48 protein-coding genes and 1 pseudogene (1 of these 49 running past the window's edge) are annotated in these 57,044 nt (G+C 71.9%); 27 read left to right on the top strand and 22 right to left on the bottom strand.

Annotated elements, in window-relative coordinates; genetic code table 11:
- The 4 genes from ACFVHO_RS03885 to ACFVHO_RS03870 form a co-directional block, all read left to right on the top strand.
- Positions 1-220: the 3' portion of an ABC transporter permease gene (locus tag ACFVHO_RS03885; protein WP_385709741.1), read on the top strand. The gene continues 626 nt to the left of window position 1, outside the view; 220 of the gene's 846 nt are visible here — the last part of the coding sequence; its start codon lies off the left edge, out of view; the stop codon is at positions 218-220.
- Positions 221-392: 172 nt separating this feature from the next.
- Entirely contained in the window at positions 393-1,826 is a 1,434-nt protein-coding gene (locus tag ACFVHO_RS03880; RefSeq protein ID WP_385709738.1) for a hypothetical protein, read from the top strand.
- Between the two features lie 89 nt (positions 1,827-1,915).
- A complete protein-coding gene (locus ACFVHO_RS03875; protein WP_385709735.1) occupies positions 1,916-2,935 on the top strand; it encodes an endonuclease/exonuclease/phosphatase family protein in 1,020 nt (339 codons plus the stop codon).
- Positions 2,936-3,373: 438 nt separating this feature from the next.
- Positions 3,374-5,458 carry an FUSC family protein gene (locus ACFVHO_RS03870; RefSeq protein WP_385709732.1) on the top strand — a complete coding sequence of 695 codons (2,085 nt, stop codon included), beginning with the start codon at positions 3,374-3,376 and terminating at the stop codon, positions 5,456-5,458.
- A 212-nt stretch (positions 5,459-5,670) separates the two neighbouring features.
- On the opposite strand, the gene snpA is transcribed toward ACFVHO_RS03870, so the two are convergent.
- Positions 5,671-6,351 (bottom strand): snapalysin, encoded by a 681-nt coding sequence (snpA, locus tag ACFVHO_RS03865; protein WP_385709729.1) that lies wholly within the window; start codon positions 6,349-6,351, stop codon positions 5,671-5,673.
- 209 nt (positions 6,352-6,560) lie between these two features.
- Here snpA and ACFVHO_RS03860 point away from each other — a divergent pair, with 209 nt between their 5' ends.
- Entirely contained in the window at positions 6,561-7,658 is a 1,098-nt protein-coding gene (locus ACFVHO_RS03860) for a LysR family transcriptional regulator (RefSeq protein ID WP_385709727.1), read from the top strand.
- A 177-nt stretch (positions 7,659-7,835) separates the two neighbouring features.
- Complete coding sequence (locus ACFVHO_RS03855) at positions 7,836-9,056, top strand: hypothetical protein (RefSeq protein WP_385709724.1); 1,221 nt, start codon at positions 7,836-7,838, stop codon at positions 9,054-9,056.
- Positions 9,057-9,189: 133 nt separating this feature from the next.
- Here the strand turns inward: ACFVHO_RS03855 and ACFVHO_RS03850 are convergent, their stop codons facing one another.
- Together ACFVHO_RS03850 and ACFVHO_RS03845 are read right to left on the bottom strand one after the other, a co-directional pair.
- A complete protein-coding gene (locus tag ACFVHO_RS03850) occupies positions 9,190-11,304 on the bottom strand; it encodes a PhoX family protein (RefSeq protein ID WP_385709722.1) in 2,115 nt (704 codons plus the stop codon).
- Positions 11,305-11,472: 168 nt separating this feature from the next.
- Complete coding sequence (locus tag ACFVHO_RS03845; protein ID WP_385709719.1) at positions 11,473-11,967, bottom strand: hypothetical protein; 495 nt, start codon at positions 11,965-11,967, stop codon at positions 11,473-11,475.
- A gap of 721 nt (positions 11,968-12,688) precedes the next feature.
- Here ACFVHO_RS03845 and ACFVHO_RS03840 point away from each other — a divergent pair.
- The 5 genes from ACFVHO_RS03840 (at position 12,689) to metG (ending at position 16,923) form a co-directional block, all read left to right on the top strand.
- Positions 12,689-13,546: a VWA domain-containing protein gene (locus ACFVHO_RS03840; protein ID WP_385709717.1), complete on the top strand. Its 858-nt coding sequence runs from the start codon at positions 12,689-12,691 to the stop codon at positions 13,544-13,546.
- Between the two features lie 106 nt (positions 13,547-13,652).
- Complete coding sequence (locus tag ACFVHO_RS03835; protein WP_385709714.1) at positions 13,653-13,970, top strand: trypco2 family protein; 318 nt, start codon at positions 13,653-13,655, stop codon at positions 13,968-13,970.
- Positions 13,971-14,272: 302 nt separating this feature from the next.
- Positions 14,273-14,797, top strand: coding sequence for a hypothetical protein (locus ACFVHO_RS03830; RefSeq protein ID WP_385709711.1), 525 nt, complete (start codon positions 14,273-14,275; stop codon positions 14,795-14,797).
- Positions 14,794-15,267 (top strand): DUF4913 domain-containing protein, encoded by a 474-nt coding sequence (locus ACFVHO_RS03825; RefSeq protein ID WP_385709709.1) that lies wholly within the window; start codon positions 14,794-14,796, stop codon positions 15,265-15,267. The genes ACFVHO_RS03830 and ACFVHO_RS03825 overlap by 4 nt, the downstream gene beginning before the upstream one ends.
- A gap of 33 nt (positions 15,268-15,300) precedes the next feature.
- A complete protein-coding gene (metG, locus tag ACFVHO_RS03820; RefSeq protein ID WP_385709707.1) occupies positions 15,301-16,923 on the top strand; it encodes a methionine--tRNA ligase in 1,623 nt (540 codons plus the stop codon).
- A gap of 128 nt (positions 16,924-17,051) precedes the next feature.
- Here metG and ACFVHO_RS03815 read toward each other — a convergent pair whose 3' ends face one another.
- A complete protein-coding gene (locus tag ACFVHO_RS03815; protein ID WP_385709704.1) occupies positions 17,052-17,678 on the bottom strand; it encodes a TetR/AcrR family transcriptional regulator in 627 nt (208 codons plus the stop codon).
- Between the two features lie 106 nt (positions 17,679-17,784).
- Here ACFVHO_RS03815 and ACFVHO_RS03810 point away from each other — a divergent pair, with 106 nt between their 5' ends.
- Positions 17,785-18,666 (top strand): NAD(P)-dependent oxidoreductase, encoded by an 882-nt coding sequence (locus ACFVHO_RS03810; protein WP_385709701.1) that lies wholly within the window; start codon positions 17,785-17,787, stop codon positions 18,664-18,666.
- Positions 18,667-18,753: 87 nt separating this feature from the next.
- On the opposite strand, the gene ACFVHO_RS03805 is transcribed toward ACFVHO_RS03810, so the two are convergent.
- Together ACFVHO_RS03805 and ACFVHO_RS03800 are read right to left on the bottom strand one after the other, a co-directional pair.
- Entirely contained in the window at positions 18,754-19,194 is a 441-nt protein-coding gene (locus ACFVHO_RS03805; protein ID WP_385709699.1) for a VOC family protein, read from the bottom strand.
- A 64-nt stretch (positions 19,195-19,258) separates the two neighbouring features.
- The gene (locus tag ACFVHO_RS03800; protein WP_385709698.1) at positions 19,259-20,110 is read right to left on the bottom strand and encodes a helix-turn-helix domain-containing protein; all 852 of its coding nucleotides are present in this window, start codon (positions 20,108-20,110) and stop codon (positions 19,259-19,261) included.
- A gap of 244 nt (positions 20,111-20,354) precedes the next feature.
- Here ACFVHO_RS03800 and ACFVHO_RS03795 point away from each other — a divergent pair, with 244 nt between their 5' ends.
- Positions 20,355-20,840: an ATP-binding protein gene (locus ACFVHO_RS03795; protein ID WP_385709696.1), complete on the top strand. Its 486-nt coding sequence runs from the start codon at positions 20,355-20,357 to the stop codon at positions 20,838-20,840.
- Here the strand turns inward: ACFVHO_RS03795 and ACFVHO_RS03790 are convergent.
- The gene (locus tag ACFVHO_RS03790) at positions 20,783-22,291 is read right to left on the bottom strand and encodes an MFS transporter (RefSeq protein ID WP_385709693.1); all 1,509 of its coding nucleotides are present in this window, start codon (positions 22,289-22,291) and stop codon (positions 20,783-20,785) included. The genes ACFVHO_RS03795 and ACFVHO_RS03790 overlap by 58 nt on opposite strands.
- A gap of 231 nt (positions 22,292-22,522) precedes the next feature.
- Between ACFVHO_RS03790 and ACFVHO_RS03785 the strand changes: the two genes are divergently transcribed.
- Positions 22,523-22,735: a hypothetical protein gene (locus ACFVHO_RS03785; protein ID WP_385709691.1), complete on the top strand. Its 213-nt coding sequence runs from the start codon at positions 22,523-22,525 to the stop codon at positions 22,733-22,735.
- Between the two features lie 34 nt (positions 22,736-22,769).
- On the opposite strand, the gene ACFVHO_RS03780 is transcribed toward ACFVHO_RS03785, so the two are convergent.
- The 4 genes from ACFVHO_RS03780 to ACFVHO_RS03765 form a co-directional block, all read right to left on the bottom strand.
- A complete protein-coding gene (locus ACFVHO_RS03780) occupies positions 22,770-24,353 on the bottom strand; it encodes an amino acid ABC transporter substrate-binding protein (protein WP_385709689.1) in 1,584 nt (527 codons plus the stop codon).
- A gap of 102 nt (positions 24,354-24,455) precedes the next feature.
- On the bottom strand, positions 24,456-26,723 hold the full coding sequence (locus tag ACFVHO_RS03775; RefSeq protein WP_385709687.1) for a hypothetical protein: 2,268 nt from the start codon (positions 26,721-26,723) through the stop codon (positions 24,456-24,458).
- A gap of 182 nt (positions 26,724-26,905) precedes the next feature.
- Entirely contained in the window at positions 26,906-28,153 is a 1,248-nt protein-coding gene (locus ACFVHO_RS03770; RefSeq protein ID WP_385709685.1) for a winged helix DNA-binding domain-containing protein, read from the bottom strand.
- Positions 28,150-28,755 (bottom strand): TetR/AcrR family transcriptional regulator, encoded by a 606-nt coding sequence (locus ACFVHO_RS03765; RefSeq protein ID WP_385709684.1) that lies wholly within the window; start codon positions 28,753-28,755, stop codon positions 28,150-28,152. Before ACFVHO_RS03765 ends, ACFVHO_RS03770 begins: the two co-directional genes overlap by 4 nt.
- Before the next feature lie 196 nt (positions 28,756-28,951).
- On the opposite strand from ACFVHO_RS03765, the gene ACFVHO_RS03760 reads away from it, so the two are divergent.
- From ACFVHO_RS03760 to ACFVHO_RS03745, 4 genes are all read left to right on the top strand, one after another.
- Entirely contained in the window at positions 28,952-29,338 is a 387-nt protein-coding gene (locus ACFVHO_RS03760; protein ID WP_385709681.1) for a VOC family protein, read from the top strand.
- A 2-nt stretch (positions 29,339-29,340) separates the two neighbouring features.
- Positions 29,341-29,727, top strand: a complete 387-nt coding sequence (locus ACFVHO_RS03755) for a VOC family protein (protein ID WP_385709679.1) — start codon at positions 29,341-29,343, stop codon at positions 29,725-29,727.
- Between the two features lie 87 nt (positions 29,728-29,814).
- Positions 29,815-32,697, top strand: coding sequence for a hypothetical protein (locus ACFVHO_RS03750; protein ID WP_385709677.1), 2,883 nt, complete (start codon positions 29,815-29,817; stop codon positions 32,695-32,697).
- The gene (locus ACFVHO_RS03745; RefSeq protein WP_385709674.1) at positions 32,592-33,689 is read left to right on the top strand and encodes a tetratricopeptide repeat protein; all 1,098 of its coding nucleotides are present in this window, start codon (positions 32,592-32,594) and stop codon (positions 33,687-33,689) included. The genes ACFVHO_RS03750 and ACFVHO_RS03745 overlap by 106 nt, the downstream gene beginning before the upstream one ends.
- 63 nt (positions 33,690-33,752) lie before the next feature.
- Here ACFVHO_RS03745 and aspS read toward each other — a convergent pair whose 3' ends face one another.
- A complete protein-coding gene (aspS, locus tag ACFVHO_RS03740; protein WP_385709672.1) occupies positions 33,753-35,552 on the bottom strand; it encodes an aspartate--tRNA ligase in 1,800 nt (599 codons plus the stop codon).
- A 213-nt stretch (positions 35,553-35,765) separates the two neighbouring features.
- Between aspS and ACFVHO_RS03735 the strand changes: the two genes are divergently transcribed.
- Positions 35,766-38,186, top strand: coding sequence for a SpoIIE family protein phosphatase (locus ACFVHO_RS03735; RefSeq protein ID WP_385709669.1), 2,421 nt, complete (start codon positions 35,766-35,768; stop codon positions 38,184-38,186).
- On the opposite strand, the gene ACFVHO_RS03730 is transcribed toward ACFVHO_RS03735, so the two are convergent.
- The 3 genes from ACFVHO_RS03730 to ACFVHO_RS03720 form a co-directional block, all read right to left on the bottom strand.
- Entirely contained in the window at positions 38,120-39,151 is a 1,032-nt protein-coding gene (locus ACFVHO_RS03730; RefSeq protein WP_385710085.1) for an AI-2E family transporter, read from the bottom strand. The two genes, ACFVHO_RS03735 and ACFVHO_RS03730, sit on opposite strands and share 67 nt — an antisense overlap.
- Before the next feature lie 238 nt (positions 39,152-39,389).
- A complete protein-coding gene (locus ACFVHO_RS03725; protein ID WP_385709667.1) occupies positions 39,390-40,346 on the bottom strand; it encodes a pirin family protein in 957 nt (318 codons plus the stop codon).
- A 152-nt stretch (positions 40,347-40,498) separates the two neighbouring features.
- Positions 40,499-40,978 (bottom strand): SseB family protein, encoded by a 480-nt coding sequence (locus tag ACFVHO_RS03720; RefSeq protein WP_385709664.1) that lies wholly within the window; start codon positions 40,976-40,978, stop codon positions 40,499-40,501.
- Positions 40,979-41,329: 351 nt separating this feature from the next.
- Between ACFVHO_RS03720 and ACFVHO_RS03715 the strand changes: the two genes are divergently transcribed.
- From ACFVHO_RS03715 to ACFVHO_RS03700, 4 genes are all read left to right on the top strand, one after another.
- On the top strand, positions 41,330-42,133 hold the full coding sequence (locus tag ACFVHO_RS03715) for an alpha/beta fold hydrolase (protein WP_385709661.1): 804 nt from the start codon (positions 41,330-41,332) through the stop codon (positions 42,131-42,133).
- Positions 42,134-42,311: 178 nt separating this feature from the next.
- A complete protein-coding gene (locus ACFVHO_RS03710; protein WP_385709658.1) occupies positions 42,312-44,138 on the top strand; it encodes an acyl-CoA dehydrogenase in 1,827 nt (608 codons plus the stop codon).
- A gap of 304 nt (positions 44,139-44,442) precedes the next feature.
- Entirely contained in the window at positions 44,443-45,747 is a 1,305-nt protein-coding gene (locus ACFVHO_RS03705) for a M18 family aminopeptidase (protein ID WP_385709655.1), read from the top strand.
- 51 nt (positions 45,748-45,798) lie between these two features.
- On the top strand, positions 45,799-46,299 hold the full coding sequence (locus ACFVHO_RS03700) for an LURP-one-related/scramblase family protein (RefSeq protein WP_385709652.1): 501 nt from the start codon (positions 45,799-45,801) through the stop codon (positions 46,297-46,299).
- A gap of 16 nt (positions 46,300-46,315) precedes the next feature.
- Here the strand turns inward: ACFVHO_RS03700 and ACFVHO_RS03695 are convergent, their stop codons facing one another.
- Entirely contained in the window at positions 46,316-47,104 is a 789-nt protein-coding gene (locus ACFVHO_RS03695) for a carbon-nitrogen family hydrolase (protein WP_385709649.1), read from the bottom strand.
- A gap of 135 nt (positions 47,105-47,239) precedes the next feature.
- Between ACFVHO_RS03695 and ACFVHO_RS03690 the strand changes: the two genes are divergently transcribed.
- Positions 47,240-48,064, top strand: a complete 825-nt coding sequence (locus ACFVHO_RS03690; RefSeq protein WP_385709646.1) for a maleylpyruvate isomerase family mycothiol-dependent enzyme — start codon at positions 47,240-47,242, stop codon at positions 48,062-48,064.
- A 132-nt stretch (positions 48,065-48,196) separates the two neighbouring features.
- Here the strand turns inward: ACFVHO_RS03690 and ACFVHO_RS03685 are convergent, their stop codons facing one another.
- Together ACFVHO_RS03685 and ACFVHO_RS03680 are read right to left on the bottom strand one after the other, a co-directional pair.
- Positions 48,197-49,519 carry a nitrate/nitrite transporter gene (locus ACFVHO_RS03685; RefSeq protein WP_385709643.1) on the bottom strand — a complete coding sequence of 441 codons (1,323 nt, stop codon included), beginning with the start codon at positions 49,517-49,519 and terminating at the stop codon, positions 48,197-48,199.
- Complete coding sequence (locus ACFVHO_RS03680; protein WP_385709640.1) at positions 49,516-50,211, bottom strand: GntR family transcriptional regulator; 696 nt, start codon at positions 50,209-50,211, stop codon at positions 49,516-49,518. The genes ACFVHO_RS03685 and ACFVHO_RS03680 overlap by 4 nt, the downstream gene beginning before the upstream one ends.
- A 268-nt stretch (positions 50,212-50,479) precedes the next feature.
- On the opposite strand from ACFVHO_RS03680, the gene ACFVHO_RS03675 reads away from it, so the two are divergent.
- Positions 50,480-51,358, top strand: coding sequence for a D-alanyl-D-alanine carboxypeptidase family protein (locus tag ACFVHO_RS03675; protein ID WP_385709637.1), 879 nt, complete (start codon positions 50,480-50,482; stop codon positions 51,356-51,358).
- A 109-nt stretch (positions 51,359-51,467) separates the two neighbouring features.
- Here ACFVHO_RS03675 and ACFVHO_RS03670 read toward each other — a convergent pair whose 3' ends face one another.
- The 3 genes from ACFVHO_RS03670 to pdhA are packed head-to-tail and all read right to left on the bottom strand — an operon-like array spanning position 51,468 to position 55,173.
- Positions 51,468-52,916 carry a dihydrolipoamide acetyltransferase family protein gene (locus ACFVHO_RS03670; RefSeq protein WP_385710082.1) on the bottom strand — a complete coding sequence of 483 codons (1,449 nt, stop codon included), beginning with the start codon at positions 52,914-52,916 and terminating at the stop codon, positions 51,468-51,470.
- Positions 52,917-52,936: 20 nt separating this feature from the next.
- Complete coding sequence (locus ACFVHO_RS03665; RefSeq protein WP_385709634.1) at positions 52,937-53,917, bottom strand: alpha-ketoacid dehydrogenase subunit beta; 981 nt, start codon at positions 53,915-53,917, stop codon at positions 52,937-52,939.
- Between the two features lie 2 nt (positions 53,918-53,919).
- Positions 53,920-55,173, bottom strand: coding sequence for a pyruvate dehydrogenase (acetyl-transferring) E1 component subunit alpha (gene pdhA / locus ACFVHO_RS03660; protein ID WP_385709632.1), 1,254 nt, complete (start codon positions 55,171-55,173; stop codon positions 53,920-53,922).
- A 359-nt stretch (positions 55,174-55,532) separates the two neighbouring features.
- Between pdhA and ACFVHO_RS03655 the strand changes: the two genes are divergently transcribed.
- A complete protein-coding gene (locus ACFVHO_RS03655; RefSeq protein ID WP_385709629.1) occupies positions 55,533-56,192 on the top strand; it encodes a response regulator in 660 nt (219 codons plus the stop codon).
- Between the two features lie 195 nt (positions 56,193-56,387).
- Positions 56,388-56,858, top strand: coding sequence for a pyridoxamine 5'-phosphate oxidase family protein (locus ACFVHO_RS03650; RefSeq protein ID WP_385709626.1), 471 nt, complete (start codon positions 56,388-56,390; stop codon positions 56,856-56,858).
- On the opposite strand, the pseudogene ACFVHO_RS03645 reads toward ACFVHO_RS03650, so the two are convergent.
- Positions 56,831-57,044: pseudogene (locus ACFVHO_RS03645) on the bottom strand (serine/threonine protein kinase); the annotation flags it as partial. The gene ACFVHO_RS03650 and the pseudogene ACFVHO_RS03645 overlap by 28 nt on opposite strands.

The raw sequence follows: 57,044 nt of genomic DNA, 5'->3' as shown, positions 1-57,044 counted from the left end.
GCTGACGTTCCTCAGCGACATCTTCGTGAAGCCCGAGACCATGCCGGGCTGGCTCCAGGCCTTCGTCAACAACAACCCCGTCACGCACGTCGCCTCCGCCGTCCGCGGCCTGATGGCGGGGGACTGGCCGGGCGCCGACATCGCGTGGAGCCTCGGCTGGTCGGGGCTGCTCGTGGCGGTGTTCGGGCCGGTGACGATGCGGCTGTACAACCGCAAGTAGCCGTACGCGGCGAACGTCCGCCCCCGCCCTGCCCCTCTCCCCGCCCCCTCCCGGCCTCCCCGCCCTGCCCCTCGGCGGCGCGCCGACGCCGTCCCACAAAGGCGGGGAATCCTGCCCCCATATGCAGTGACCCCGGTCGCACCGCACGCGGCCGGGGTCTTGCCTTGAGGACGTGCTCCGACGTCCTCGCGCCGCCCTGTCCGCCGTGCTCCTGGTCCTCGCGTGCCTGCTCGTCCCCCTCGGCACGGTCTCGACCTGGGCGAAGTACGAGATCGAGGACGCCGACGCGTACGTCGCCACGATGGCGCCCCTCGCCGCCGACCCCGCCGTCCGCGCCGCCGTCACCGCCGCGGTGACCGACTCGGTGGCGAAGGAGATCGACGCGGGCCCGCTCCAGTCCGCCGTCGAGTCCTTCCTCCGCGAGGCCGTGCACTCCTTCACCGAGACCGCTGCCTTCCAGGCCGCGTGGAACGCCGCCAACCGCGCCGCCCACGACGCCGTGCAGTCCGCTCTCACCCACGACTCCGACGGCGCCGTCACCATCGACCTCGCTCCCATCACCGAGCAGGTCAAACGGCAACTCACCGAGGAGGGCACGCCGTTCGCGGGCCGCATCCCGGTGCGGCACACCGAGGTCACCGTCATGAAGGCGCAGGACCTCAGCCACTTCCGGAAGGGCTTCCGCATGCTCCAGGTCGCCGGTCTCTGGCTGCCCGTCGCCGCCGTGCTCCTCGCCGTGGGCGGCATCCTCCTCGCGGTACGCCGCCGCCGTGCCGTCACCGCCACCGCCCTCGGCGCGGCCATCGGCGCCGCCACCCTCGCCGCCGCCATCGCCGTCGGCCGCGGCCTCACCCTCGACGACCTGCCCCCCGACGTCTCCCGCGCCGCCGCGGGCGCCGTCTACGACGCCCTCACCGACACCCTGCGCACGGCGTCGTGGGTGATCGTGGGGGTGGGGCTCGCGGTCGCGGTGGGGGCTTGGGCGAGCGGGCGGGTGGGGTGGGTCGGTGGGGGTGCGTCCGGCGCCGATGGTGGCGGGGAGGGGGCGTCGGGTGGGGGCTTGTCCGACGTGGCTGTTGGGGGCGGTGGCTCTGATGGGGGCGGTGGGGTCGGTGGGGTCGATGGGATCAGCGGGACTGGCCGGGTCGGCAGGACTGGCCGGGTCGACGGGACTGGCCGGGTCGACGGGACTGGCCGGGTCGACGGGACTGACGGGGACAGCAGGACCGGCAGGACCGGCGGGACCGATGGGATCGGTGCGACCAGTGGGCCCGGCACGAGCAGTGGGGCTGATGCCTCCGACAGCGTCGCCAGCTCCGGCGGCCCCACCTTGAGTGGTGGCTCCGGTGGCTCCGGTGGGCCCGGCATGAGTGGTGGCTCTGGCGGCTCTGGTGTGAGTGGTGGCTCCAGCGACCCCGGCGCGAGCAGTGGCTCCAGCGCCCCAAGCGCGAGCCGTGCCTCCGGCGGCCCCGGCGCGACCAGCGGATGCGACGACCCTGACGCGACCAGCGGAAGCGACGACCCCGACGCGCCCCGCCCTGACGCGTCCCGCCCCGTCGGCTCCCCGCCCCCGCGCAACCCCTCCGCCGCCACTCCGCGTCCCTGAGAGAGGATCTGTTCTGAGGACGTGGCGAATACGGGCGCGCCGGTCACAGCCCCGCCGCCCCGGCGACGAAAGGGCGACCCTTGGAGCACGTGACGGCACCGCCCACTCCCCCCGAGGCCGACCCCGACGGCTATGCGGACGAACGGCGGCCGCGGACTCACCGGGCCGCCGCCTGGGCCGCGGGACTCCTGCTCACCGGGGTGAGCGCCGTCCTCGGCTGCCGGATCGCCGACACCGACGCCTTCACCCCCGTACCGCAGATCCTCGCCTTCCTGCCGTGGCTCCTCGTGCCCGCCGCCGCCGGGCTGCTGCTCGCCGCCCTCGGGCGCTGGCGCGTCGGCCTCGTCTGGGCCGTGGCCGTGCTCGGCGGACTCGCCTGGTTCATCGAGCCGTACGGCAAGCTGTCCGACCCCGACGGGCCGCCGGTCGCCGAGATACGGGTGCTCGCGTCCAACGTCGAGTTCGGACGCGGTACGCCGGGTCTCATCGAGGCGATACGGGAGCGGAAGCCGGACCTCGTCTTCGTCTCCGAGTGCGACCGGGCGTGCGACGGGAAGCTGCGGGACGCGCTGCCGGACTCCGCCTACCCCTACCGGGCGGCCGTCGCCTCCGCCGGGGACGACGGGGCCGACGGGTCGGTGATCCTCAGCAACGTACCGCTGAAGGAGGCCGCCGGGGTGCGGGGGACGCTCGGGATGCCGGGGGCGGTCGCCGACGTGAAGGGGATTCCGGTACGGGTGCAGCTCGCCCATCCCATGCCGCCGACGCCCGGGGATCTCGGGCGGTGGCGGGCCGAGCTGGGGCGGCTTCGGGACTACGCCGCCGCGGGGGACGGGCCCACCATCGTCGCCGGGGACTTCAACGCCACGCAGGACCACGCCGCGTTCCGTCGTGTCCTCGACGCCGGGTTGCGGGACGCGGCTCGGCTGTCCGGGGCGTCCCGCACGCCGAGTTGGCCCACGTTGTTGCCCCGGCCGTTCGGGGCGCAGATCGACCATGTGCTGGCGTCGGACGACTTCGCCGCGCACGACGCGCGGTTCCTGGAGATCGGCAAGACGGATCACCGTGCGTTGCTGGTGGACTTGACGTTGCATCGGGACGAGGGCTGAACGCCGCCCCGGCACCCCGCCCCTCGCCCTCAACCCCCGGACGGGCTCTCCCCCACCCCGACCCGACACCCTCAGCCCGAACCGGGCACCCCCGATCGCGCTCCGCGCTCGTCCTCAAACTCCCCCAAGCTCTTAAGGAGCAGGGGGGACCCCCACGACGGGCTCTCTCCCACCCACCCGCCCAAACTTGCATCAGCTGAGCAACAGCCCGGCACCTTCAGCCCGCCCCGGCGAAGTAGTTTTCAGCCCGTCCGGCGATTGAGGACGAGGCGCGGAGCGCCGATTCGGCGGTGCCCCCGTCCCACCCGAAGGGGACACCCACCCCCTGGGGTCCAGGGGCGAAGCCCCGGGATCGGGAAAGGGGCGGGACTGGGGCGCCCCCGCGAGGGCCACCCCCCACATCACCCCAGGTCACACACCCCCAGCGATAATGACCCCATGCGGCACCGCACCCTCCGCCCCCTCACCCCGCCCGACTGGCTGGTCAGGTCGCTCAAACCGCAACCGGCCCCGATCCCGTGGGCGGCCGTCACCCGGGCGGCGATCGGAATGTCGCTGCCCCTGGCGATCGGCACGGCGGCCGGCAAGCCGACGTACGGCGCACTGGCCGCGATGGGCGCCCTGTCAGGGGTGATCGGCGACACGGCGGACGCGTACCGCATGCGGATCCTCAACATCGCGGTACCGCAGCTGTTCGGGGCCCTGGGAGTCACCCTGGGAGCCCTGGTCTTCGGCCACGGCTGGGCGGCGGTCGCCGCGGTGACGCTGGTCGCCCTGGTCTCCGGGATGATGTCGACGATCGGCGCGGTGGCGTCCGTATCGGGGCTGTTGCTGCTGCTCAACTGCGTGATCGGGGCGGGCCTTCCACTCCCCGGCGAGTGGTGGCTGGCCCCCGCCCTGATGACGGGCGGCGGCCTCCTCGTCCTCGCCCTGGCCCTCCTCGCGTGGCCCCTGCGATCCGGCGTACCGGAACGCGCCGCGGTCGCCGCGACGTACCGGAACGCCGCCGCCCTCCTGGACGCCGCGGGCACCGGAGACGGCGACGACGAGGCGTACGACCAGGCCCGCGCGGCCGTCACCGCGTCCCTCAACCAGGCGTACGACCTGGTCCTCGCCCGCCGCGCCCGCGACCACGGCCGCAGCCCCGACCTGGTCCGCCTGATCGCCGAACTGAACGCCGTCACCCCCGTCGTGGAGGCCGCTCCGGTCGCCCACCAGTACGGCGAGAAGCTCCCGCCCGAACTCCCCGCGGCCATGCGGGAGCTGGCCAAAGCCGTGGAGCGCGGGAAACGGGAGGAACACGGGGCGCGCGGGGAAGACAGCGAACGCAGGGAACACGGCGAACGCGGGGTGCGCAGGGAACATGGCCAACGCGGCGAACACAGTGGCGGCGGCACCCGCTACGGGGACCTCGGCCTCCCCGAGGAACTCCCCGAGCCCCACGGCCCGGCCGCCCGCGCCGTGCACCACGCCCTGAAGCACGCCGCCGACACCCTCGCCGACCCCGACCCGCTCACGGTGGTGCACGCGGAGGACCGCCTCGGCCGCCCGGCCGCACTGCGGGTCCGCGCCCGCCGCGCCACCCGCAACGTCATCCTGTCGGGGGCGTCCTGGCGCTACGGCCTGCGCCTCGCCCTGTGCATCGGCATCGCCCAGGCGCTGGTGTCCCTCATCGACGTACCGCGCTCCTACTGGGTGGCCCTGACCATCACGTTCGTCCTCAAGCCCGACTTCGGCTCGGTGTTCTCGCGGGCGGTGCTGAGGGCCCTCGGCACGGCGGTGGGGCTGGTCGTCGCCGCGGCCGTCCTCTCCGCCGTGGAACGCGGCTGGTGGGACGTGCCCGTCGTCCTCGTCCTCGCCACCCTCATCCCCGCGCTCACCCCGCGCGGCTACGGCTACCAGACAGCCGCCATCACACCCGTCATCCTGCTGCTCTCCGACGTCCTCAACCACCAGGGCTTCGGGCTCGTCGTGCCGCGCCTCGTCGACAGCCTCATCGGCTGCGCCATCGCGCTCGTCGCCGGGTATCTGCTGTGGCCCGAGAGCTGGCACACCCGCATCGGCGACCGGCTCGCCGACGCCGTCTCCGACACCGCCCGCTACGTCGAGTGCGCCTTCGGCCCCGGCTCCGACGCCACCGCCCCGGCCGCACGGGCCCGGATGCGCCGCCGCCTCTACCGCGACCTCTCCGACATCCGCACCGAGTTCCAGCGCGCCCTCACCGAGCCCCCGCCGACCGGCGCGCGCGCCGCCGCGTGGTGGCCCCTCGTCGTCGCCGTCGAACGCATCGTGGACGCGACGACGGCGGCGCGAGTGCGGGTGCGGCACGGCGCCGAGCCGCCCGGGGCCGGGGAAGTGGGCGAGGTCTCGCGGCAGTTGCGGGAGCTGGCCGAGGGCCTTCGGGAGGTGGAGGTGCTTGTGCCGGTGCCGGTGGAGTTCACGGGGTCGGCCGCGGGCGGCGTCCTTGATCCGCTGCGGCAGGAGGTGGGCGCGGCGCGGGCGGTTGCGTCGCCGCGGGAGTAGGCCTTGCCGGGGGCTCCCCAATCCCGCCCCTTTCCCGAAACTGGGGCTCCGCCCCAGACCCCGCTCCTCAAACGCCGGAGGGGCTATATATCTCGCCGCTGCGGCAAGGTTTTAGCCCGTCCGGCGTTTGAGGACGAGGCGCGGAGCGCCGATCAGCGGGGGTCCGGGGGCGGCAGCCCCCGGTTCGGGAAGGGGCGGGATTGGGGAATGGATCAGCCCTGCTTCTGGACCTGCTTCATCGCCTTGGCGAGACCGTTCGCCCACAGCTGGTTGACGCGGGCGCGCTCAGCCGCGTTGGGCTGGGCGTTCTGGCAGGACGTGCCGGGGCCGCCGCCCGACATCAGCTCGGAGCACGGGCCCCGGTAGTTGTCGGGGAGACCGAGGACGTGCCCGGTCTCGTGGGCGGTGACGCGGGTGGAGTTGTACTGCTGGTTCTGCCGGTAGTCGAGGAAGATGTAGCCACGGCCGTGGCCGTCGGTGCTGGCGTACGAACCACGCGGGTCATTGCCCTCGCGGTACGAGAAGCTCGCACCACTGGTGCCCTGCTGGAGCTTGACGTTGGTGACGGCGGCGTTCCATATGGAGGTGGACGACGCGATCTGCTGACGGAAGGTCGGAGCCTGCGAGGCGTTGTACGTCACGGTGACGGCCTTGGCGCCCGGGTTGGCGGCGCGCTTCTCGGCGACGGCCTTGACGACCGCCTCGAAGAACGCCTTGTTCGCGGCGGCCTCTTCACCGGAGCCCTGGTACCGGGCTACGGAGGCAGCCGTGGACACCGAGGACTTCTCGGCACCGGCCCGGGGGGAGTCGGCGGCCGAGGCGACGGTCGACGTTCCGAGCGCGGCGGCGGCGAGGCCGAGGGCGGCGGCGACGGACAGGTAACGCTTGTGCATGTGGGGGGCTCCCTACTCGTTCGGTGAAAGGTGAACGTTTCGGTATCCGTGAGTGTCGGGGAGCCCCGGCGCCAGCGGATGATGGCAGATGGCGATAGGACGGTGCTATCGCCGCACATCCGGACACCGGTCATACGTGCCAACTGATGGGGGTCCGTAGGGGTTTGGGAGGCTGGTGTGAGCACGTCAGCCGTTCTAGTCTCACGCCCATGGAGCTCGAGGTCAGGCATCTCCGCGCACTCTGTGCCATCGCCGACACCGGAAGCCTGCACAAGGCCGCCCGCCAACTCGGCATGAGCCAGCCCTCCCTGACCACGCAGCTGCGCCGCATCGAGCACGCCGTCGGCGGCCAGCTGTTCGCCCGCGAGCGCACCGGCTGCCGCCCCACTCCCCTCGGCCGCGTCGTGCTGAGCCGCGCCCGCCCCCTGGTGGTGGAGATGCGCGCCCTGGTCACCGAGGCCCGGGCGACGGCGGCACGCGCCGACGACGGCACCCCGCAGCTGCGCATCGGCTCCACCGCGAGCCGCGCCATCCCGGGCTGGCTGCGCCGCCTCCGGCACCGTATGCCGGGCACCGAGACCTCCCTCCAGATGGACGTCTCCGCGAACGCGCTCCTGCAAATGGTGGCCGCCGGTCAGCTTGACATCGCCTTCGTCCACGAGGTCGAGGGCTGTCCGCTGCGCCTGCCCGACGGGCTGCGCCGACGTGTTCTCGTCGACCGCGAGCCGCAGTTCGTCTCGCTCGCCGCCGACCATCCCGCGACCCGCAAGGACGTCGTCCACCTCACGGACCTCGCCGCCGACCGCTGGATGGTGGATCCGACGGTCGACGGCGAATGGGACGGATTGCAAAGGGTGTTGCGGGAGGCCGGGCTCAACCCGCGGGTCCTGCACGGCGATTACCTCACCGCCGCCACCCTGGTCGCCACCGGTGAGGTCGTCACCGTCTGCCAGCCCACCTCGGTGGCGAGACCCGACATGGCGGTCAGACCCCTGTCCGGAGATCCGCTCGGGGTCCGCCTCCTGGTCGCCGCCCGTACGACGGCGGAGCTGGACGCGGTCTACGGCGAGCTGGAGGCCGCGTACTGGGAGGCCGCCGCGGAGGCCCCGGCCTACCAGGACTGGCTGCTCGGCGGCAGGGGTCGCGAGAGACACGAGGAGAGAGGCACCGCCCCGGTGCCGGTTCCCGTGGCCATACCGGTCCCGATGCCGACCACGGCCCCGATCCCCGCCCCCGCCACAGCCCCCGCCCCACCCCCGGACCTTGGTCCCGCGCCATCTCAGGACCTTCGCCCCACCCCCCTCTAGACCCCACCTGACCTGCGATTTCTTCCGTTTTACGGTTCCGGGTCACGGTGTCCGGCCGGTTGTTACGTTCCCTACGGATGACGCACACATGGCGCCCGTAGCTTCATATCCGTCGCCACCGCAAAGGGGCACAAAGACGGACAGTACGTAAGCCAGCCACGAGGGAAGTTCACCGCCATGCGCGCCACTCGACGCACCATCCGCACCGCCGCCATCGCCACCGGCGCGATCGCCGCGCTCGCCGTCCCCACCACCGCGGCCTTCGCGGACGCACCGTCCACCCCACAGCCCCAGGTGGCCCCGGGCGACGACACCGCCCCCGCCCCGAAGCCGGACGACGAGGTCACCCCGACCCCGGGCCCGGACGACAAGACCACTCCCGACGACAAGACCACCCCGGACGACAGGACCGACCCCGACAAGCCGGTCCCCGGCGGCTGGGAGTCCAAGGGCACCGTCAGCCTCGGCGGCGGCTGGACGGCGGACGTCGAGGTGAACGCCTCCGCGCGCGCCGCCAAGGCACAGCTCTCGCTCAACGGCGCCCCCAAGGGTTCCCTGAACGCCGACGGTGCCGCCGCGAGCACCAAGGTCGACGGCTACACCTTCACCCTGGCCACGGACGGCTCCGTCACCAAGTCCGGCAACGGCGACCAGGACAACAGGGACAAGGACAAGCCGGTTCCCGGCGGCTGGGTGTCCAAGGGCACCGTCTCGCTCGGCCACGGCTGGACCGCCAAGGTCGACGTGAACGCCTCCGCCCGCAGCGCCAAGGCGCAGCTCTTCCTGAACGGCAAGGCCAAGGGCTCCCTGAAGGCGTACATCAAGCCCGCGTCCACCAAGATCAACGGCTGTACGTTCACGCTCACCGCCAACGGCACCGTCACCAAGACCGGCAAGCCGACCCCGCCGAAGCCGAAGCCCCAGCCCGCCAAGAAGCGCGTCTTCGTCCGCGAGTACAAGAACCTCGCCAAGTCCGGCTTCGACGCCAAGGTCTACAGGACCAAGGCCGGGTACGAGGCCGACATGATCGGCAAGTCCCCGAGCAGCGGCAAGAAGATCGTCTGGGACACCCTCAAGCAGCACGGCAACAAGGCCGCGTACGGGCAGCACAACGGCGCCCACTTCGTGCTCAACCCCGACGGCACCATGAAGGGCTGGGTCGAGGGCCGCACCGGCGGCAAGCCGAGGACGCACACCGGCGCCGCCGGGACCGGGACCTCGACCGGCATCTCGGCGTCCGACCGGGCCGTCCCGCGGGGCGGCGTGAAGGCCGGCGCCGAGGGCGCCACCCCGGCCTCGCACGGCACCCCGCTGGTCGCCGCGGGCGGCGGCATGGCGGCGCTCGGCGCGGCGGGCCTCGGCTTCGCGATGTACCGGCGCAAGCAGCAGAACCAGTAAGAGCCAGCCAGTAGGACCCAGTCGGACTCGGTAGGACTCGGTAAGACGCAGTACGTGAATGGGGCGCCCCTCCCCCCGGGGGCGCCTCATTCACGTACTCACCGCGTACTCACCGCGCGTACTCACCGGCGCACTAGACGCCGATGTCGCAGCCGTCCTTGCGCCACACCGACACGACCGCCGGGCGGACGATCTTGCCGGGGCCGTCGGGCCAGACGCTCGCGGGCTTCTCGACGGACGCGCCGTCGATCTCGCCCGGGTGCTGCACGGCCACCAGGACGCGGCGCTCCTGGACGAGGGGGCCGCAGGTCTCCGCGCCCTTCGGCATGGTGAGGAACTGCTTCAGCTCACCGCGCCGGTCGCCCTTCGTGGCGACGCCGAACAGGCCGTCGTGGGAGCCGAGCTGGTTGCCGTCGGTGGAGATCCACAGGTTGCCGTGCGGGTCGAAGGCCACGTTGTCGGGGCAGGAGATGGGGCTGACCTTGTCCTTCGGGAAGCCCGCGAAGTACGTGGCCGGGTCGTTCGGGTCGCCCGCGACGAGGAACAGGTTCCAGCCGAAGCGGGTGGACTCCGGACGGTTCCTGGCCTCCGTGAGCTCCAGGACCTGGCCGTGCTTGTTGAGGTTGCGCGGGTTGGCCTCGTCGGCGCCGGCCTTGCCGGGCTTGCCGCGGTCGGTGTTGTTCGTCAGGGCGACGTACACCTTGCCGCTGTTCGGGGAGGGCTCGATGTCCTCGGGGCGGTCCATCTTCGTGGCGCCGACCTTGTCACCGGCGAGGCGCGTGAAGACGTACACCTCGTCGGCGGTCATGCCCTCGACGTGGGAGACGGCCTTGCCGCCCGCGTACGAGGTGGCCAGCGGGATCCACGTACCGCTGCCGTCGAACTCGCCGTCGGACGGCAGCTTGCCCGTGCCGTCGATCTCCGCGGCCGGGGAGTCGCCCGTGAACTTGGCGACGTACAGCGTGCCCTCGTCGAGGAGCGTGAGGTTGTGCTCACGGGCCCAGCGCGAGTTGCCCTTCGCCATCCGCTTGCTGCCGACGAACTTGTACACGTAGTCGAAGCGCTCGTCGTCGCCCATGTACACGACCGGGCGGCCGTCGGCGGTCAGGCGCGGCTGCGCGCCCTCGTGCTTGAAGCGGCCGAGCGCGGTGCGCTTGCGCGGGACCGAGTCCGGGTCGTACGGGTCCAGCTCGACGACCCAGCCGAAGCGGTTGGGCTCGTTCGGCTCCTTGGTGAGGTCGAAGCGGTCGTCGAAACGCTCCCACTTGCGCTCGGACTCAGCCCCCGCGACGCCGTACCGCTTCAGGCGGGCCGCCTGCGTCGGGTCCGTCACCTTGTCCGCGTGGGCGAAGTACTGGTTGAAGTTCTCCTCGCCGTGCAGCGTCGTGCCCCACGGGGTGGTGCCGCCCGAGCAGTTGTTGAGCGTGCCGAGGACGGTGACGCCGCGCGGGTCGGCCTTCGTGCGGACGAGCTCGCTGCGGGCGGCGGGGCCGGTCAGGTGGAACTTGCTGGTGGTGGTCAGGCGCCGGTTGAGCTGGTGGCGCGGTACAGCACGCAGGGCGCCGCTCTTGCGCTCGCCCTCGACGACGACCACGGACAGGCCGTGCGCCGCCCACGCGATCTCGACCTGCTCGCGGGTGGGGTTCTTGGCGTCGTACCCCTTGAACATCAGGATCTCGTCCGTGTACTCGTGGTTCGCCACGAGGACCTGACGCCCGTGCTCCTCGCCGTGCTTCTCGCCGCGCAGCGGCAGCAGGCTCAGGAAGTCGTTGTTGTAGCCGAACTGGCCCGCCTGCGCCTTGGCGGTCTGCTTGTCCGCGTCGAACGCCGGGGCGCCGCGCAGGATGGGCTCACCCCAGCGGATCACGACGTTCTGGCCGTAGCCGGTGGGGACGGTGACCGTGTCGGCGGTGTTCGGGGCGACGGGGGTGAAGCGGAGGCCTCGGGCCGCCTTTTTGCCTCTGCGTTTCGCCTCCGCGGCGGTGGCGGGGGCCGCTTGGGCCTCTGCGGCACCGGGGCCGAGGGCGAGGCCGCCGGCGGCGCTCGCCGCGACCGTGACCACGGCCGCGGCACGCATCATCGAACGGCGGCTCAGGGCGCCCGCTATGACGTCGCCCATGTACTCGTTGTCACTGGTGTTGGGCACCGGGTGGAAGCAGGCGTCGCCACAGCGGAACCGGCACGTCATGGCCGAACGGCCGCCGGAGCCGCCCGGGTGAGAGGTGATCAGGGGCAGCAGCTTGCGCACGGGGTCCTCCATGGGTGGCCGGTTGACGGCGCTTTGGCTTCTTTTTGCCGGTGATTCCGGCTGGAGGCTAGGGGTGGCGGCCAGCTCCACGGAGGACTGCGGGTGAACGGCGGGTGAATCCGTGTCAGGCCCGGCCCGTCTGCCCGCCCCGAGCGGCGGCCGCTAACCTTACGTGTCTCTCATGGCCAGGGGCTGGCTCCGGGAACAAGTCATGCGAAGGGTTGCGCACATGGGCATTCTGGGACGTCTCCGAGCCGTCTTCCGACGGTCTTCTGCATCTGCCTCCACGGTTCCTGAGGACGAGCCGGGCTCGACGGGGGCCTCTGCGGTGTCCGAGGGGGCGTCGGCCTCGACGGTGTCCGAGGGGGCGTCGGCCTCGACGGTGTCCGAGGGGGCGTCGGCCTCGACGGTGTCCGAGGGGGCCTCGGCCTCGGCGTCGGCCTCGGCGGTGTCCGAGGGAGCTTCGGTCTCGGCCGTGTCCGAGGAGGGCTCGGCTGGGGGTGCGGAGGGTTCGCCGGGGGCGGGCGCCTCGGCGGTGGGCACCTCGGCGGTGGGCGGCTCTGCCGTGGGTACCGCTGCTCGCGGTACGTCGGAGAGCGCGCCCCGGGCGGGCGTCGCCAGGCGTTCGCCCGCCGAGGCGTTGGTGGCTGATGCCTTCGACAACGTGTCGGTGCGTGTCCCGGCCCGCCGCTCCGCGGCGGATGACTCCCACCCGCCCACCCGTGACTCCCAACATCAGGGTGACCCCACGGCATCCGCCCCAGACCTCACCGCCGACGCCGAGGCCCCCACAGCTCCGACGGCCACCGAGGCTCCCGAAACTCCGGCGCCCACTGAGGCTCCCGAAACCCCGGCGGCCACTGAGGCTCCCGAAACCCCGGCCGACACCAGGTCTCCCGAAGCCCCGGCCGACACCAGGTCTCCCGAAACCCCGGCCGACACCAGGTCTCCCGAAGCCCCGGCCGACACCAAGGCTCCCGAAGCCCCGGCGGCGCCCGAGGCCACCCCGGCCTCGACGGAGACCGTGGGCCTGGCAGACGCCGCAGCCCCGGCACCCGAGGAAGCCCCCGAGGCCCCCGAGGCTCCCGAGGCTCCCGAGGCTCCCGAGGACACGGCAGAAGCCACGACCCCCGTCACCCCGGAACCCGACGCCCCGGTCGCACCCGCACCCTCGGCCCCGGCCCCGGCCCTCACGGAACCCGAAGCTCCGGCCGCCCCAGGAGCTGACACCCCGACGGAGCCCGACCCCCAGGCCAAGCCCACCATCCCGGCCGCCCGACAGGCCCTCACCCCGTCCGAGCAGCCCCCTGCTGTGGGCAGCTGGGCCGCCCAGGGGGCGATGGGGGCACCCCCTGCTCGAGCGGAGTCGAGAGCTCGGGGGAGGGTGGGCACAGCCCAGGCCGACGGTCACCGCAATGTCGAGGGCACCCCCGCCGACCTCCCGGCGCAGCCGGAGACCCCGGCCGAGCCGGAAACCACCCCGGCCGAGCCGGACCTCACCGTCGAGCCCGAGTCCGAGCCCGCCCCCGCGCAGCCGGAAGCCTCCACCCCCGCCCCGGTGGAGCCCACCCCGGCCAAGGCGGGCCCCGCCCTCACCCCGGCAAGGGTGAAGGCAACCGCCCCCGCCCTCGCCACCGCGTACCGCGCCGCAGCCGCGGCCCTCCGCAAGCACGAGCTGGACGGCACCCGGGCCCACGTGTACCTCGTCCTGGACCGCTCCGGCTCCATGCGCCCGTACTACAAGGACGGCTCCGCCCAGAACCTCGCCGACCAGGCCCTGGCCCTCGCCGCCCACACGGCCCCCGCCGCCACCGTCCACCTCGTCTTCTTCTCGACGGACATCGACGGCACCGCCGACCTCACCCTCCCCACCCACGAGAACCGCGTGGACGAACTGCACGCCGCCGCGGGACGCATGGGCCGCACCAGCTACCACCGCGCCATCGAGGAGGTCGTCGCCCACTACGAGAAGTCGGACCACGTCGGCGAACCGGCCCTCGTGATCTTCCAGACCGACGGCGCCCCGGACACCAAGGGCCCCGCCACCCAGGCCCTGGCGGACGCCGCCCGCCACCCCCTGTTCTTCTCGTTCGTCGCCTTCGGCGAGAAGGACGCCAAGGCCTTCGACTACCTCCGCAGGCTCAAGGCGGACAACGCCGCGCACTTCCTCACGGGCCCCGACCCGAGGGAACTCACCGACAAGGAGCTGTACGAGGGCGTGCTCGCCTCCTGGCGCCCGTAGCCCGGAAAAGTTCCAGTACCACCGAGTCCGTGGCATCAACTCCCGCCCTTACGTATCGTGTTGACGTTTTCCACGCGAGTAGAGCGAGGGCGAGGGGGAGCGCGGCATGGCTGACGGCGGACATCCCGGCGGCGACGAGTGGCTCGACCTCGCCGACGCCCTCGACCTGCTCCGGGGGCAGATCGGCGAGGCCCAGCGCCGCGCCCGCACCGCCGACGTGCGGTTCGACGTGGAAGCGATCACCGTCGACTTCGAGGTCGAGCTGGGGCGTACCCGCGGCAGCTCCGGCGGCCTGCGCTTCGGGGTCGTCCAGGGCGACGGACGGCAGGAGAACACCCGCCGCGCCACCCAGCGGGTCAGCCTGACCCTCAAGCCCCGCACAGCGGCCCGGGGCGACGTGTCCATCGGTGACGTCGGGCCCTGATCGGGCGCCGATCGAGCACTGAGCCCCTCAACACATCGGCGGAGGTGGCGACTTGGAGCAGGACCGCGTCGTACGCGTCGTGACGCGCGCGCAGCCGGACGGCGGCCGCCCCGACCAGCCCCCCGCCACCGTCTCCGGCACCGGCACCGGCTACCTCATCGCCCCCCGCCTCGTCCTCACCGCCGCCCACCTCCTGGCACCCGGCGGCGCCGGGCCGACCGTCCTCCTGCCGGGCGCCGACAAGCCCTACGCCGCAACGGTGCGCTGGCGCCGGGACGCCTCCGCGGAGGGAGGCGTCCTCGATGCGGCGCTGGTGGAGATCCGGGACGCGGACTGGCGACCGCCGGACTCCTTCCAGGACCGGGTGGGGCGTCGCCCGCAGCGCTGGGGGCGACCTCGTCGCCCTGGCCCTGGCGCACGCCCGGGCGGGACAGCACGGCGAGGCCCTGCGGCTCGCGGCGGAGGGAGCCGCCCTCGTCCGCCGCGAGTTCGCCGGGCAGTCGGCCGCCTGGCAGGCGTACGCGCTGTGCGAGGAAGCCGAGACCTACTTGGTCTGTGCCCGCGCCACCCGCAGCCCCGCCACCGCGCGCGCCGCACTGGCCCCGGCGCGCGCGGCGGTGCGGCTGACCCGGCCGGAGTGGCCGCACGACCAGACCTCCCTGCGCACGGCGGCGGACACGCTCGCGGCGGTCTACGTCCAGCTGGGACGCATGAGCGACGCGGACCACGTACGCCGGTCGCTCGCGCCCCCGCCGGAGTCCCGCACGCGCGCGCACCGGGCGGCCCACGGCACGACCACGGGACGGACAGCGACGGAGGCGACATGACCACCTACGAACCCGACCCCGGCGAGACCGCCTACGACAGCGACGCCGACGACGGCGAGACCACCGACCGGGCCCGGCTGATCGAGGAGGAGCACCGGGCGGGCCTGGTCTTCGGCTCCCTCGCGGACTTCGTGGCCTACCTCACCCAGATCGTCCGGCCCCGCCTCGACGACGGCGACCACATCTGGTGCCCCCGGTGGTGGGCCCACCCGGAGGCCCTGCTGCGGCTGTCCGCGATGTGGCGGGCCTTCGAGTACCTGCGCCACGACGCGTCGCTCGGCATGTCCAACTGGTGGCTGCACCACGCCGACCCCCACCTGGCGCGGCTGCTCTCCCCCTCCGGCCCGTTCCACGCGTGCGCCGGCGGGCAGCACACGGACCCGCCGCCGCTGGCCACGGAGCCCGTGCCGCCGGACGTCCTGGACCACCCGGCGTTCGCGCTGCTGCCCGAGGACCCCTTCGCCATGTGAGTGGATCTTCATTGGGCCGTTAGGATTTCGACCATGGCGGCCACTGGATCCGAGAAGCAGGGAGCGGACGAGAGCGCGAAGGCGTTCTACGTCTCGACCCCCATCTACTACGTAAACGACGCTCCTCACCTGGGCCACGCCTACACGACCGTCGCAGGCGACGTGCTCACGCGCTGGCATCGTCAGCGCGGCGAGAAGGTGTGGTACCTCACCGGCACGGACGAGCACGGTCAGAAGATCATGCGCACGGCCGAGGCGAACGGGGTCTCCCCGCAGGAGTGGTGCGACAAGCTCGTCACCGAGGCCTGGAAGCCCCTCTGGGAGCACCTGAACATCGCGAACGACGATTTCATCCGCACCACGGAGAAGCGTCACACCGACCGCGTGCAGGAGTTCGTCCAGGATCTCTACGACAAGGGCGAGATCTACAAGGGCGGGTACGAAGGCCCGTACTGCGTGGGCTGCGAGGAGTACAAGCTCCCGGGCGACCTCATCGAGGACGAGGACGGCACCAAGCTGTGCCCGATCCACAAGAAGCCCGTGGAGCTCCTCAAGGAGGAGAACTACTTCTTCAAGCTCAGTGAGTACGGCGACAAGCTCCTCGCCCTCTACGAGGCGAACCCGGGCTTCATCCAGCCGGAGTCCGCGCGCAACGAGGTCGTGAACTTCGTCAAGCAGGGCCTCCAGGACCTGTCGATCTCGCGCTCGACGTTCGACTGGGGCGTGAAGGTCCCCTGGGACGACAAGCACGTCATCTACGTCTGGGTCGACGCCCTCCTGAACTACGCGACCGCCGTGGGCTACGGCGCGAACCAGGAGAAGTTCGACGCGACCTTCCCCGCCGACGTCCACCTCGTCGGCAAGGACATCCTCCGCTTCCACGCGGTGATCTGGCCCGCGATGCTGCTCGCACAGGGCCTGCCCGTGCCCGGCAAGGTCGCGGCCAACGGCTGGCTGATGGTCGGCGGCGAGAAGATGTCGAAGTCGAACCTGACCGGCATCAAGCCGCAGGACCTGACCTCGCACTTCGGCGTGGACGCGTACCGCTGGTACTTCCTGCGCGCCATCGCGTTCGGCAGCGACGGCTCGTTCTCCTGGGAGGACTTCACCGCCCGCTACACCAGCGAGCTGGCGAACGACTACGGCAACCTCGCCTCGCGCGTGGCCGCCATGGTCGGCAAGTACTTCGGCGGCGAGCTGCCCGGGGCCACGGCCGCGGGCGAGGCCGAGAAGGCGATCCAGGACGGCCTGGCCAAGGCCGTCGCCGACGCCGACCGCGCGATCGGCGAGGAGCTCGACTTCCAGTCCGGCATCCTGTCGATCTTCGCCTTCGTCAAGCAGGTCAACGGCTACATCACGGAGCAGGAGCCGTGGAAGGTGGCCAAGGACGACAGCGACGAGGGGCGGGCGCGTCTCGCGACCATCCTCTACACCGCCGCCGAGTCGCTGCGCGCCGTCGCCGTCCTGCTGAACCCGATCATGCCGGAGACGTCCCAGCAGCTCTGGGACTCCCTGGGCGCCGAGGCCCCGCTCGGCGCGCTCGCCGACCAGCGGGTCCAGGACGCGGGCACCTGGGGGCAGCTGCCCGCCGGTGCCACGGTGACGAAGGGCGCGGTGCTCTTCCCGCGTCTGGAGGAGCCGAAGAAGGACGCGTAATCCCTTCCTGTACGTGAGTCCTTCTCGTACGGGAGTCCTTCCTGTACGTGAGGACGTGAGCGAGGGCCCCGGAACCCGAGTGGTTCCGGGGCCCTCGTGCACGTACGCCTTCGTACGAACCCGCACCCTCAGGCGTACGAGCCGACCAGCCGCGCCAGCTGCCGTCCGGCCGCCCGCAAGGGCTCCTCGCTGCGGGCGACCTGGGCCGTGACCTCGGCGCCCTCGAGGGCGCTGATGACGGTCGTCGCCACCTCCCTGGCGTCCTCGGGGCCGAAGCCGGAGCCGAGCAGCTTCTCCTCGACGATCCGCTCCCAGCCGAGCAGGGCCTCCGCGCACACCCGCTGGATCTCGGAGTCCGAGCCGAGGGTCTCCAGGGCCGCGGCGGTGACGGGGCAGCCGTCGGTCCAGCCGGACTCCCGCAGGCCGACGGCGAGTTCGACGGCGCAGGCCTCGACGGCGGCGCCGGGGTCGGCCTCGGCGGCCATGGCGGTGCGCAGCACCGTCGCGAACTCCTCGTCGCTGTACTTGATCGCGGCGACGGCGACGGCCGCCTTGCCGCCGGGGAAGAAGTGGTAGACGGAGCCGAGCGTGGCCTCCGCCTCGGTGGCGATCTGCTTGATGCCGGTGCCGACGTAGCCCTGGCGCTGGATGAGCCGCGCGGCGACGGTGACGATGCGCTCGCGGGTGCCGGGGCTCGCGGCGGCGGCCGGTCCTGCGGCGGCGGGCTTCTTGCTTACGGCGGACTTCTGGCTCATGGCCCCCACTCTACCCACCCACTAAGTAGAGCGTTCGTTCTAGACCTGTGCTACGTTCATCACGAGCACTGGATAGAGCGCTCGTTCTAGTTACGCAAAGCAAGCAATGGAGATACTCATGTCACAGTCAGTCACCGTCATCGGACTCGGCCCCATGGGACAGGCGATGGCCGCCGCCTATCTGGACCGGGGCTACGAGGTCACCGTCTGGAACCGCACCCCGTCCCGCGCCGACGCCCTGGTGGCGCGCGGCGCGAAGCTCGCCGAGACCGTCGAACAGGCCCTCACCGCCAATGAGTTGGTGATCCTCAGCCTGATCGACTACGACGCGATGTACACGGCGTTCAAGGGCGCGGAGCACGCCGTCGCGGGCCGGGTCCTGGCGAACCTCAGCTCGGACGTGCCGGAGAAGGCGCGTGCGGCGGCCCGCTGGGTGGAGGAGCTCGGCGGCACGCATCTGACGGGCGGGGTGCTCTCGCCGCCGCCGGGGATCGGCAGCCCGGACATGTCGACGTTCTACAGCGGCCCGCGCGAGACGTACGAGAAGTTCCGCGCGGACCTGGAGGTCATCACCGGCAAGACGGACTACCGGGGCGAGGACCCGGGCGTGGCCGCCCTCATGTACCAGCTGAACATGGTCATCTTCTGGCCCGCGATGCTCGCGTACTGGCAGGCCGTCGCGCTCGCCGACGCGCACGGCATCAGCGCCTCCGAGATCGCCCCGTACGCGACCGAGAACTACGCGGGCATGGGCCAGTTCATCGACTTCTACGCCCCCCGCATCGACGCCGGCAACCACGCGGGCGACGTGGACCGCATCTCGATGGGCGTGGCGAGCATGGAACACGTCGTCCACACGAACGCCGACGCGGGCGTGGACACGGCGTTCCCGGAGGCGGTCCTGGCCGCGTTCCGCCAGGGCGAGGCCGCAGGCCACGGCGCGGACAGCTTCAGCAAGTTGGTGGACCTGATCCGGAAGGGGGCCTGACGGCGGACGGGGCGGGCCGCGGACTGGCCGGGCCGCGCGGACGGGGCAGGCCGTGCGGACGGGCAGGCCGCGCAGCCCGAGCAGCCCCTACAGCACGCAGAACTCGTTGCCCTCCGGGTCGGCCATCACCACATGGTCGGGCCTGCCGTCCAGCTCGTGCTCACCCACGACCCGCGCCCCGGCGGCGGTGAGCCGCGCCACCGCCGCCGTGACCAGCGGCCACCGCACCTCCCACGGCGTCTCGCGGCCCCCGCCCACCCGCAGGTCGAGGTGGACCCGGTTCTTGACGACCTTGCCCTCGGGGACCTTGAGGAAGGAGATCGACGGACCCTGCCCGTCCGGATCGGCCAGATAGGCCCCGTCGTCCCACTCCTCCTCGGGCACGCCGTGCCGCTCCAGCCACTCCTCCCAACTGGCGAACCCGGCGGGCGGCGGCTTCTCGGCATAGCCGAGGGCAAGGGCCCAGAACCGGGCGAGTTCGCCGGGGTGGGCACAGTCGAAGGTGAGACTCCAGGGGGTGCTGGTCATGGGCCCGTTCCTACCACCCCGCTGCAGGCCGACCGGGCCGAGTCCGAGGTGTGGTCGCGCCTGATCACAGCTCCTTCGCCAGGCGATGGATGAAGTCCCGCGACCGCGACGGGTCGAGGGACGCCGACTTCACCTTCTGGAAGAGGGCACGGAAGAGGGCGAGTTGGGGATCCGTGTCCAGGAAGGGGCCGCCGTGGGGCTCGTCGCGCTTGGCGGTGTCGAGCGGGGGGACGGGGCCGCCGAGGTAGAGGGCCGCCGCGTTGGCTCCGGCGAAGCCGTCGACGTCGAAGGGGATGACGCGGACTGTGATATTGGGGCGTTCCGACTGGCGCAGGATGCGGGACAGTTGGGCGCGGGCCACGTGCCGGTCGGCGACGCGTGTGCGCAGGACGGACTCGTGCAGGACGGCCTCGTACGGCACCGCACCGGGGCGCTCGACGGCGACGCGTCGGCCCAGGCAGTGGGCGATCCTCGGCTCCAGTTCGCCGGCGGGGAGTTCGGGGGCCGGGTAGGCGAAGACGGCGCGGGCGTAGTCCTCGGTCTGGAGGATGCCGGGGACGTGGGCCGTGGCGGTGACGTGCAGGAAGGTGGCGTGGTGCTCCAGCTCCGCGAGGTCGAGGAAGGCGGGCGGTAAGGCGCCGCGGTACTCCTCCCACCAGCCCCGGGTGCGGTCCTTGGCCATGCCGACGAGGCCCTCGACCAGGCCGGGGTCGACGCAGCCGTAGTGGGCGGCGAGTCTGCGTACCCGCGCCTCGCTCACCCCCGCGATCCCCGCCTCCATCTGGCTCATCTGGGCCGATGTCGAGCCGAGCAGCTCCGCGACCTCGCGGGCGGTCATCCCGGCGGCGTCCCGCAGCCTGCGCAGCTCCGTGCCCAGGCGTACCTGACGGGCGGTGGGCCGATTCCTCGGCGGCATACGACCTACCCCTCAACGCTGTTCGCCGCAGGGCGTGTTGACGCCCCTCTTTCGGGGGGCAGGTTACGCGTCCTGTTGCCGTGGCAGAAATTAATGCCCTACCTTCGGTGATGAAGCGACCACCCACTGCAACGCCCCGGGTCCGGAAGTGCACCGCGTCGCCCCGCCACAGCGGGCACCGGCAGGCCACCACCCCGAGAGAGTCGATCTCCCCCAACTCCTCAACGACCCAACGGAGTTACGTATGACCGAGAGCTGCGACCCCGGCGACGACTTCGACGAAACCCCCACCCGAACGCCCGCCCGCACCCCCTCCCGGGCCCCCTGGCAGTACACCCTCCACATCCCCAACGACCTCCGCGCCGTAACTGTCTGTCGTCACACGCTCGGCCTGATCCTGGCCGCCCACGGCCTCCCGCACCTCGCCGACTCGGCGGAACTGGTCGCGACGGAGCTGGTGGCCAACGCCGTGACGCACACGAAGGGCCCCGCCGCCCTGCGCCTGCACTGGGCCGGGGGCATCCTCCGCATCGAGGTCTGGGACGCCGACCCCACCCCGCCCGAGCCCCCCGCGCCCCCGACCAGGGACCTGGTCCTGGCGGAGGCGGGCCGCGGCCTCGCCCTGGTCAAGGGCTGCGCCGACGGCTGGGGCTGGTATCACCTGGGCGGCGCTCATCTGCCGGGCGGGGAGGGCAAGTTCGTCTGGTGCGAGCTGGACGAGGCGGCGTGACGCCGCCCCCGCACGCCGAGCAGCGCCCACGCCACGCAGGCCGCGCCCGCCAGGATCCCGAAGCCGACGAGCAGCGCGCCGGTGTAGCCGTGCACCGAGGCCGCCGTCGGGCTCGCGTCGCGGTGGTCGGCCAGGTACGCGCCCGCCGCGCTGGACGCGATCGTGTTGAGCAGGGCCGTGCCGAGGGCGGCGCCCAACTGCTGCGAGGCGTTGTACGCGGCCGACGCGGCGCCGATGTCGTGGCCCCGCATCCCGGCCGTCGCCAGGCTCGCCGTCGGCGGCAGGACGCAGCCGAGGCCGAGGCCGGTGAGGGTCAGCGCCGGGACCAGGTACAGCCAGAAGACGTGCCCGCTGTCCGGGGTGAGGCGGGTCAGCCAGAACATTCCCGCGGCCGCCGCGAGCAGGCCCGGTACGACGAGGGCCACCGGCCGCGCCCTGCCGTGCAGCTTCCCCGCGATGAACGTCGCCCCGACGAGCGCCGCGAGGGCGTTGACGATCAGCGTCAGACCGGCCTCCACCGGCGAGTAGCCGAGCACCGTCTGGGTGTAGTAGCTCATGAACAGGTAGAAGCCGAACATCGCCACGAACAGCAGCGTGATCGCGAGGAACGCGCCCGCCCGCGCCCGGTCCACCAGGATCCGCAGTGGCAACAGCGGCCGCGGCGCCCGCAGTTCCACGGCGACGAACGCCCCGAGGAACACCGCACCGGCGGCGAGCAGCACGAGCACACGCCCCGAGCCCCACCCCCGCGGCTCCGCCTCGTTGAACGCGTACACCACCGCCGCGAAGCCCCCGGCGCTGAGCAGCGCGCCCGGCACGTCGAGGCGGCCGCCGCCCGCGGGACGGTCCTTCGGCACGAACGCCGCCCCGGCCACGGCGAGCAGCGCCAACGGCACGTTCACATACAGGCACCACCGCCAACTCGCGTACTCCGTCAGGAGTCCGCCCGCCACCAGGCCCACCGCCGAGCCCGCCGCGCCGACGGCCGCGAACACCCCGAACGCCCGGCCCCGGGCACGCGGCTCCGTGAAGGTGATCGTCAGGAGGGACAGGCCGGCGGGCGCGAGCAGCGCCGCGAACACGCCCTGCAGCGCGCGGGCCCCGAACAGCATCCCCGGATTCACCGCCGCCCCGCCCAGCGCCGACGCGGCGGCGAATCCGGCCAGGCCGACGACGAACGTACGCCGGTGTCCGAGCGCCCCGCTGATCCGGCCGCCGATCAGGAGCAGGCCGCCGAACGCGAGCGCGTACGCCGTGATGGCCCACTGGCGGCTCGCGTCGGACATGTCGAGGGCGCTCTGCGCGGACGGCAGCGCGATGTTCACGATCGTCCCGTCCAGGACGACCAGGAGCTGCGCGGCGCTCACCGCGAGCAGCGTCCACCGATGGGTGCTTCGTTCAGTTCGTTCGGAAGAGGGACCGGTCACCCGGTCCGTGTCTGCGGCAGTCATGGATTCAAGTGTTTCGTTGAAGGACTTCCGGAGACTTCGCGAGACTTCGCGCGCGCAGGCACGTGGTCACGGCGATGGGGAGCTGGAAAAGTCTCAAGCAGGGGTGCGGGGGAGGATGAGTGAGGGGCCCCGGGCCCGGCGTGGCTGGATATACACGGTGTGAGTGAGCTGTTGATCACTTCGTGACCGGTCTCACTTCGCCTTCACTCCGGCGCACGTACGCTTCACAGTATGGCCACGAATCCCGCTTCCGAGAGCCGGCGTGCCTCGCGCACCGCCGACGAGGTGAACGAGGAGATCCGTGCGCTGTGGCTGCGCTGCGGCGGGCGGCTGAGCACCGAGCAGCGACGCGAGTATCAACGCCTGGTGACGGAGTGGGCGACGGCGGAGGCGGAGAGCCACAGCTCCGCCAGGCGGCACGGTTCACCGACCCGAGCGGCCTGACGGCTCAGGATCAGCCCGTCGACCGGTCCGCCGGTCAGTCCGTTCCGCTGGGGACCACGCAGTCCTTCGGCTGGGGCCGACCCTCCGGCCAGCCAAGGCCCACGAACGCAAGCCTTCGCGTTCGCGGATCCAGCTGGACGACGGCCACCGGCTTGTCGTAGGGATTGCCCGCGTTGGTGAGGCACACCCACCCGCTGGTTCCGGCCACCCGGTGCGCGGACTCCAGACGGGACCACTGGGCGGACACGCGCTCGCGGGGCGGCACCTCCCCCGGCGACTGCGCGTTCGCGAGGAACACCGCCTCCGCGATGGTGCGAAAGCCGTCGTGCACGAGCATGGTGCGGGAGTCGTCGAGCTGGACCGGGCCGATGTCCCCCGCACCCTGCCCGGCGACGAGCTTGCGCAGCTCCGCCAACTCCCGCTGCGGCTCGACCAGATACCCGGGCCGCTTCCGTTCGCCGCTCAGCTCCCGGTCCCACGCCCCGGGATGCGCGGGCGCGGTGTACTGCACGGTGACGGCGGCCTGCCGCGTGCTCGCGTCGCCCTGGAGCTTCTTCCAGTCGGCCTCGCTCATGTACCGGTCGAGGGTCGCCGCCCCCGACCCGCTCACGATCGTGTACCGCTTCCCGTCGCACGGCACCTCCGCCAGCTTGATCGCGAAGAGCCGCAGATGGACGGGGCGCCCGGCGAAGTAGACGACGCGCGCGCGGGACTGGCAGATGTTGTGGCCGATGAGGGAGAAGTCGTTGCCGGTCGCCCCGGCGTCGTTGATCGACGGGGACGTGAACTCCTGGTCCTTGGCGCCGGGCGGCCCCGGCTCGTCCGCGCTGAACGCCCGCGCGAGGGACTCCACGTAGATGTCGTCCGGGCGGGTGTCCTTGACCAGGACGGTGTCCTGGTCTTTCAGGCCGCGGTGGAACTCGGCGAGCGCCTGGGCCTGTTGGCGGTTGGTGGGGATCACCCGGGCCAGGCCCTTGAAGCGCGGCTTGGCCTCGCGGCCCTCGGGGTTGGCGAGTTCGTCGGCGCTCGCGCGGCTGATCAGGACGGGGATGCGCAGCTCGTTGGTGAGCCGGTCCACGGCGTCGACGGTGTTGCGCAGGCTCAGGTTGAAGCCGGTGACCGCGCGCAGGTTGTGGGTCGTGGAGTCCGCGAGCCGGGCCAGGTCGTCGACGATCCGCTCCTGCTGGGCGTAGTTCCGGCCGGGGTTGGCGAGGACGAGGCGGAGCAGGGGCTTCTGCTCGCTGCGGTTCGCGCGGTACTGCGCGAGATAGGCGCCCTGGACGTCGCTGCGCAGCTGCTTGCGCTCCGCCGCCGACTCCGGCTGGAGCGGCAGCATCATCGCGACGGTGACGTGCGGCTTGTCGTCGACGCGCCGGTTCTCCTCGGCGATGGCGTCGCTGACCTTGCTGATCTCGGGGGTGCCGAAGTCGTAGCCGGAGCCGTTGACGCCGACGCACTCGCCGCCGCGCCGCTCCACGCCGTCGGCGCAGGTGTCGGGGCCGCCCACGTTCCGCGGTACGAGGATGCCCGCCGCCGTCCCGAGGGCCACGACGACCAGGACGGTCACGGCCTTCTTCAGGAGGGTGGCCCACAGATGGTTGTACAGCCAGTTCAGCACCGCGTACGCCCTCTCCCGCCGTTCACCGTCGCCGCCTCCTCGTGAGCCTCCGCCGACCGGGCCCGCTCCGACCGGGGCCCGGTCCGGCCGGAGCGGGTCCCGCTAGCCGATGTGCCGCGTGCACGCGCAACTCCTCAACGGCTGCCGCTCCTGGGCCAGTTGCGCCCACTCCCCGGCCGTGCGCGTGAGCACCTCCGTGCCCGGCACCGGCTCCTCGCCGAGCCGGTCGAGCAACGGCCGCCACGTGCCCGTCAGGGCCTGGTCGACCGGGCGCGTGCGGTCCTCGTACAGCCACACCGCGTGCAGCAGCCGGTCCACGCGGCGCCGCAGCCAGTCGCCGTCACCGGTGGGCGGGGCCTCGCCGAGCGCGCGGGCGTGCCGGTCGTCCGGGGCGCCGGACAGCGGGGCCGCGCACGGGGCGCCCGCGACGGCGAGCAGTTCCTCGCACCACTGGGCCATGGAGCGCGTCGCGTCCCGCAGCGGGAACGCCCCGGTCAGATGGTCCACGGCCGCGTCGACGCCCCCGGCGGCGAGGTGGTGGTGCGCGGCGTGCGCGCCCGCCGTGCCGCACTGTTCGTCGGGGTCGGTGTCGGCGCGGGCCGCGAAGTGACCGCGCAGCAGCTCGTGGTCCTCGTGCCAGGCGGCGCCGTCCGGGCGCAGCCGGTGGAGACGCCGCATCAGCAGGTGCCTGAGCCCCCGGTCGCCGATGAAGTGCCGCGGGCACTGCGGCCAGCCGCTGTCGGCGAGGAGTTCGGTGATGCGGTACGCGGACAGGCGCTCGTCGCGGCCCTCCTGGCGGACCTGCATCAGGTGCTGCGCGCACGCCCCGGTGTGGGCGACCGACAGATGGCTGAGCAGGTCGAGCCAGTGGTCGTGCTGCTCGGGCGGCAGTTCCTCGGGGAGCTGCCGGGTCACCAGGTCGTCCAGGAGCAGGTCGGCGACCGGCACGGGGCGCCCCTCCGGCTCCGCCCGCGAGCGCACCGGCGCGTCGAGCAGGTCCCAGTCGGTGAACGCGGCCGGGTCCGGTGCCCGCAGCGACGCCGCGCCCTCGCCGAGCCGGGTGACGAACCGGGGCCGCCCGCCGCTGAGCCGGTGGATCCCGCTCTCCACGCGAAGCCGGGACGCGTGCTCGCCGGGCTGGTGTCCGGCTGGACCGGGGTGCCCCGAGCCGTGGCCCGTGCGGCCCGCGTGCCCCGTACGACCCCCAGGACCTCCGTGCCCCGCCGCCCCGGAGTGGCCCCCGTGCCCCTGGAGTCGCGCCACCTCGTTGTTCTGCTGCTCCGTCGTCAGCGTCGGCATGCCGACGAGCAGGGCGCCCCGCGCGGGCGCGACCAGGCCCGGCACACCCCCCTGTCTGCGCTGCCACGCGGGCAGCCCGCCGTCGCCAGGACCCCAGGCCGTCACCACCCCCGCGTCGGCGTCCGTCGACCGGTACAGGAAACGGCCGCCGTCCGCGCGGCGGGCCGTCGCGCACACCACCACGCGGTCGTGGTGCCCGCTCTCGCGGTCGAGCAGGACCGGCCGGAGCAGCCGTCTGCCGAGGGCGTTGTCGGCGTGGTCGAGCAGCACGGCGGGCCGTCCGGCGCGCGCCATCCGCCCCCGTACCGAGGTGTACGCGGCCTCGACGTCCTCGCGCAGCGCCCGGAACAGGAAGCTCTCGGCGTTGGCGCGGCCCTCGCCCCCCTGCTGGAAGTCGACGCTCAGGGCGTGCAGTCCGAGCCGGGGGTGTCCGGCCGCGCCCGAGTAGTCGCCGTAACAGTCCTCGAGGACCGACTTCCCCTCCGACGAGACCCGCTCGAAGAGTTCGTCGAGGATGGCGGTGATGAGCGGGGTGGCGAGGGGTTGGGCGGCGAGCATGGCCGCGAGCGCGGCGAGGTAGGAGCGGAACGCGCGGTGCAGCACTCCGCCCCAGAACGAGCCCTTCGGCAGCAGGTCGTCGTGCCTGCGCACCTCGTCGAGACCGGCGGCCGGGCCCGCGAGCGGGTCCCCGGCCGCGACGGCCACCAGGCCCGCGTACAGGCGCGGCACCCCGATGGGCCCGCCGTCCCCGCTCCAGGCGCCGAACTGGACGGCCAACTCCCGTAGGGCCTCGGTGACTTCGGACCGCGTGCTGGGGTGCTGTGCGGCCCGTTCGGCGTGCGCGGGCGCGGCGCAGTCGAGGTGGGCGGCCGGGATGTGGCGCCCGAACTCGTCGCGTACGCAGCGCAGCAGCCGCCCCTTGCCCATGCCGGGGCCGCCGGTGAGGAACACCACCGGCAGGTCCGGCCCGTACAGGAGCGGGCGGTTGCGCCCTTTGCAGGTCTTGCCGAGCAGCCGGGCGACCAGTCCGTCGTCGTCCAGCAGCTTGCCGAATCCCAGATCGTCGGACACCGGCCCCCCGATGTGTCGCCGTTCTGCCCGTCCGGCGCGCACGCGCCGTGTGCGCCCCGCGTGCACGCACTGTGTGCGTGATGAACCGTCAGAGTAGTCGAGTGGCACGGGAATTGAAGGGCAATGGCCGAGACAACATCACGGGGCAAGCCCTCGCGTCCCATGCCCGCGCGCGGGGCGGGTCAGCCCTTCCCGCCCGCTCCCCCGCCAGTTCTCGCGCCCGCCAACTCCCGCTCCAGCGGCGTCCGGTAGGCCGGAGTCACCCGTGTCGGGCCGAGCCACGCGGACAGGTCCCGGGCCCGCGCGGCCACCGCGTCGCGCGTCGCCGCGCCCACGTCCGCAAGGAGTTGGTACGCCACGTCTCCGGTGGTGCGTTGGGCCCACGCCCCGACGATCCGGCCGTCGGCCCACACGGTCGGGCCGATGTTGCCGTTGCGGTCGAAGAACGCGGGCACGTGCGCCGGGTCGAGGTAGAAGTCGCGGTGGCGGCGGCCCATCGGCGTGGGGTCGAGGCCGGGCAGGAGCGCCACCCAGGGCTCGGCGGCGGGCACGGGGTCCTCGTCGTCGGGCGCGAGGTGGCCGGTGCCGCCGCCCTCCAGGTCCACCTCGCGCGCGCCCGCCGCGGCGAGGGCCTTGCGGGCGTCGGTGAGGGTCCAGCCGGTCCACCACTTCAGGTCGTCCACGGTGACCGGGCCGAAGGCGTACAGATAGCGGCGGGCGAGGGTGGCCTTGGCCGCGACGGGACCGGCGTCGGGGTCGGCGTCGAGGTCGGGGTCGGTGCCGTATCCGTGGCCGTCCCGCGCGGGCTCGGCCGCGACCGTCCACCGGAACTGGCCCGAGGTCCAGCTGCCGCGCGGCCGGGCACGCCGGATGCGTCCCTCGGCCGCGAGGACCCGCAGGATCCGCGTGCCCGCGGTCTGCCACGCCTGGTACGACCTGCCGGGGTACACGAGCACCTTCTGCGCCAGCTCCGGTACGTCGGCGGCGAGTTCGGCGGCGCCCGCGGTGCCCCGGGCGGCGAGCGCGGCGAGCGCGTCCCGCTCCACGGCGGCGTACCGGCGCTCGTCCCAGTCCGCCTCCGCGAGGAACGCCGCGCAGCCCGCGCGTTCCTTCGCGGCGACGGCCCGCGCGGTCGAGGCGTACACGAGCGGCGCGAGCGGGGTCGGCACCACGAACATGGTGCGCCGCATGCACAGCATCCGCGTCACCGTGAGGTCGTCGTACAGACCGCGCTCGACCTCGGCGACGGTGGGCTCCGCGAGGCGCGCGGCGGCGGACAGGAACACCGTGGCCGGGTCGGTGGCGTGCAGGCCGACCAGGGCGTCGGCGACGTCCTCGATCCGGTCGGCGCCGGCGCCGGGCCGCAGCAGGTGCCGGGTGCCGAGCCGGTGCCTGCGCTCGGCGTCGGTGACCGTGCGGCGGGCGCTCACCGGGCCTCCTCGGGCGCGGCACCCGCGTCGAGCGCCGGGTTGGGGATGAGGACGCGGCGCAGGATCCGCTCGACCTCCGCCCGGGTCGGCGGGGTGGGGGAGGCGAGGGCGCGCAGGCTGATCCCCATCAGGGCGGCGCCCGCGGCGGCGGCGGTGTCCTGATCGGTGTAACGGGCCAGGGCCCTTACGGACAGCTCGTTGTGCTCCTCGGCGACGGCCCGCAGCGCGGGGCGGCGCAGCGCGGCCAGGTACAGCTCGAAGTCCACGACCTGCTGGGCGCGTTCGGGCCCGTCCGCGGGCGGCAGCACGGCGTCGGCGAGCAGCACGGCGCACTGCTCGGGCGTGAGGTCCGGGCGCCGCGCCACCCACTCGTCGAGATACGCCCCGAACCGGTCGACGGAGCGGCGCAGGGCGGCCGCGATCAGGTCGTCTTTCGTGGCGAAGTGGTACGTCGTCGCGCCCAGCGGCACCCCCGCCTCTGCGGCGACCGCGCGATGCGTCACGCCCTCGACGCCCCGCGCGGCGATGACCCGCTCGGTGGCCTCGACGATCTCCTCGACCCGCCGCGCGGGATCCCGGCGACGACGCCCTTCGACGGCCATACGGGGCTCCTCAGCACACAGGGACGACTTGATCAGTACGTACGTACCGTAACGCCAATGCCCTCACCAGGGGAAATCAAACGCGAAAGATGTCCGTATTGCACCCCTGCCCACCCTGCCTTACAGTACAGATGTACTAGTCACGACTAACCCCACCCCCACTCCACCCCACCCCCCACCCCGAAAGGTGATCCCCATGAGCTCCCCCGTCATCGCCCCCTGCCTCGGCGTCACGGACACCGACGTCACCGTCGCGTTCTACGAGGAGCTCGGCTTCACGGCGCTGCCCGGCAACGACGACCCCGATGACGACCTGCGCATCCTGCTGTTCGAGGGCCGGTTCGCGCTGATGGTCCACCGCGCCGAGCACCTGCGGAAGTGGCTGCCGGTGCACAAGGACTTCCCGGTGGGCGCGTTCGGCATGTTCTACCTGGGCGTCGCCGACTTCGACGCGTACGTGGAGCGGATCAGGCCGCTGGTCGACGTGATCAAGGAGGCCGACGTCGAGGGCCGCAAGATCCTGTACTTCACCGACCCCGACGGCTACGTCATCGGCGTCAACCAGCGCCAGGAGGGCGAGTGACGATGACGGACCCCGTCACCGCCAAGGTCGCCTCGTACGCCTTCTGGGGCCACGACGGCCGCGCGCTCGCCGACTTCTGGGCGGCGGCGCTCGGCTGGCAGCTCACCCAGGAGTACCCGGACGAGAACGGCGCCCCCGTCGCCTTCACGGTCACCGACGGCACGACGACGTACATCTTCTACACGGCCAAGGACCACCGGCCGCCGAACTGGCCCGCCGAGGAACTGCCCTTCCACCTGGACCTGACGTTCCCCGACGTCGACGCGGCGGTGGAGCGACTCGTGGAGCTGGGCGCGACGAAGCCCGACCACCAGCCGGGCGGCGAGTACTGGACGGTCCTGCTCGACCCTTCGGGGCAGCCGTTCTGCGTCAGCTGCGGGGGCGCGTAGGCGGGGCGCGCGGACACAGTCGCTCGCGTAGGCTGAAATCCCTTTACAGGGACGGCAGTTGAGTACTGCTGAGTATCGGGGGGCCACGTGAGCGAGGGAATCGACGAGGCTGGGCGCAACCCCGTGGACAGCCCCGTGGACAACTCCGCGTACAACAGCGTCTCCGGTGGTCGGCAGCACATCGTCATCCAGGGCCGGGACTTCACCGGACCCATCACCATCACGGCCGCGCCCCCGGATCACCACGGAGCCGAGGCCCGCTCCGCCTACGCAGAGCAGGTCCGCCGTATCGCACCCGCCCGGCTCCAGGACCGTGAGGAGGAGTTGCGGGCACTGTCCCGGTTCTCCCGAGGCCAGGGCCCGCACCCCTACGCCTGGTGGCGGGCCGGGCCCTGGGCGGGGAAGACCGCGCTCATGTCGTGGTTCGCCCTGCATCCACCGGAGGGCGTCCGGGTCGTGCCGTTCTTCGTGACCGCACGTCTGGGAGCGCAGAACGACCGGGGCGCTTTCGTCGACGTCGTCCTGGAGCAACTGGCCGAGATGGCCGGTGAGACGCTGCCCGCCCAATTGTCCACCGGCACCCGGGAAGCCCATCTGCTGGCGCTCCTGCGGCGAGTGGGCGCGACCTGCACCGAGCGCGGTGAGCGGCTCGTCCTGCTCGTGGACGGACTGGACGAGGACCGCGGCACGACTTCGGGGGCCGACGCGCACAGCATCGCGGGGCTGCTGCCTCGCCTCGTCGACGACGGCGGGGAGGAGGCGCACACAGCGATACGTGTCGTCGTCGCGGGTCGGCCGAACCCGCCGATACCGACCGACGTACCGGCGGACCATCCCCTCCGCATCACCTGCGACGTACACGAGTTGAGCCGATCCCCCGTGGCCGCCGCGCTGCACAGCTCGGCCGAGCAGGAGCTGGGCGGACTGTTCGAGGAGCGCGTCCCACGGGACGTACTCGGACTCGTCACCGCCGCCGGAGGCGGTCTGACCGCGGAGGACCTGGCCCACCTCACGGACGCCACACCGTACGAAGTGCGGCGGATGCTGCGGACGTCGGCGGGGCGCACCTTCGAGATCCGCGATGCCCCGTTCAGGCCCGGCCCCGACGTGTATCTGCTCGCCCACGAAGAACTGCACGTGCGCGCAGAGGAGTTGCTCGGGGCGAAGGAACTCGGACGGCACCGCAAGCGGCTGCACGCGTGGGCGGGCGAGTACCGGGAGCGGGGGTGGCCGGGCGACACCCCCGGCTACCTGCTGCGCGGGTACTTCGCCCTGGTGCGGGCGGGGCAGGACCGGGTGCGCGTCGTCGCCCTGGCCCTGGACCGGGCCCGGCGCGCCCGCCTGTTCCAGGCGACCGGCGGGGATGTCGCGGCACTCGCGGAGATCCGCAGCGCCGAGGAGATCGTCATCGAGGGGGGCGGGGAGCCGCTGACGGACGTGTTGCGACTTGCCCTGAGCCGCCATGCCATAGCCGAGCGCCATGCTGTGATTCCCGCCGAAGTACCTTTGGCCTGGGCCGTCTTGGGGCACCACGACCGGGCGGTGGCTCTCGCCCTCAGCTCACCCAGGGGTAGGTACCGAATCCCTGCCCTCGTCAAGGTGGCCGAGGAACTCCACCGGCAAGGCCAAGTACCGCGCGCGGTCGCGCTGCTCGACGACGTGGCCGGGTCTCTCGACCGCCTGGGGGACGACACCGACGACCTGGCCGAAGTCCTGGTGCGGACCTGGCTGTCCTGGGGCGAGTTCGAGCGGGCAGAGGAGCTCACCGCCCGTGTGGGGTCGTCCGTCTATCGCATCAGCGTCTTGCCGACGGTCGTGTCGGCGCTCGGCGCAGCCGGTCTCACCGACCGGGCGAAGGCCTTCAGCCGCACCGTCCGCGACCCCGTCGAGCTCGCCGTGTGTCTGCTGTGGATGGGTGCGTCCTGTGCGCCGTCCCTCTCGCCGGGAGCGGCCGAGGTCCTCGTCGAGGAGGCAGCGGACATCCTGCACCGCTCAGCCCACACACTGCTCGACCCGCCCCACGACGCCCGACTTGACCACGTCGTCAGGGCCTTCGTCGAAGCCCGACAACATGAGCGTGCGCTCGCGCTCGCGGATGCCCATGAGCTGTGCGATCACGAGGACGACTACGTCACCAGATCGCCCAAGTCGGCGGCCGCAGAGCTCCGTTGCCGGGTGGCGCTGGCCCTGGCGAAGGCCGGGTCCGTCGACCGCGCTCTCACTCTCATCGACGGCCTCGGCGACATCGCCTTCGACGGCCGGGCGGTGCTGGCCTGCCTGACGCTCGTGGCCTGCGGGCAGTACGCGAGGACCATGGAGCTGGCGCGCACGCTGAGCACGGACGACATCGGCAGCTTCGGAGAGTACCCCGGCGACATCGTTGTGGCCCTTGCGGGGCCGCGGGCCAGTTCGATCTCGCCGACACGCTCGCGAAGGGACTCCCGGGCGAGGGCCACGCCTACGTGTACGGCGCCGAGATGTGCCGACTCCTCCTTGAGGACGGCCAGTTCGCTCGTGCCGAGGCCACCGCACGCACGGTCCTGGGCCCGCTCTCGCCGCACGGCCACCTCAGCAGATTCACGGCCGGCATGGCGGCCGCCGGTCAGACGGGCCGCGCTCTCTCCCTCATCGAGACGGTCATCACCTCCGATCCCGCGCCCGGCGAGCTCAACGACGTCTGCGACACCTTGCTGTCTCTCGGCCAGTACGAGCGGGCCCGCTCGATCGCCCACGGCATCACCGCCCCTTACGCCAGGGCCAAGGGGTTGGCGGCGCTCGCGCGTTTCCAGACGGACGCCGGGCGGCCGGACAAGGCCGAGGCCCTCCTCAGCGAGGCGCAGTCCGGCTACGACGACAGCAGTTCTTTGGTCAAGGACCTGGCGCGTCAGGCGACCGTCGCCGAAGCGCTCGCGACGGCGGGCCACCAAGAACAGGCACTCGCCCTCCTGCACGGCGTCGAGGAACAACTGACGCCGCTGCTCTCGGAAGAGGACGAAATGGTGCTCATCGGCAACTCCACTGACCCGCACCTCCAAGGGAGTTGGACCTACGACTCACTGCTTCGGGCCCTGGCGTCGGCCGGTCGGGCCGACCGCGCACTGCGGCTCGGTGATGCCCTCTCGTCTGTCGGCCATCGTGACTACTGGATGACCGACATCGTCCTACGCACCGCGGCTGCGGGGCAGAGCCGCCTGGCCGAGGCCCTGACACACTCCGTAACTGAAGACTTCCGTCGCGATCTGGTCCGCCACAAACTCGCCGCCGTCCTCGCGCGACGCGGCGAGCACGACGCGGCGCTCACACTGGCGCGATCGCTGGCGGACTCGGACCGGCCGAGCGTATTCGCCGAGGTCGTGACACAACTCGCCGGAGCCGGCCGGTGGGCAGAGGCCACCGCCCTGTACGAGGAAGCCGATTCGAGTGTGCCGTCCTCTCGTCATGCCTTCGGCTGGGATTCGACGGACGTGGCCTGGGCCCGCGCGGCGCATGCCGTGGGCGACCACCGCCGCGCGGCCGAACTACTGGCGGGTGCCGAGAACCGACCACACAGATATCTCGATGACACGGAGAAGCACAGGGAGATGGCCCGAACTCTCGCCTTCATGGGCGACGTGGACCGCGCCACCGCCTACATCCGCAGCGTATCCACGTACAGGGACGCCCAGGCCGACGCGGCCACCGGATTCATCGAGGGCCTGGTCGACCGGGGTGACCACGCCACCGCCGAGACCCACGCCCAGTCCTTCCCGCACCCCGCCACCACCGCCAAGGCCTGTCTCACTCTCGCCCTCTCCCTCCCACCCGCCGAGGCGAAGAAGGCGGCCGCGCTCGCCGCCCACCACGGCGACTGGCTCTCCTCGCTGACCGCCCTGCTCCGCGCCGAGCCCGCCTGCCTCGACATCCTCACCGCCCCGGACGTCTGGCCGCGCCTGCTGGGCGCCCGGCGCCCCTACGAAGGCTGACCCACGTACACAGAGGGGCCCGGGACCATCACGGTCCCGGGCCCAACTGCTTTACGACGAGGACTACTTGGCGTCCTGCTCCCCCTGGCCGGAGGCCTTGGCGGCGGCCACCGGCTTGCGCAGGGAGATGTTCAGCTCCTTGAGGCGGGACTCCTCCAGCACGGTCGGGGCGCCCATCATCAGGTCCTGGGCGTTGCCGTTGAGCGGGAAGGCGATCGTCTCGCGGATGTTCGGCTCGTCGGCGAGCAGCATCACGATGCGGTCGACGCCGGGGGCGATGCCGCCGTGCGGCGGGGCGCCGAGGCGGAACGCGCGCAGCATGCCCGCGAACTCCTGCTCGACGGTCTCCGCCTCGTAGCCCGCGATCTCGAAGGCCTTCAGCATGACCTCGGGCTCGTGGTTGCGGATGGCGCCGGAGGACAGCTCGATGCCGTTGCAGACGATGTCGTACTGCCAGGCCAGGATGTCCAGCGGGTCCTTCTCCTCCAGGTCCTTCATGCCGCCCTGGGGCATGGAGAACGGGTTGTGGGAGAAGTCGATACGACCCGTCTCCTCGTCCTTCTCGTACATCGGGAAGTCGACGATCCAGCAGAACCGGAAGACGTTCTCCTCGAAGTGCCCGGCGCGCTTGGCGGCCTCGACGCGCACCGCGCTCATGATCTTGGAGACCTCGTCGAACTCGCCCGCGCCGAAGAAGACGGCGTGGCCGGGGGCCAGGGAGAGGCGCTTGGTGAGCTCCTCGACGTTGCCCTCGGTCAGGAACTTGGCGATCGGGCCGGTCAGCGAGCCGTCCTCGGCGACGCGCACCCAGGCCAGGCCCTTCGCGCCGTGCTCGACCGCGTACTCACCGAGGCCGTCGAAGAACTTGCGGGACTGCGACGCGGTGTCCGGCACCGGCAGGGCGCGCACGTGCTTGCCCGCGAACGCCTTGAACTCCGAGTCCGCGAACACGTCCGTGATGTCGACGAGTTCGAGCTTGGCGCGCAGGTCCGGCTTGTCGTTGCCGTACTTCAGCATCGACTCGCGGAACGGGATGCGCGGGAAGGGGGACGTCACCTCGCGGCCGTTGCCGAACTCCGTGAAGAGCTCCGTCATCAGCTTCTCGATCGGCTGGAAGACGTCCTCCTGCTCGACGAAGCTCATCTCGACGTCGAGCTGGTAGAACTCGCCCGGCGAGCGGTCCGCGCGGGCGTCCTCGTCGCGGAAGCAGGGCGCGATCTGGAAGTACCGGTCGAAGCCGGAGATCATCAGGAGCTGCTTGAACTGCTGCGGGGCCTGCGGCAGGGCGTAGAACTTGCCCGGGTTCAGGCGGGAGGGGACGACGAAGTCACGGGCGCCCTCGGGGGAGGTCGCGGTGAGGATCGGCGTCGCCATCTCGTTGAAGCCGAGGGCCACCATCTTCGAGCGGATCGAGGCGATCACGGCGCTGCGCAGCATGATGTTGCGGTGCATGCGCTCGCGGCGCAGGTCCAGGAAGCGGTACTCGAGGCGCCGCTCCTCGTTGACCCCGTCCTCGGCGTTGATCGTGAAGGGCAGCGGGGCGGCCGCGCCGAGCACCTCGACCTCGACGGCCTCGATCTCGATCTCGCCGGTCGGCAGCTCCGGGTTCACGTTCTCGGCGCCGCGCGAGACGACCTTGCCGTCGACGCGGACGACCGTCTCCTTGGAGAGCTTGTCCAGCGTCTCGGCGGCGGCGGTGCCGGGGCGGGCGACCAGCTGCGTGATGCCGTAGTGATCGCGGAGGTCGATGAAGAGGATGCCGCCCAGGTCGCGCCGATTGTGCAGCCATCCGCTCAGCCGGACGTCGGTGCCGACGTCAGAGGCCCGGAGCTCACCGCACGTGTGCGACCTGTACCGATGCATCGTCGTTCATCCAGTCTTTCGGAATCGGGGAGTGCCCGGCCGGGGGCCTGCCCCGGCGGGTGTGAAGAAGGTGCTGGCTGTCAAGGCTACCGTCCGGTGGAAGATCACTTCCCCCCGTATTCGGGCGCCCCCCGGTGTCCCGCCCGGGCACCCGCCCCCGGGCAGGCGGGCACAAGGTGGCGAGCGGTGCGCAACTGTTCCTACAGTGATTCAATGCGCACCGATGAGCCCCGCGAGCAGGTGGGGGACGCCTCCCTGCCTCCCGACCGGGACTCCCTCCCGCCCGTGAGCGCCGTGCTCTCGGTCATCGCCACCGGCCTGTGGCGCTGGGACAACGCCACCGGGACCGTCACCCTCGACGCCGAGGCGGCCCGCCTGCTCGGGCTCCCGCCGCACGCCCAGACCACCACCGAGGCGGGCGTGCGCTCCCGCTTCCACCCCGTCGACTGGAACGAGATCCACGGCATCGTGCAGCTCGCCGTCGCCGAGGGCACCCTCGCCGAGGCCCGCCTGCGGATCATGGACGAGCAGGGCCGCCGCGTCCTGCGCACGGTGCGCAGCCGTACGAAGCCGATCGTCCACGAGGGCGGCAGCACCTACGAGCTGCTCGGCACCATCCAGGAGGTCTCCGAGCCCTCCCCCGGCTCGGCCGCCCGCTCGCCCGTCACCGGGGACTGGCGCCGCTCACGCGAGGCGTTCCTGCTCGACGCGGGCCGCGCGCTCGCGGAGGCACGGTCCACCAAGGAGGTCCTGCGGGTCGCCGCGGGCCTGTCCATGCCGGGCTTCTCGCCGGACGGGCTCGCCGTCTTCGGCGCCAAGGCCGACCGCCTCACCCTCGTCGGCCACCACGGCCACCACGGCTACGGCCACGACGACCCGCTCGCCTCGATGCCGCTGGACACCGACTACCCCGCCGCCGAGGTCCTGCGCACCGGCCGCGCCGTCTATCTGTCGTCCCCGGCGGACTACCGCCGCCGCTACCCGACCGCCTGGCCGCTCGCCTCGCGCTTCGAGCGGCAGTCCTGGGCGTTCCTGCCGCTGATCGTCGCGGGCCGCACGATGGGCGCGTGGATGGCGGCGTTCACGTACCCCGTCTCGTTCACGCCCGACGAGCGCTCCGTCCTGACGACGGTCGCGCGCATGCTGGCGCAGGCCCTGTCGCGGGCCGGGGTCGCGGAGTCCGAGCGGGAGCTGACCGAGGGCCTGCAGCGCTCCATGCTGCCGGTGCTCGGCCCGGAGATCCCCGGCATGAGCGTCGCCGCGCGCTATGTGCCGACGGGCGGGGGCCTGCAGGTCGGCGGCGACTGGTACGACGTGATCCCGCTGCCCAGCGGCCGCATCGCCTTCGTCATCGGCGACGTCCAGGGCCATGACGTGCGGGCGGCCGGTCTGATGGGGCAGCTGCGCATCGCCCTGCGCGCGTACGCCTCCGAGGGGCACCGCCCGGACGCGGTGCTCTCGCGCGCCACCCGCTTCCTGTCCGGCATCACGGACGGCATCGCCTACGGGTCGACGGACACCCGGGACGACCACGGGGGCGCGGCGGCCGACCCGCGCTTCGCGACGTGCCTGTACGTGGAGGCGGATCCGGCGACCGGGGTCCTGGAGATCGCCCGCGCGGGACATCCCGAGCCCGTCATACGCATGAGTGACGGAACGGTTCTCCAGCGGCCCATCGCGGGCGGCCTCCCCCTCGGCATCGACCCGGACGCGGACTACCCGACGACCCGCCTCGTCCTCGACACCGGCGAGACCATGCTGATCTGCACGGACGGCCTCATCGAGACCGGCGGGCACGACCTGGAGACGGGCTGGACGCGGATCCGCGAGATTCTTGAGCGGTACGAAGACGGCGGGGTCGGAGCGGCCAGCACGGTCGGCGCCGCCGGTGCGACCGGGGCGACCGGGGCGACCGGGGCCGTCGGCACGGCTGAGGCGGCCGGGACGGCCGACACGACAGGGGCGGACGCCGCGGGCGCGGGCGCCGCCGAGCCCGAGGGGCACGACGGCTTCGGCGCCTACGAGGCCCCGCCGACCGGCGACGACAGCCTCGAAGCCCTCGCCGACACCCTCGTCCAGGCCGTGCACGGGCCGTCCTCGCACCACACCACGGGCCCCCTCGCCGACCGCCGCGAGGACGACATCGCCGTGCTGCTGCTCCGCCGCACCGGCCGCCCCGACCAGCGCGCCCACACCCGCCGCACGATGCTGACCATCGCCCAGGCCGAGCCGGAGCGCGTCGCGGGGGCGCGCGGGCACCTGCGGGACCTGCTGCACGACTGGTCGGACGCCGATCAGATCGACTCGGCGGTCCTGCTGGTCTCCGAGATGATCACCAACGTCCTCGTGCACACCGACGGCGACGCCCTCCTGGTCGCCGAGGTCACCGGCGAGGTGGACACGCGCAGGCTCCGGGTGGAGGTCGCCGACGGCAGCGACGACCTGCCCCACAAGCGGCACCCCGGCGAACTCGCCTCGTCCGGGCGGGGACTCGTGCTCATGGAGCTGCTCGCCGACCGGTGGGGGGTGGATCCGCGGGGCGAGGGCAAGAGCATCTGGTTCGAGCTCTACGAAGGCTCGGGGGACTCGTCCGGCGAAGGCGGCGGGGGCGCGGATCCGGACGCCGCGCTGTAGCGGGCGCGCAGCTCGGAGAGCACGCCGAAGGCGGCGGCCGTCAGCGGTACGGCGAGCAGCATCCCGATGATCCCGGCGACGGACGCCCCCGCGGTGATCGCCAGCATCACGACCGCCGGGTGCATCTGCACGGTCCGGCTCTGGATCATCGGCTGCAGCACGTGTCCTTCGAGGACCTGCACGGCGAGGACGACGCCGAGCGCCCACAGCGCGATGACGGGGCCGCGGTCGGCGAGGGCGACGAGGACGGCGATGGCGCCCGAGAGGAACGCCCCCAGGTACGGGATGTAGGCGCCGACGAACACGAGCGCGCCGAGCCCGGCGGCACCCGGCACGCGCAGGATCAGCAGGCCGACGGTGATGCACACGGCGTCGATGAGCGCGATGAACGTCGTACCGCGCATGAAGCCCTCGACGGCCGTGAAGGCGCGCCGCGCCATGGCCTCGACGGTGTCGGCGGAGGACGCGGGCACCAGGGAGCGCAGGGCGCCCGCGGTCTTGTGGGAGTCGCGCAGGAAGAAGAACACGAGCAGCAGCGCGAGCACGGCGGTCGCGATCATCTCGCCGACCACGCTGATCCCGCTCACCACCCCGGACGCGGCGGTGCCGCCGAACTTCCCCAGCAGGTCCTTGGAGTTGGACGCGAGGTCGTCGAGCGAGGTGCCCGCCGCCCCGAAGTGCTTCGACAGGTCGGACGCGGCTTCCTTGAGGGACGAGATGATCTGGTCCCCGGTGTCGATCAGCGCCGCGACGACGATGTACGTCGCCCCGCCGACGACGGCGAGCACGGCGGCGCAGGTCAGCCCCGCCGCCAGCGAACGGTGCACCCGCATCTTCACGAGCCGCCGGTACAGCGGCCCGAGCAGCGCCGTCCCGAGCAGCGCGAGCAGCACGGGCGTGACGGCCGTCTTGAGCACCGTGCACAGCCACACGCCGACGCCGGCGACACCGGCGACGAGCAGCATGACCAGGCACCAGGCGGCCACGCGCCGCGCGGCCTCGGGCAGAAGGGTGTGCACGCGTCCACCCGAACACGGCGGTACGGCCTACGCAGCGGGGCGTAGGCCGTACGGACGGTGCCGGGTCACGTGCCGTGCGCGGCGGGGACGTCGGTCGCGTGCCGTGCGCGGCGAGGACCGCCGATCACATGCCGTGTACGGCGGGCACCTTCGATCACGTGCCGTGTACGAAGGACACCGTCGATCACATGCCGTGTACGGCGGGGACCGTCCCCAGCAGGCCCTTCTGGAAGTCCTCGAAGGCCTGCTGCAGCTCCGCGCGGGTGTTCATCACGAACGGCCCGTAGTGCGCCATGGGCTCACGGATGGGCTGTCCGCCGAGCAGCACGACCTCCAGGTCGGGCGTGTGGGCGTCCTGCTTCTCGTCCGCCCGGACGGTCAGCGAGCCGCCCGCTCCGAAGACGGCGGTCTGCCCGAGGTGGACGGGCCGCCGCTCCGCGCCGACGGTGCCGCGCCCGGCGAGGACGTAGGCGAGCCCGTTGAAGTCCTCCCGCCAGGGCAGCGTGACCTCGGCGCCGGGCCGCACGGTCGCGTGCACCATGGTGATCGGCGTGTGCGTGATGCCCGGGCCCTCGTGACCGTCCAGCTCACCCGCGATGACCCGCAGCAGCGCGCCGCCGTCGCCGGTGGTCAGGAGCTGCACCTGGCCGCCCCGGATGTCCTGGTAGCGGGGGTCCATCATCTTGTCCTTGGCGGGCAGGTTCACCCACAGCTGGAGGCCGTGGAAGAGCCCGCCGGACATGACGAGCGATTCGGGCGGCGCCTCGATGTGCAGCAGCCCGGACCCGGCGGTCATCCACTGGGTGTCCCCGTTCTGGATGGTGCCGCCGCCACCGTTGGAGTCCTGGTGCACGAAGGTGCCGTCGATCAGGTACGTCACGGTCTCGAAGCCGCGGTGCGGGTGCCAGGGCGTGCCCTTGGGCTCACCGGCCGCGTACTCCACCTCGCCCATCTGATCCATCATGATGAACGGGTCGAGGTACTTGTAGTTGATCCCGGCGAAGGCGCGCCGCACCGGGAACCCTTCCCCCTCGAAGCCGCTGGGCGCGGTCGTCACGGCGAGCACGGGGCGCGCCACGGCGTCGGCCGGTGCGGTCACCCTGGGCAGGGTCAGCGGATTCTCGACGGTCACTGCAGGCATGGATGGGACCTCCTTGTACGCTCAGATTAGTTGAACGTAGAACTTTCTGCCACCTGGAACACGGAACGCCCGGAGGGCATTCCCTCCGGGCGTTCCGGTGATCACTGTGGGGCGGGCCCTTGGCTGAAACCGTCAGCCGCACCCGCGGGCCGTCATCCGTACATGCGGCGCATGGCGAAGTCGACCATCTGCTCGACGGCCTTGGCGTCGAACACCATGCGGTGCTCGCCCTCCATGTCGAGGACGAAGCCGTAGCCGGTCGGCAGCAGGTCGATGACCTCCGCGCCGGTGATCACGAAGTACTTGGAGTCCTTGCCGGCGTACCGGCGCAGTTCCTTGAGCGACGTGAACATCGGGATGACCGGCTGCTGGGTGTTGTGCAGCGCGAGGAAGCCGGGGTTGTCACCGCGCGGGCAGTACACCTTCGAGGTCGCGAAGACCTGCTGGAAGTCCTCGGCGGCCATGGAGCCCGTGGTGAACGCGCGCACCGCGTCCGCGAGGGACGGGGGCGACGGCTCCGGGTACAGCGGGGGCTGCTGGCCGTAACCACCGGGCGTCTGCGCTTGCGGCGGCGGCTGTTGCGGCGGGACATACCCCTGCCCGACACCCGCGTGCTGGTCGTAGCCGTACATACGGGCCAGCGTACCGATTCTGGCGGGGGCGCCGTACGCGGACGCCGGTTCCGTGGGGCCCGGGGCGCCCCACGACCCGGCCTCCCCCCGGCAGTTACCCCCACGACCGCCACCACTACCGCCACCGCTGTGGGCAATCGTCCCGCAGGGCGATAGGGGTCTCCCCTGCTCGAGCGAAGCCGAGAGCTTGGGGAAGGGTGGGCACAGCCCCGGCCGACGGTGCGTTTGACGCCCAGGGCCACGTGAGCTGCGGCGAGAGATTATGTAGCGGTCGCTAGACAAAGAGCCAGAGGGGCAGTTACCGTTTTTGTAGCGGGGGCTACAGATACTCGACCCGAGGGGGACCCAAGCATGTCCGCAGGCACGACCACACCCACACGCACGACCAGGGCGACGTACGCCCGGACCACCCTCGGAGAGGGCCCGGCTCTGCTCCTGGCGCACGGCGCGGGCGGCTCCGTGGAGGCCAACTTCGGGCCGGTCCTGCCGGGGCTGGCGGCGGCCCACAGGGTCGTGGCCGTCGACTACCCGGGGTCGGGGGAGACGCCGCGCACCAAGGAACCCCTGACTCTGGACACCCTCGCGGACGAGCTGATCGCCGCGGCCGACGCGGAGGGCGCGGACACCTTCGCCCTGGCGGGCTATTCGCTGGGCACCGCGGCGGCCGTCCGCACGGCGACCCGCCACCCGGACCGGGTGAAGGCCCTGGTCCTGACGGCCCCCTTCGCCCGCCCGGACACCCGCATGACCCTCGCCGCCCAGACCTGGCACCACCTGGCCTCGTCCCGCGACCGGGACAAGCTGGCCCGCTTCCTGCTCCCGCTCGCCCTGAGCCCCCGGGCCCTGGACGCACTGACCCCGGAGCAGCTCGCGGCGACCCTGCGGGGCACGGCGGAGTCGGCCCCGGAGGGCACCCCGGACCACGTGGACCTGGTCATCCGCACGGACGTCCGCGCGGACCTGGCCGCCGTCACGGTCCCGACCCTGGTCATCGCGACCACAGAGGACCAGCTCGTCCCGCCCGCCGCCCAGCGCGAGGTCGCGGCCGGAATCAGGGGCGCCCGCGTGGCCGAGATAGGCACCGGCCACCTCCCCTTCGCCGAGCAGCCCGCCCAGTGGCAGCGCCTGATCACCGACTTCCTGGCCGAGGCGTAGACCGGGCGGGATCCGGGGCCCCGACCGGAAGCAGGCCTACCGAATAGACCCTGCTCACACTTGGGCCATCAGGGGTTGCCTCTTATTACCGACGGGTAGCATCATGGTCAACGACTAGCTACTTACTGGTACGCCCACGAGGATTCCAGCCTCCCAAGCCACTTACGGAGCCGTCGCCATGGGGCACTACAAGTCGAATCTCCGCGACATCGAGTTCAACCTCTTCGAGGTGCTCGGCCGCGACAAGCTGTACGGCAGCGGCCCGTTCGCGGAGATGGACGTCGAGACCGCCAAGAGCATCCTCAGCGAGCTGTGCCGCCTCGCCGAGAACGAGCTCGCCGAGTCCTACGAGGACGCCGACCGCAACCCGCCGGTCTTCGACCCGGCGACCAGCACCGCCCCGGTCCCGGCCTCCTTCAAGAAGAGCTACCAGGCCTTCATGGACTCCGAGTACTGGCGTCTCGGGCTGCCCGAGGAGATCGGCGGCACCACCGCCCCCCGCTCCCTGATCTGGGCCTACGCGGAACTGCTGCTCGGCGCCAACCCGGCGGTCTGGATGTACTCCTCAGGACCGGCGTTCGCCGGCATCCTCTTCGAGGAGGGCAACGAGGCGCAGAAGAAGGTCGCCGAGATCGCCGTGGAGAAGCAGTGGGGCTCCACGATGGTCCTCACCGAGCCGGACGCGGGCTCCGACGTGGGCGCGGGCCGCACCAAGGCCGTGCAGCAGGAGGACGGCTCCTGGCACATCGAGGGCGTGAAGCGCTTCATCACGTCCGGTGAGCACGACATGTCGGAGAACATCCTCCACTACGTCCTCGCCCGCCCCGAGGGCCACGGCCCCGGCACCAAGGGCCTGTCCCTCTTCCTCGTGCCGAAGTACGACTTCGACTGGGAGACCGGCGAGCTCGGCGAGCGCAACGGCGTCTACGCGACCAACGTCGAGCACAAGATGGGCCTGAAGGCGTCCAACACCTGCGAGATGACGTTCGGCGACCAGCACCCCGCCAAGGGCTGGCTGATCGGCGACAAGCACGACGGCATCCGCCAGATGTTCCGCATCATCGAGTTCGCCCGCATGATGGTCGGCACGAAGGCGATCTCGACGCTCTCCACGGGCTACCTGAACGCCCTGGAGTACGCCAAGGAGCGCGTCCAGGGCCCCGACCTCGCCCAGTTCATGGACAAGACCGCGCCGAAGGTGACCATCACCCACCACCCGGACGTGCGTCGCTCCCTGATGACGCAGAAGGCGTACGCGGAGGGCATGCGCGCCCTCGTCCTGCACACCGCCGCCGTTCAGGACGAGATCGCGGTCAAGGAGGCGACGGGCGAGGACGCCTCCGCCCTGCACGCGCTGAACGACCTGCTCCTGCCCATCGTGAAGGGCTACGGCTCGGAGAAGGCCTACGAGCAGCTGGCGCAGTCGCTCCAGACGTTCGGCGGCTCCGGGTACCTGCAGGAGTACCCGATCGAGCAGTACATCCGCGACGCCAAGATCGACACCCTCTACGAGGGCACCACCGCGATCCAGGGCCAGGACTTCTTCTTCCGGAAGATCGTCCGCAACCAGGGCGCCGCGCTGAACGGCCTCGCCGAGGACATCAAGAAGTTCCTCGCCGTCGGCACCGGCGGCGAGCAGCTCGCCGGGGCCCGCGCGGAGCTGGCCAAGGCGGCCGTCGAGCTGGAGGCCATGGTCGGCGTCATGCTCACCGACCTCGCGGCCACGGAGCAGGACGTCAAGTCCATCTACAAGGTCGGCCTCAACACCACCCGCCTCCTCCTCGCCTCCGGCGACGTCGTCGTCGGCTACCTGCTGCTTCGGGGTGCCGCCGTCGCCGCCGAGAAGCTGGAGACCGCCGCGGCGAAGGACCAGGCGTTCTACCAGGGCAAGATCGCCGCAGCCAGGTTCTTCGCGGCGAACGTCCTGCCGGGCGTGGCCACCCAGCGCGCCCTCTCCGAGACGGTCACCCTCGACCTGATGGAGCTGGACGAGGCGGCGTTCTAGCCCGCCCCCACCCAGACCAGGTGGCCCGCTCCTCCGCCCCGGGGAGCGGGCCACCACCATGTCCGTCACGCCGCCGTAATCACCCCGTGGGAGAGCGGCAGCGGCGCGCAGCGCCAGTGGCCCCCCAGCCGCAGCCGCCGACGGCGAACGCCCCCCCAGGCGGGGTCCACCGCACTGTGAGGCAGAAATGGGCGGGCGGGTGGGAGAGATCCGCCGCGAAGCGGCGGGACAGGGCCAGCCCCCGCGGCGCCGCACCGTAAGAACCACCCCCAGCCCCCCGCAGGGGCGTAGCTAAGGTGACGCCATGAGCACACGCCCCCGCTTCGACCGCGGCCACACCGACGACCTCATCACCTTCCTGGCGGCGAGCCCCTCGCCGTACCACGCCGTGGCGAGCGCCGCCGAACGCCTGGAGAAGGCCGGCTTCCGCCAGGTCGGCGAGACCGACGCCTGGGACGGCTCGACCGGCGGCAAGTACGTGCTGCGGGGCGGCGCGATCGTCGCGTGGTTCGTCCCGGAGGGCGCCGCCCCGCACACCCCGTACCGCATCGTCGGCGCCCACACCGACTCCCCGAACCTGCGCGTCAAGCCCCTGCCGGACACCGGCGCGCACGGCTGGCGCCAGGTGGCCGTGGAGATCTACGGCGGCCCGCTGCTCAACTCCTGGCTGGACCGCGACCTGGGCCTCGCGGGCCGTCTGTCCCTGCGGGACGGCACGTCCCGCCTGGTCAACATCGACCGCGCACTGCTCCGCGTACCCCAACTGGCCATCCACATGGACCGTTCGGTGCACACCGACGGCCTGAAGCTCGACAAGCAGAAGCACATGCAGCCCATCTGGGGCCTCGGCGACGACGTCCGCGAGGGCGACCTGATCCGCTTCGTCGAGGAGGAGTGCGGCCTCGCCCCCGGCGAGGTGACCGGCTGGGACCTGATGACGCACTCCATCGAGCCGCCCGCGTACCTGGGCCGCGACCGCGACCTGCTCGCGGGCCCCCGCATGGACAACCTCCTTTCCGTGCACGCCGGTACGGCGGCCCTGGCCGCCGCGGCCACCGCCCCCGACGCCGACGCGCTGCCGTACATCCCCGTCCTCGCCGCCTTCGACCACGAGGAGAACGGCTCGCAGTCCGACACCGGCGCGGACGGCCCGCTGCTCGGCACGGTCCTGGAGCGTTCGGTCTTCGCGCGCGGCGGTTCGTACGAGGACAAGGCGCGGGCCTTCGCGGGCACCGTCTGTCTGTCGTCCGACACCGGCCACGCCGTCCACCCCAACTACGGCGAGCGGCACGACCCGACGCACCACCCGCGCGCCAACCGGGGCCCGATCCTGAAGGTGAACGTCAACAACCGCTACGCCACGGACGGCGGCGGCCGCGCCGTGTTCGCCGCCGCCTGCGAGAAGGCGGGCGTGCCGTTCCAGGCGTTCGTGTCCAACAACTCGATGCCCTGCGGCACGACGATCGGCCCGATCACGGCCGCGCGGCACGGCATCAAGACGGTCGACATCGGCGTGGCCATCCTGTCGATGCACAGCGCCCGCGAGCTGTGCGGCGCCGACGACCCGCATCTGCTCGCGGAGGCGCTGCTCGCGTTCCTGGAAGGCTGAACCGGCCGGTCGCCGGGGGGATATCGTGCGTTTCGGGGTACTCATGGGCGCATGAGACTTCTCGTACGCGACCGGCTGTTCGGCATCGGCGACGACTACTGGATCGAGGACGACCGGGGCCGCAAGGTCTTCTTCGTCGACGGCAAGGCGATGCGGCTGCGGGACACCTTCGAGCTGAAGGACATGCAGGGGCGGGTCCTCGTCGACATCCACGCGAAGATGCTCGCCCTGCGCGACACGATGGTGATCGAGCGCGAGGGCGAGCCGCTCGCCAGGGTCAAGCGCAAGCGCCTGTCCCTGCTCCGCAACCACTACCGGGTGGAGCTCGCCGACGGCTCGACCGAACTGGACGTCAGCGGCAAGATCCTGGACCGCGAGTTCGCCATCGAGTACGAGGGCGAACTCCTCGCCGACATCTCCCGCCGCTGGTTCAGCGTCCGCGACACCTACGGCGTCCACATCACCCGCGACGACGCGGACCCGTCCCTGCTCCTGGCCATCACGATCTGCGTGATCCGCCTGGCGGAGAAGGAACGCGGCGCGGGGGACTGAGCCCCCCCGCCTGTGGCTACGACAACCGACGGTCCTTAAGCGCCGGGAACTGTTCCCGGGTTTCCGCGACCTTCCCAAGGTCGAGGTCCACCGTGAGGACAACCTCCTCAGCCCCGTCCGCCTCGGCCAGCACCTCGCCCCACGGGTCGACCACGACACTGGCCCCCGCCTGCGGCACCCCGGCGTGCGTCCCCGCGGTCCCACAGGCGAGCACGAACACCTGGTCCTCGACGGCCCGCGCCCGCGCGAACAGCGACCAGTGCGCCCGCCGCCGCGCGGGCCACCCGGCGGGGACGACGAACACCTCGGCCCCGTCGTCGACGAGGCCCCGGAACAGCTCGGGGAAGCGCAGGTCGTAGCAGGTGGCGAGGCCGAGCACGGCCTCGGGCGTACGGGCGGTGACCAGCTCCGTGCCCGCGCCCATCATCACGGCCTCCCCCTTGTCGAAGCCGAACCGGTGGATCTTCCGGTACGAGGCGGCGAGCTCACCCTCGGGCGAGAAGACCAGGGAGGTGTTGTACAGGGCCCCGTCGGGGGCGCGCTCGGGAATCGACCCGGCGTGCAGCCACACCCCGGACTCCCGCGCGGCCTTGGCCATCACCTCGTACGTGGGCCCCTGGAGCGGCTCGGCCTCGGCGTCGAAGGACTCGTAGGCGAAGGCGCCCGTCGTCCACAGCTCGGGCAGCACGAGCAGGCCGGAACGCTCCCGCTCGGCGATCTCGCGTACCAGCGAAGAGACCCGCTGCCGACGGGAATTGACTGATTCATCATCGTCTACGGCGATCTGGAGGAGAGAGGCGCGCACACTACCACCGTCCTGGCATTCGAGCCGTCAACTAGGCCTACGATCGTCACACGAAAGCACTGCCGGGGTGCCAGCGGGCAGCGTAACTTAGCGTCCCAGACACCCACCGCCCGCGTACGACCGCCGAGGGGTCCCGTGAGTCTCCATCCCAGCCTTCAAACCTACGCCGATGCCTGGACCCACTCCGTGGAAGCGATATCCGAGCTGGTGTCCCCCCTCACCGAGGGGGAGTGGAACCAGCCGACCCCCTGCCCGGCCTGGTCCGTGCGGGACATCGTCTCCCATGTCATCGGCCTCGACTGCGAGATGCTGGGTGACCCGCGCCCGATCCACACCCTGCCGCGCGATCTGTACCACGTGCAGACCGAGGGCCAGCGCTACATGGAGATGCAGGTCGACGTCCGCCGCCACCACACGGCGCCCGAGATGACCTCCGAGCTGGAGTACACGATCATCCGCCGCTCCCGGCAGCTGCGGAACGAGTCCCGCGACCCGTCGACGAAGGTGCGCGGCCCGCTCGGCACGGAGCAGACCCTGGAACTGGCCATGCGGACGCGGGCGTTCGACGTGTGGGTGCACGAGCAGGACCTGCGCACGGCCCTCAGGAAGCCGGGGAACATCGAGTCGCCGGGGGCGTACGTCGTCCGTGACCTGCTCCTGCAGGGGCTGCCGAAGGTGGTCGCGAAGAAGGCGGGCGCCCCGGCGAACTCCGCGGTGGTCTTCGACGTGAGCGGCCCCGTCGAGTTCCTGCGCACGGTGCGCGTCGACGCGGAGGGCAGGGCGACGGTGGACAACGCCCCCTCGCTCGGCCCGCTCGCCACCATCGGCATGGACTGGGACACGTACTTCCGGCTCGCCTGCGGGCGGGTCTCGTACGCGGCCGTCAAGGACCGGGTGAAGGTCGAGGGCGACCAGGACCTCGGCGACGCGATCCTCGGGGAGTTCGCGGTCACGCCGTAGCACGCCGGCCGGGGTTCCGGGGCGGTCCCGGAACCCGGCGGCGCGGCGAGTCCCCACGGCGGGCCGGGGGCGTACGCCACACACGGGGACGCGCGCCGCCAGACGTGCACCGTCATGACGGGACGTGCACCGTCAGACAGGAACGTGCACCGTCTCCACCCGGCTCGCCACCAGCCGCTCCCGCTCCCTGCGCGCCGCCCGGCTCCGCAGCCGCAGGATCTGGCTGAGGCCGACGGCCTCCAGGACGAAGACCGCGGAGAAGGCGATCCGGTAGTTGTCGCCGGTCGCGTCGAGCAGCACTCCGATGGCGAACAGCGTCGTCATCGAGGCGATGAAACCACCCATGTTGGTGATGCCGGAGGCCGTCCCCTGCCGCTCCGGCGGATTCGCGGGCCGCGCGAAGTCGAAGCCGATCATCGAGGCCGGACCGCAGGCGCCGAGCACCACGCACAGCACCACGAGCAGCCACAGCGGCGCGTGCGCCCCGGGCCAGGCGAGCGTCGCCGCCCAGACGGCCGCCGTCGCGCCCACCGTGCCGAGCGCCAGCGGCAGCCGCGCCGCGTGGTGCCGGGCCACGACCTGCCCGAAGACCAGGCCGATCGCCATGTTCGCCAGGACGATCAGCGTCAGCAGGTCCCCCGCCGCGCCGCGCGACAGGCCCTGCGCCTCGACCAGGAACGGCAGGCCCCACAGGAGCAGGAACACCATCGCGGGGAACTGCGTCGTGAAGTGCACCCACAGGCCGAGCCGGGTGCCGGGCTCCCGCCAGGACAGCGCGATCTGTTCGCGTACGAAGCCGGGTCCGCCGCCGGGCCGTGCCGCGGGCGGCTCCGGCTCGTGGCCCTCCGGGTGGTCCTTCAGGAACACCGCCATCACCACGAGGACGACGACTCCGGCGAGCGCGCTGCCCGCGAACGCGGTGGTCCAGCCGACCTCGTGCAGGACCCGGGCGAGCACGAGGGTCGAGACCAGGTTGCCCGCCATGCCGACGAGCCCGGCGAGCTGCGCGACGAGCGGGCCGCGCCGGACGGGGAACCAGCGGGTGCCGAGCCGCAGCACGCTGATGAACGTCATCGCGTCGCCGCAGCCGAGCAGCGCGCGCGAGGCGAGCGCCATGCCGTACGAGGGCGAGAGCGCGAAGCCGAGCTGGCCGAGGGTGAACAGGACCACGCCGAGGGTCAGGACCTTCTTCGTGCCGAGCCGGTCCACCATCAGGCCGACGGGTATCTGCATGCCCGCGTACACGAGCAGTTGGAGTATCGAGAACGTCGACAGGGCGGAGGCGTTGACGTGGAAGCGGTCGGCGGCGTCCAGGCCCGCGACGCCCAGCGAGGTGCGGAAGATGACGGCGACGAAGTAGACGGAGACGCCGACGGACCACACGAGCACGGCCCGCCGTCCGCCGGGCGGGTCCCCGGGCAGCCGGGCCGCCCCGGCCGTCGCGCCGGTGGTCATCGTGCGGCTCCCCGCGCGAGGTTCTGGAACCAGCCGACGTGCCGCGTGACCACGTCCACCGCGGCGTCCGCGTCCTGTGCCGTCAGTGCCGCGAGGATCTCCTCGTGCTCGGCGAGGGTCTTGGCGATGCGGTCGGGGTGGGAGTGCATCACGGCGACGCCCATCCGCAGCTGGCGGTCGCGCAGCTGGTCGTAGAGGCGGGACAGGATGTCGTTGCCGCCGCTGCGGACGATCTCCGCGTGGAAGCAGCGGTCGGTCTTCGCCGCCGCCGCGAGGTCACCGGCCGCGGCCTGCTCCCGCTGCTGTTCGAGCAGCTCCGTCAGCCGGTCGAGGAGTCCGGCAGGCGCGGGCACCGCCTTGCGCACCGAGTGCGTCTCGACGAGCAGCCGGGTCTCGACGACGTCCGCGATCTCCTGCGCGGAGACCGGCAGGACGAGGGCGCCCTTCTTCGGGTAGAGCCGCAGCAGCCCCTCGACCTCCAGCTTCAGGAGCGCCTCGCGCACCGGTGTGCGGGACACCCCCACGGCCTCGGCGAGCTCTCCCTCCGTGAGGAGCGTGCCGCCCTCGTAGTGGCGTTCCAGGACGCCCTGCTTGACGTGCGCGTAGACGCGCTCTGCGGCGGGGGGCTGCTTGAGGGAGGACTTGTCGGTGGACGGGGGCGGGGCCATGGAGGCGGGTGGGGCGGCGGGCATGCGCACAGCATAGATACAACACGTATACACGGGGAGCCCGGTTCCACGATCCGGACAGGGGCCGCCCGACAGTGATCCACTCAACACGACTTGGCCGCATCTTTACCCGTTTGGCACGCATCCGTTCCACCCTCTCGTCAGTCATCCCTGTGACGGCTTTCCCATCTCGCCTGCACCGCAAGGAGATTCGGGACATAAGCCGCCAACTACCTCATCAAGCAGGGACAACGGAGCGTTCACCTTGAGAATCCGCACCCCGGGCGTGCGCGTGCGTCGTATAAGCGCAGCCGCTGCCGTCACCGCCGGAGCCGTCCTCACCACGGGCATCGCCGTGGCTCCCGCGCAGGCCGCCGCGCCGCCCAAGCCGTCGATCGCCGCCAAGGGCGGCTACCTGATGAACAACGGCTCGGGCAAGGAACTGTTCAACAAGGCTGCGGACACGCGCCGCGCCACCGGCTCGACGACGAAGATAATGACCGCCCGAGTGGTCCTCGGCCAGCGGAACCTCAACCTGGACTCGAAGGTCACGATCCAGAAGGCGTACAGCGACTACATCGTCCGCAACAACGCCTCGCACGCCCGCCTCATCGTGGGCGACAAGGTGACGGTCCGCCAGCTCCTGTACGGGCTGATGCTGCCGTCCGGCTGCGACGCCGCGTACGCCCTCGCGGACAAGTACGGCAAGGGCTCGTCCCGCGCCGCGCGCGTGAAGTCCTTCATCGGCCAGATGAACAAGACGGCCAAGGACCTGAAGCTGAAGAACACGCACTTCGACTCGTTCGACGGCATCAGCAACGGCGCCAACTACTCGACGCCGCGCGACCTGACGAAGCTCGCGAGCAACGCGATGAAGTACTCGCAGTTCCGCACGATCGTGAAGACGAAGACGTACACGGCGAAGACGAAGACCAAGACCGGCGGCACCCGCACCATGGCGCCCTGGAAGAACACCAACGCCCTGCTCGGCTCCTACCGCGGCGCGATCGGCGTGAAGACGGGCTCCGGCCCGCAGGCCAAGTACTGCCTGGTCTTCGCCGCCACGCGCAACGGCAAGACGGTCATCGGCACGGTGCTCACGTCCACCTCCTCCGCCGCCCGCATCGCGGACGCGAAGAAGGTCATGGACTACGGCTTCAAGGTCGCCTAGCAGCCCTTGAAGCAACGGTCCGTGGATACGGGGACGGGGCCCACCGCACATCGCGGTGGGCCCCGTCCTTCGTACTGAAGGGCGCTGTGCCCCTTCGTACTGAAGGGCGCTACGCCCAGGTCATCAGCCGCTTGGGCTGCTCCAGGATCGCCGCCACGTCACCGAGCACCTTCGAGCCCAGCTCGCCGTCCACCAGGCGGTGGTCGAAGGAGAGCGCGAGGGTGGTCACCTGACGGGGCTTCACCTTGCCCTTGTGGACCCACGGCTGGAGCTTGATCGCGCCGACCGCGAGGATCGCGGACTCGCCCGGGTTCAGAATGGGCGTGCCCGTGTCGATGCCGAAGACACCGATGTTCGTGATCGTGACCGTGCCGCCCTGCATGGCGCCGGGCGACGTCTTGCCCTCGCGGGCCGTGGTCACCAACTCGCCCAGGGACGAGGCCAGCTCGGGCAGGGTCTTGGCGTGCGCGTCCTTGATGTTCGGCACGATCAGACCGCGCGGGGTCGCCGCGGCGATGCCCAGGTTCACATAGTGCTTCTGGACGATCTCCTGGTTCGCCTCGTCCCAGGCCGCGTTCACGTCCGGGTTCCGGCGGATCGCGAGGAGCAGCGCCTTGGAGATCAGAAGCAGCGGGTTGACCCGCAGCCCCTCGAAGGCACGATCCTGCTTGAGCTCCTCGACCAGCTTCATCGTGCGCGTCACGTCCACCGTCACGAACTCCGTGACGTGCGGCGCCGTGAAGGCCGAGCCGACCATCGCCTGCGCGGTGGCCTTGCGGACGCCCTTGACCGGGATGCGGGTCTCGCGGGCGTCGCCCGCCGCCACGGAGGCGGCGGCCGGGGCGGGCGCGGCCGGGGCCGGGGCCACGGCGGGCGTGGGCGCCGGGGCGGCCACCGCGGCGTGCACGTCCTCGCGGGTGATGATCCCGTCGGGGCCGGTCGGCGTGATGGTGGCCAGGTCGACGCCCAGGTCCTTGGCGAGCTTGCGGACCGGGGGCTTGGCCAGGGGGCGGGCGCCGGTGGGTGCGGCGGCCTGGGTGGCCGCCGGGGCCTGGGGGGCCGGGGCGGGCGCCGGGGCGTGGCCGTTCAGCTCGCCCTGCACCGCCGCCGCGTAGTACGTCCCGGCGGGCGGCTCCTCGCCCTGGCCCGGCACGGGCTTGCGGGCGCGGCGCTTGGTGGAGGACTCGGAGACGCCGTACCCGACGAGGACCGGCTGGCGGCCCTTGGGTGCCTCGGGCTCCTCCGGCGCGGCGGGCGCGGGGGTGGCCTCGGGGGCGGGCGCGGCCTCGGGCGCGGCGCCGCCGGCCGGGCCCACCGTGATGATCACCTGGCCGACGTCCACCGTCGTGCCCTCGGCGAAGCGCAGCTCCCGCACCGTCCCGTCGAACGGGATGGGCAGCTCGACGGCGGCCTTGGCCGTCTCCACCTCGCACACGACCTGTCCGTCGGTGACGGTGTCACCCGGCGCGACGTACCACTTGAGGATCTCGGCCTCGGTGAGTCCCTCGCCCACGTCGGGCATCTTGAACTCGCGCACGGCCGAAGCGGTGTCAGTCATTGTCGTCACGACCCTCTTCCTCAGTACGCCAGCGAGCGGTCGACGGCGTCGAGCACCCGGTCGAGACCCGGCAGATAGTCCTCTTCGACCCGGGCGGGCGGATACGGGGCGTGGAAGCCGCCGACGCGGAGCACCGGCGCCTCCAGGTGGTAGAAGCACCGCTCGGTGATGCGGGCGGCGATCTCGGCGCCCGAGCCGAAGAACGTCGGCGCCTCGTGCACCACGATCAGACGGCGGGTCTTCTCGACCGAGGCCTGCACCGAGTCGAAGTCGATCGGCGAGATCGTGCGCAGGTCGACGACCTCCAGGGACTTGCCCTCCTCGGCGGCGGCCGCGGCGGCCTCCAGGCAGGTCTTCACCATCGGGCCGTACGCCACGAGGGTCGCGTCCGTGCCCTCGCGGACCGTGCGGGCCTTGTGCAGCGGGTCGGGGATGGCGTCGGTGTTGACCTCGCCCTTGTCCCAGTACCGCCGCTTGGGCTCGAAGTAGATCACCGGGTCGTCGCTCTGGATGGCCTGCTGGAGCATCCAGTAGGCATCGGACGAGTTCGACGGCGAGACCACCTTCAGGCCCGCGACGTGCGCGAACAGCGACTCCGGGGACTCGCTGTGGTGCTCGACGGCGCCGATGCCGCCGCCGTACGGAATGCGGATGACGACCGGCACCTTGATCTTGCCGAGCGCACGCGCGTGCATCTTGGCGAGCTGCGTGACGATCTGGTCGTACGCGGGGAAGACGAAGCCGTCGAACTGGATCTCCACCACCGGGCGGTACCCGCGCAGGGCGAGGCCGATGGCCGTGCCGACGATGCCGGACTCGGCGAGCGGGGTGTCGATGACCCGGTCCTCGCCGAAGTCCTTCTGCAGGCCGTCGGTCACCCGGAAGACGCCACCGAGCTTGCCGACGTCCTCGCCCATGACGAGGACCTTCGGGTCGGTGTCGAGAGCCCGGCGAAGGGACTCGTTGATCGCCTTCGCGATCGGAAGTTTCTGTACGGCCATGGCTACTTGACCTCCCCGCCAGTGGCGGCGTTCACAGGTGCGTCCGCGAACGACGCCTGGTAGGCGGCGAACTGGGCGCGCTCCTCGTCCACGAGCGCGTGGCCGTCGGCGTAGATGTTCTCGAAGATCGACATCGGCTCGGGGTCGGGCATCGTCCGCACCACGTCCCGCACTCGCTTGCCCAACGTCTCGCTCTCGGCCTCGAGTTCCGCGAAGAATCCCTCATCCGCGTGACCCTGGGCCTCCAGGTACGTCCGCAGCCGCAGGATCGGGTCCTTGGCCTCCCAGGCCTCGCGCTCCTCGTCGCGCCGGTAGCGCGTCGGGTCGTCCGAGGTGGTGTGGGCGCCCATGCGGTACGTGAACGCCTCGATCAGCGCCGGTCCTTCACCACCGCGCGCCCGCTCCAGGGCCCACTTGGTGACGGCGAGACAGGCGAGCACGTCGTTGCCGTCGACGCGGACGCCGGGGAAGCCGAAGCCCTGCGCGCGCTGGTACAGCGGCACCCGGCTCTGCTTCTCGGTCGGCTCGGAGATCGCCCACTGGTTGTTCTGGCAGAAGAACACCACGGGGGCGTTGTAGACGGCGGAGAAGGTGAACGCCTCGGCCACGTCGCCCTGGCTGGTGGCGCCGTCGCCGAAGTACGCCACCACCGCGCTGTCGGCGCCGTCCTTGGCCACGCCCATCGCGTAGCCCGTGGCGTGCAGCGTCTGCGAGCCGATGACGATCGTGTACAGCTGGAAGCCGTTGGTGTTGGGGTCCCAGCCACCGTTGTTCACGCCGCGGAACATGCCGAGCAGGAGCGTCGGGTCGACGCCCTTGCACCAGGCCACGCCGTGCTCGCGGTAGGTGGGGAAGACATAGTCGTCCGCGCGGGTCGCGCGGCCCGATCCGACCTGCGCGGCCTCCTGGCCGAGCAGCGACGGCCACAGGCCGAGCTCGCCCTGTCGCTGCAGGGTGACGGCCTCGGCGTCGAAGCGGCGGGTGAGAACCATGTCCCGGTACAGGACACGGAGGTCCTCCGGCGTGAGGTCCGCGACGTAGCGGTCGTACTCGGAGTTCTCGACCCGCTCGCCCTCGGGCGTAAGCAGCTGTACGAGCTCCGGCTCGCCGCCCTGGGCGGCGTCCTTGCCCTGTGCGGCGCCCTTCGCGGCGCCCTTGTCCGGGCTCGCGGTCTTCTTGGCGCTCGCACTGGCGCGCTTGCCGCCGCCGCTGCTTGCGCGGCGCGGTGTGCGCGCGGCGGTGCTTTCCACGGTCACGTGTGCTCCTCCGTCGGTCCGGCCCCCGGGGTCCACCGGGAGGCCAGTACGGCTCGCCCGATTCCAGCCCGTCGCACGGGGTGGGTGCGGCTCAGCCGGGACAAGGCGTGACAGTTGCTCCGGCGAGCGCCCTTCTCCAAGCACGTTACCCAGTGCGTACCAAAACTGTGAAACCCCGTCTGACCTGCAATTTTGCTTGGATTTCCAAGTAAATCCCGCTAGGAAATCCAACTAAATCGAGAAGAGCGGAAACACAGCCTGGTCACAGCACTGATCACAGCCTGGCAGGGGGCCGGAACACCGGCACGTTATCCCGGCCACCCCGGGCACGGGAAGAGTTGATGTGTGACACTGGCAGGGTGCGCGAAGAAGGAAAAATCACGGTATTCCTGCTTGACGATCACGAAGTCGTGCGGCGCGGAGTCCACGAACTGCTCTCCGTGGAGTCCGACATCGAGGTCGTCGGCGAGGCCGGCACGGCGGCGGACGCACTGGTGCGGATTCCGGCCACGCGGCCTGATGTAGCGGTCCTCGACGTGCGGCTCCCGGACGGCAGCGGCGTCGAGGTGTGCCGTGAGATCCGTTCCCAGAGCGACGACATCAAATGTCTGATGCTCACGTCGTTCGCGGACGACGAGGCCCTCTTCGACGCCATCATGGCCGGTGCTTCCGGCTATGTGCTCAAAGCCATTCGCGGCAATGAACTCCTCTCCGCGGTGCGCGATGTCGCCGCCGGAAAGTCCCTGCTCGACCCGGTCGCCACGGCCCGCGTCCTGGAGCGCCTGCGCGACGGCAAGAACCCCAAGGGCGACGACCGGCTCGCGAACCTCACCGATCAGGAACGCAAGATCCTGGATCTGATCGGCGAGGGCCTGACCAACCGCGTCATCGGCGAGCGACTGCACCTCGCCGAAAAGACGATCAAGAATTACGTCTCCAGCCTGCTGTCCAAGCTCGGCATGGAGCGCAGGTCGCAGGCGGCGGCGTACGTGGCCCGGATGCAGGCCGAGCGGCGCTGACCGCCCCGGCTCTGCCCGACCCTTTCGAGCCCCTGCCCGACCCCTTCGGGCCCCTGTCTGCCCCGTCGCGCTCCAACCAGTGCCCGGACGGGCCCGCTCGGCCCCCTGAGGGCAGGCTTACACGGGACTTATGGCCCCCTCTTGAGGGGCGGGCGGCTCTTCTTCCGGCGCGGGCGGCTGGCGCAGGGTGGGGAGATGCCGACCGAAGAACAGCTCGCCTACGACCTGCTGCGGCGCACGGACTACGGCAGGGTGGCGACCAGCATGCGCGCGCTGCCCTTCCTCGCGGTGGCCCGGCACGTGGTGGTCGACGGCCGCATCCTGCTGCGCATGCACCGGGGCTTCGGCTACCACCAGGCGTGTGTGGGCAGCGTGGTCGCGTACGGCGCCGACAACCTCTCCACCCGGACGGCCCGCGAGGGCCAGTGGACGGTCCAGTTCGTCGGCATGTGCGAGACCTTCACCCCCACCACCGGCGACCTGGAGCTCTTCGGCCCGACCCCCCACTACGTGGACGGGGACCTCTTCGACCCGGTGTACCTCCGCATAGACCCCCAGCTGGCGAAGGTCCACACGCTGACCCGAGCCGGGGACGGCGCCTCCCGGCCGCACATCCCCGTGGGCACCCCGGAGAGGTGCTACTCCGTGTCGCCCTCGCCGCCCTGAGCGGCACCCTCGTTGTTGCCCCCGTCGTCCGGCGGCGACTGCGGGTCGGTCGGCTCGGTGGGCGGATCGGTCGGGTCCGTGGGCGGGTCCGTCGGGTCCGTGGGCGGGTCCGTCGGGTCGGTCGGCGGGTCCGTCGGGTCCGTCGGCGGATCGGTCGGCTTCGTGGGCTGCTGAGTGTCCTGCGTG

It is taken from the genome of Streptomyces sp. NPDC127108 (assembly GCF_042677545.1).
GTDB lineage: Bacteria > Actinomycetota > Actinomycetes > Streptomycetales > Streptomycetaceae > Streptomyces.
Note: the sequence above shows the minus strand (reverse complement) of the source record. Positions and strands in the feature narration are given on the sequence as shown.

Excerpts from the sequence above, each read along its gene's own strand:
- ACFVHO_RS03870 (WP_385709732.1), top strand. The coding sequence starts at position 3,374 with ATGCGGCACCGCACCCTCCGCCCCCTCACCCCGCCCGACTGGCTGGTC.
- snpA (WP_385709729.1), bottom strand. The coding sequence starts at position 6,351 with ATGCACAAGCGTTACCTGTCCGTCGCCGCCGCCCTCGGCCTCGCCGCC.
- ACFVHO_RS03860 (WP_385709727.1), top strand. The coding sequence starts at position 6,561 with ATGGAGCTCGAGGTCAGGCATCTCCGCGCACTCTGTGCCATCGCCGAC.
- ACFVHO_RS03855 (WP_385709724.1), top strand. The coding sequence starts at position 7,836 with ATGCGCGCCACTCGACGCACCATCCGCACCGCCGCCATCGCCACCGGC.
- ACFVHO_RS03835 (WP_385709714.1), top strand. The coding sequence starts at position 13,653 with ATGGCTGACGGCGGACATCCCGGCGGCGACGAGTGGCTCGACCTCGCC.
- ACFVHO_RS03830 (WP_385709711.1), top strand. The coding sequence starts at position 14,273 with ATGCGGCGCTGGTGGAGATCCGGGACGCGGACTGGCGACCGCCGGACT.
- ACFVHO_RS03825 (WP_385709709.1), top strand. The coding sequence starts at position 14,794 with ATGACCACCTACGAACCCGACCCCGGCGAGACCGCCTACGACAGCGAC.
- metG (WP_385709707.1), top strand. The coding sequence starts at position 15,301 with ATGGCGGCCACTGGATCCGAGAAGCAGGGAGCGGACGAGAGCGCGAAG.
- ACFVHO_RS03815 (WP_385709704.1), bottom strand. The coding sequence starts at position 17,678 with ATGAGCCAGAAGTCCGCCGTAAGCAAGAAGCCCGCCGCCGCAGGACCG.
- ACFVHO_RS03810 (WP_385709701.1), top strand. The coding sequence starts at position 17,785 with ATGGAGATACTCATGTCACAGTCAGTCACCGTCATCGGACTCGGCCCC.
- ACFVHO_RS03805 (WP_385709699.1), bottom strand. The coding sequence starts at position 19,194 with ATGACCAGCACCCCCTGGAGTCTCACCTTCGACTGTGCCCACCCCGGC.
- ACFVHO_RS03800 (WP_385709698.1), bottom strand. The coding sequence starts at position 20,110 with ATGCCGCCGAGGAATCGGCCCACCGCCCGTCAGGTACGCCTGGGCACG.
- ACFVHO_RS03795 (WP_385709696.1), top strand. The coding sequence starts at position 20,355 with ATGACCGAGAGCTGCGACCCCGGCGACGACTTCGACGAAACCCCCACC.
- ACFVHO_RS03790 (WP_385709693.1), bottom strand. The coding sequence starts at position 22,291 with ATGACTGCCGCAGACACGGACCGGGTGACCGGTCCCTCTTCCGAACGA.
- ACFVHO_RS03785 (WP_385709691.1), top strand. The coding sequence starts at position 22,523 with ATGGCCACGAATCCCGCTTCCGAGAGCCGGCGTGCCTCGCGCACCGCC.
- ACFVHO_RS03765 (WP_385709684.1), bottom strand. The coding sequence starts at position 28,755 with ATGGCCGTCGAAGGGCGTCGTCGCCGGGATCCCGCGCGGCGGGTCGAG.
- ACFVHO_RS03760 (WP_385709681.1), top strand. The coding sequence starts at position 28,952 with ATGAGCTCCCCCGTCATCGCCCCCTGCCTCGGCGTCACGGACACCGAC.
- ACFVHO_RS03755 (WP_385709679.1), top strand. The coding sequence starts at position 29,341 with ATGACGGACCCCGTCACCGCCAAGGTCGCCTCGTACGCCTTCTGGGGC.
- aspS (WP_385709672.1), bottom strand. The coding sequence starts at position 35,552 with ATGCATCGGTACAGGTCGCACACGTGCGGTGAGCTCCGGGCCTCTGAC.
- ACFVHO_RS03735 (WP_385709669.1), top strand. The coding sequence starts at position 35,766 with ATGCGCACCGATGAGCCCCGCGAGCAGGTGGGGGACGCCTCCCTGCCT.
- ACFVHO_RS03730 (WP_385710085.1), bottom strand. The coding sequence starts at position 39,151 with ATGCTGCTCGTCGCCGGTGTCGCCGGCGTCGGCGTGTGGCTGTGCACG.
- ACFVHO_RS03725 (WP_385709667.1), bottom strand. The coding sequence starts at position 40,346 with ATGCCTGCAGTGACCGTCGAGAATCCGCTGACCCTGCCCAGGGTGACC.
- ACFVHO_RS03720 (WP_385709664.1), bottom strand. The coding sequence starts at position 40,978 with ATGTACGGCTACGACCAGCACGCGGGTGTCGGGCAGGGGTATGTCCCG.
- ACFVHO_RS03715 (WP_385709661.1), top strand. The coding sequence starts at position 41,330 with ATGTCCGCAGGCACGACCACACCCACACGCACGACCAGGGCGACGTAC.
- ACFVHO_RS03710 (WP_385709658.1), top strand. The coding sequence starts at position 42,312 with ATGGGGCACTACAAGTCGAATCTCCGCGACATCGAGTTCAACCTCTTC.
- ACFVHO_RS03705 (WP_385709655.1), top strand. The coding sequence starts at position 44,443 with ATGAGCACACGCCCCCGCTTCGACCGCGGCCACACCGACGACCTCATC.
- ACFVHO_RS03700 (WP_385709652.1), top strand. The coding sequence starts at position 45,799 with ATGAGACTTCTCGTACGCGACCGGCTGTTCGGCATCGGCGACGACTAC.
- ACFVHO_RS03685 (WP_385709643.1), bottom strand. The coding sequence starts at position 49,519 with ATGACCACCGGCGCGACGGCCGGGGCGGCCCGGCTGCCCGGGGACCCG.
- ACFVHO_RS03680 (WP_385709640.1), bottom strand. The coding sequence starts at position 50,211 with ATGCCCGCCGCCCCACCCGCCTCCATGGCCCCGCCCCCGTCCACCGAC.
- ACFVHO_RS03670 (WP_385710082.1), bottom strand. The coding sequence starts at position 52,916 with ATGACTGACACCGCTTCGGCCGTGCGCGAGTTCAAGATGCCCGACGTG.
- ACFVHO_RS03665 (WP_385709634.1), bottom strand. The coding sequence starts at position 53,917 with ATGGCCGTACAGAAACTTCCGATCGCGAAGGCGATCAACGAGTCCCTT.
- ACFVHO_RS03650 (WP_385709626.1), top strand. The coding sequence starts at position 56,388 with ATGCCGACCGAAGAACAGCTCGCCTACGACCTGCTGCGGCGCACGGAC.